General features: G+C 64.6%; 59 protein-coding genes (1 of these 59 only partly in view). 19 read left to right on the forward strand and 40 right to left on the reverse strand.

All coding sequences use genetic code 11. The features are described from left to right. Positions 1 to 39: 39 nt before the first annotated feature. The 9 genes from BKY27_RS04280 to BKY27_RS04320 form a co-directional block, all read right to left on the reverse strand. Positions 40 to 981, reverse strand: a complete 942-nt coding sequence (locus BKY27_RS04280) for a sugar kinase (RefSeq protein WP_071673214.1) — start codon at positions 979 to 981, stop codon at positions 40 to 42. A gap of 1 nt (position 982) precedes the next feature. Beyond that, a complete protein-coding gene (uxuA, locus tag BKY27_RS04285; RefSeq protein ID WP_071673215.1) occupies positions 983 to 2,182 on the reverse strand; it encodes a mannonate dehydratase in 1,200 nt (399 codons plus the stop codon). A 36-nt stretch (positions 2,183 to 2,218) separates the two neighbouring features. After that, positions 2,219 to 3,298 (reverse strand): ABC transporter ATP-binding protein, encoded by a 1,080-nt coding sequence (locus BKY27_RS04290; protein ID WP_071673216.1) that lies wholly within the window; start codon positions 3,296 to 3,298, stop codon positions 2,219 to 2,221. A 27-nt stretch (positions 3,299 to 3,325) separates the two neighbouring features. After that, positions 3,326 to 4,378, reverse strand: coding sequence for a carbohydrate ABC transporter permease (locus tag BKY27_RS04295; RefSeq protein WP_071673217.1), 1,053 nt, complete (start codon positions 4,376 to 4,378; stop codon positions 3,326 to 3,328). Further along, a complete protein-coding gene (locus BKY27_RS04300; RefSeq protein WP_071673218.1) occupies positions 4,371 to 5,339 on the reverse strand; it encodes a carbohydrate ABC transporter permease in 969 nt (322 codons plus the stop codon). Before BKY27_RS04300 ends, BKY27_RS04295 begins: the two co-directional genes overlap by 8 nt. A gap of 89 nt (positions 5,340 to 5,428) precedes the next feature. Next, a complete protein-coding gene (locus BKY27_RS04305) occupies positions 5,429 to 6,697 on the reverse strand; it encodes an ABC transporter substrate-binding protein (RefSeq protein WP_071673219.1) in 1,269 nt (422 codons plus the stop codon). 53 nt (positions 6,698 to 6,750) lie between these two features. Continuing rightward, positions 6,751 to 7,806, reverse strand: a complete 1,056-nt coding sequence (locus BKY27_RS04310) for a Gfo/Idh/MocA family protein (protein ID WP_071673220.1) — start codon at positions 7,804 to 7,806, stop codon at positions 6,751 to 6,753. Further along, positions 7,803 to 8,819 (reverse strand): Gfo/Idh/MocA family protein, encoded by a 1,017-nt coding sequence (locus BKY27_RS04315; protein ID WP_071673221.1) that lies wholly within the window; start codon positions 8,817 to 8,819, stop codon positions 7,803 to 7,805. Before BKY27_RS04315 ends, BKY27_RS04310 begins: the two co-directional genes overlap by 4 nt. Then, positions 8,816 to 9,859, reverse strand: a complete 1,044-nt coding sequence (locus tag BKY27_RS04320; RefSeq protein WP_233491774.1) for a Gfo/Idh/MocA family protein — start codon at positions 9,857 to 9,859, stop codon at positions 8,816 to 8,818. Before BKY27_RS04320 ends, BKY27_RS04315 begins: the two co-directional genes overlap by 4 nt. A 107-nt stretch (positions 9,860 to 9,966) precedes the next feature. On the opposite strand from BKY27_RS04320, the gene BKY27_RS04325 reads away from it, so the two are divergent. From BKY27_RS04325 to BKY27_RS04335, 3 genes are read left to right on the forward strand one after another with little or no spacing between them, the layout of a single operon-like run. Continuing rightward, positions 9,967 to 10,719, forward strand: a complete 753-nt coding sequence (locus tag BKY27_RS04325) for a GntR family transcriptional regulator (protein WP_199559070.1) — start codon at positions 9,967 to 9,969, stop codon at positions 10,717 to 10,719. 21 nt (positions 10,720 to 10,740) lie between these two features. After that, a complete protein-coding gene (gene uxaC / locus BKY27_RS04330) occupies positions 10,741 to 12,123 on the forward strand; it encodes a glucuronate isomerase (protein ID WP_071673222.1) in 1,383 nt (460 codons plus the stop codon). Positions 12,124 to 12,126: 3 nt separating this feature from the next. Next, positions 12,127 to 13,455, forward strand: a complete 1,329-nt coding sequence (locus BKY27_RS04335; protein WP_071673223.1) for a mannitol dehydrogenase family protein — start codon at positions 12,127 to 12,129, stop codon at positions 13,453 to 13,455. Here the strand turns inward: BKY27_RS04335 and BKY27_RS04340 are convergent. The 4 genes from BKY27_RS04340 to BKY27_RS04355 are packed head-to-tail and all read right to left on the reverse strand — an operon-like array spanning position 13,445 to position 16,901. Continuing rightward, entirely contained in the window at positions 13,445 to 14,341 is an 897-nt protein-coding gene (locus BKY27_RS04340; protein WP_071673224.1) for an alpha/beta hydrolase family protein, read from the reverse strand. The two genes, BKY27_RS04335 and BKY27_RS04340, sit on opposite strands and share 11 nt — an antisense overlap. Positions 14,342 to 14,344: 3 nt before the next feature. Next, positions 14,345 to 14,854, reverse strand: coding sequence for a flavin reductase family protein (locus BKY27_RS04345; RefSeq protein WP_071673225.1), 510 nt, complete (start codon positions 14,852 to 14,854; stop codon positions 14,345 to 14,347). Further along, positions 14,851 to 15,744 carry an aldo/keto reductase gene (locus tag BKY27_RS04350; RefSeq protein WP_071673454.1) on the reverse strand — a complete coding sequence of 298 codons (894 nt, stop codon included), beginning with the start codon at positions 15,742 to 15,744 and terminating at the stop codon, positions 14,851 to 14,853. The genes BKY27_RS04345 and BKY27_RS04350 overlap by 4 nt, the downstream gene beginning before the upstream one ends. A 2-nt stretch (positions 15,745 to 15,746) precedes the next feature. Then, positions 15,747 to 16,901 (reverse strand): LLM class flavin-dependent oxidoreductase, encoded by a 1,155-nt coding sequence (locus tag BKY27_RS04355; RefSeq protein ID WP_071673226.1) that lies wholly within the window; start codon positions 16,899 to 16,901, stop codon positions 15,747 to 15,749. Positions 16,902 to 16,996: 95 nt separating this feature from the next. Between BKY27_RS04355 and BKY27_RS04360 the strand changes: the two genes are divergently transcribed. Beyond that, positions 16,997 to 17,710, forward strand: a complete 714-nt coding sequence (locus BKY27_RS04360) for a GntR family transcriptional regulator (RefSeq protein ID WP_199559071.1) — start codon at positions 16,997 to 16,999, stop codon at positions 17,708 to 17,710. 6 nt (positions 17,711 to 17,716) lie between these two features. After that, positions 17,717 to 18,808: a Gfo/Idh/MocA family protein gene (locus BKY27_RS04365; protein WP_071673227.1), complete on the forward strand. Its 1,092-nt coding sequence runs from the start codon at positions 17,717 to 17,719 to the stop codon at positions 18,806 to 18,808. Here BKY27_RS04365 and gph read toward each other — a convergent pair. From gph to BKY27_RS04430, 13 genes are all read right to left on the reverse strand, one after another. Then, on the reverse strand, positions 18,790 to 19,452 hold the full coding sequence (gene gph / locus BKY27_RS04370; protein ID WP_071673228.1) for a phosphoglycolate phosphatase: 663 nt from the start codon (positions 19,450 to 19,452) through the stop codon (positions 18,790 to 18,792). The two genes, BKY27_RS04365 and gph, sit on opposite strands and share 19 nt — an antisense overlap. Positions 19,453 to 19,518: 66 nt before the next feature. Then, positions 19,519 to 20,439, reverse strand: a complete 921-nt coding sequence (locus tag BKY27_RS04375; protein ID WP_071673229.1) for an MBL fold metallo-hydrolase — start codon at positions 20,437 to 20,439, stop codon at positions 19,519 to 19,521. 159 nt (positions 20,440 to 20,598) lie between these two features. After that, positions 20,599 to 21,828 (reverse strand): 5-aminolevulinate synthase, encoded by a 1,230-nt coding sequence (gene hemA, locus BKY27_RS04380; RefSeq protein ID WP_071673230.1) that lies wholly within the window; start codon positions 21,826 to 21,828, stop codon positions 20,599 to 20,601. Further along, positions 21,825 to 22,259, reverse strand: coding sequence for a DUF302 domain-containing protein (locus tag BKY27_RS04385; RefSeq protein WP_071673456.1), 435 nt, complete (start codon positions 22,257 to 22,259; stop codon positions 21,825 to 21,827). Before BKY27_RS04385 ends, hemA begins: the two co-directional genes overlap by 4 nt. 114 nt (positions 22,260 to 22,373) lie before the next feature. Further along, a complete protein-coding gene (locus BKY27_RS04390) occupies positions 22,374 to 23,426 on the reverse strand; it encodes a c-type cytochrome (RefSeq protein WP_071673231.1) in 1,053 nt (350 codons plus the stop codon). After that, a complete protein-coding gene (soxC, locus tag BKY27_RS04395; RefSeq protein ID WP_071673232.1) occupies positions 23,410 to 24,681 on the reverse strand; it encodes a sulfite dehydrogenase in 1,272 nt (423 codons plus the stop codon). The genes BKY27_RS04390 and soxC overlap by 17 nt, the downstream gene beginning before the upstream one ends. Positions 24,682 to 24,735: 54 nt before the next feature. Continuing rightward, positions 24,736 to 26,433: a thiosulfohydrolase SoxB gene (soxB, locus tag BKY27_RS04400; protein WP_071673233.1), complete on the reverse strand. Its 1,698-nt coding sequence runs from the start codon at positions 26,431 to 26,433 to the stop codon at positions 24,736 to 24,738. A gap of 98 nt (positions 26,434 to 26,531) precedes the next feature. Next, positions 26,532 to 27,380 carry a sulfur oxidation c-type cytochrome SoxA gene (gene soxA, locus BKY27_RS04405; protein WP_071673234.1) on the reverse strand — a complete coding sequence of 283 codons (849 nt, stop codon included), beginning with the start codon at positions 27,378 to 27,380 and terminating at the stop codon, positions 26,532 to 26,534. A gap of 42 nt (positions 27,381 to 27,422) precedes the next feature. Then, positions 27,423 to 27,746, reverse strand: coding sequence for a thiosulfate oxidation carrier complex protein SoxZ (gene soxZ / locus BKY27_RS04410; protein WP_071673235.1), 324 nt, complete (start codon positions 27,744 to 27,746; stop codon positions 27,423 to 27,425). A 25-nt stretch (positions 27,747 to 27,771) separates the two neighbouring features. Continuing rightward, the gene (soxY, locus tag BKY27_RS04415) at positions 27,772 to 28,197 is read right to left on the reverse strand and encodes a thiosulfate oxidation carrier protein SoxY (protein WP_071673236.1); all 426 of its coding nucleotides are present in this window, start codon (positions 28,195 to 28,197) and stop codon (positions 27,772 to 27,774) included. Between the two features lie 37 nt (positions 28,198 to 28,234). Next, a complete protein-coding gene (gene soxX / locus BKY27_RS04420; protein WP_071673237.1) occupies positions 28,235 to 28,693 on the reverse strand; it encodes a sulfur oxidation c-type cytochrome SoxX in 459 nt (152 codons plus the stop codon). A 106-nt stretch (positions 28,694 to 28,799) separates the two neighbouring features. After that, positions 28,800 to 29,375, reverse strand: a complete 576-nt coding sequence (locus BKY27_RS04425; RefSeq protein WP_071673238.1) for a thioredoxin family protein — start codon at positions 29,373 to 29,375, stop codon at positions 28,800 to 28,802. 20 nt (positions 29,376 to 29,395) lie between these two features. Further along, positions 29,396 to 30,133, reverse strand: a complete 738-nt coding sequence (locus BKY27_RS04430; protein WP_071673457.1) for a cytochrome c biogenesis CcdA family protein — start codon at positions 30,131 to 30,133, stop codon at positions 29,396 to 29,398. Between the two features lie 75 nt (positions 30,134 to 30,208). Here BKY27_RS04430 and BKY27_RS04435 point away from each other — a divergent pair, with 75 nt between their 5' ends. From BKY27_RS04435 to BKY27_RS04450, 4 genes are all read left to right on the forward strand, one after another. Then, the gene (locus BKY27_RS04435) at positions 30,209 to 30,586 is read left to right on the forward strand and encodes a thioredoxin domain-containing protein (RefSeq protein WP_071673239.1); all 378 of its coding nucleotides are present in this window, start codon (positions 30,209 to 30,211) and stop codon (positions 30,584 to 30,586) included. Positions 30,587 to 30,751: 165 nt separating this feature from the next. Beyond that, positions 30,752 to 31,102, forward strand: a complete 351-nt coding sequence (locus BKY27_RS04440; protein WP_071673240.1) for an ArsR/SmtB family transcription factor — start codon at positions 30,752 to 30,754, stop codon at positions 31,100 to 31,102. A 36-nt stretch (positions 31,103 to 31,138) separates the two neighbouring features. Next, entirely contained in the window at positions 31,139 to 32,197 is a 1,059-nt protein-coding gene (locus BKY27_RS04445) for a YeeE/YedE family protein (protein ID WP_071673241.1), read from the forward strand. Between the two features lie 76 nt (positions 32,198 to 32,273). Further along, complete coding sequence (locus BKY27_RS04450; RefSeq protein WP_071673242.1) at positions 32,274 to 33,353, forward strand: hypothetical protein; 1,080 nt, start codon at positions 32,274 to 32,276, stop codon at positions 33,351 to 33,353. A 4-nt stretch (positions 33,354 to 33,357) separates the two neighbouring features. On the opposite strand, the gene iscR is transcribed toward BKY27_RS04450, so the two are convergent. Further along, positions 33,358 to 33,819, reverse strand: a complete 462-nt coding sequence (gene iscR, locus BKY27_RS04455; protein ID WP_071673243.1) for a Fe-S cluster assembly transcriptional regulator IscR — start codon at positions 33,817 to 33,819, stop codon at positions 33,358 to 33,360. Between the two features lie 181 nt (positions 33,820 to 34,000). Here iscR and BKY27_RS04460 point away from each other — a divergent pair, with 181 nt between their 5' ends. The 5 genes from BKY27_RS04460 (at position 34,001) to BKY27_RS04480 (ending at position 37,167) form a co-directional block, all read left to right on the forward strand. Beyond that, positions 34,001 to 34,654: an alpha/beta hydrolase gene (locus tag BKY27_RS04460; RefSeq protein ID WP_071673244.1), complete on the forward strand. Its 654-nt coding sequence runs from the start codon at positions 34,001 to 34,003 to the stop codon at positions 34,652 to 34,654. A gap of 9 nt (positions 34,655 to 34,663) precedes the next feature. Further along, a complete protein-coding gene (locus BKY27_RS04465) occupies positions 34,664 to 34,900 on the forward strand; it encodes a hypothetical protein (protein WP_071673245.1) in 237 nt (78 codons plus the stop codon). Beyond that, positions 34,897 to 35,475 carry an HD domain-containing protein gene (locus BKY27_RS04470; protein WP_071673246.1) on the forward strand — a complete coding sequence of 193 codons (579 nt, stop codon included), beginning with the start codon at positions 34,897 to 34,899 and terminating at the stop codon, positions 35,473 to 35,475. Before BKY27_RS04465 ends, BKY27_RS04470 begins: the two co-directional genes overlap by 4 nt. Positions 35,476 to 35,689: 214 nt before the next feature. Further along, the gene (locus BKY27_RS04475; RefSeq protein WP_071673247.1) at positions 35,690 to 36,904 is read left to right on the forward strand and encodes an NADP-dependent isocitrate dehydrogenase; all 1,215 of its coding nucleotides are present in this window, start codon (positions 35,690 to 35,692) and stop codon (positions 36,902 to 36,904) included. Further along, positions 36,901 to 37,167, forward strand: a complete 267-nt coding sequence (locus BKY27_RS04480; RefSeq protein WP_071673248.1) for a hypothetical protein — start codon at positions 36,901 to 36,903, stop codon at positions 37,165 to 37,167. Before BKY27_RS04475 ends, BKY27_RS04480 begins: the two co-directional genes overlap by 4 nt. Before the next feature lie 804 nt (positions 37,168 to 37,971). Here the strand turns inward: BKY27_RS04480 and BKY27_RS04485 are convergent. Continuing rightward, a complete protein-coding gene (locus BKY27_RS04485) occupies positions 37,972 to 38,745 on the reverse strand; it encodes a class II glutamine amidotransferase (protein WP_071673249.1) in 774 nt (257 codons plus the stop codon). Positions 38,746 to 38,807: 62 nt separating this feature from the next. After that, complete coding sequence (locus BKY27_RS04490; protein WP_071673250.1) at positions 38,808 to 39,014, reverse strand: DUF6356 family protein; 207 nt, start codon at positions 39,012 to 39,014, stop codon at positions 38,808 to 38,810. A 120-nt stretch (positions 39,015 to 39,134) separates the two neighbouring features. Here BKY27_RS04490 and BKY27_RS04495 point away from each other — a divergent pair, with 120 nt between their 5' ends. After that, positions 39,135 to 39,593 carry an Lrp/AsnC family transcriptional regulator gene (locus tag BKY27_RS04495; RefSeq protein ID WP_071673251.1) on the forward strand — a complete coding sequence of 153 codons (459 nt, stop codon included), beginning with the start codon at positions 39,135 to 39,137 and terminating at the stop codon, positions 39,591 to 39,593. Positions 39,594 to 39,612: 19 nt separating this feature from the next. On the opposite strand, the gene BKY27_RS04500 is transcribed toward BKY27_RS04495, so the two are convergent. Next, positions 39,613 to 41,439, reverse strand: a complete 1,827-nt coding sequence (locus tag BKY27_RS04500) for an ABCB family ABC transporter ATP-binding protein/permease (protein WP_071673458.1) — start codon at positions 41,437 to 41,439, stop codon at positions 39,613 to 39,615. Positions 41,440 to 41,557: 118 nt separating this feature from the next. Next, positions 41,558 to 43,387 carry a LysM peptidoglycan-binding domain-containing protein gene (locus BKY27_RS04505; RefSeq protein WP_071673252.1) on the reverse strand — a complete coding sequence of 610 codons (1,830 nt, stop codon included), beginning with the start codon at positions 43,385 to 43,387 and terminating at the stop codon, positions 41,558 to 41,560. 111 nt (positions 43,388 to 43,498) lie between these two features. Here BKY27_RS04505 and BKY27_RS04510 point away from each other — a divergent pair, with 111 nt between their 5' ends. After that, positions 43,499 to 44,050 (forward strand): LOG family protein, encoded by a 552-nt coding sequence (locus BKY27_RS04510; protein ID WP_071673253.1) that lies wholly within the window; start codon positions 43,499 to 43,501, stop codon positions 44,048 to 44,050. Here BKY27_RS04510 and rarD read toward each other — a convergent pair. From rarD to BKY27_RS04545, 7 genes are all read right to left on the reverse strand, one after another. Further along, a complete protein-coding gene (gene rarD / locus BKY27_RS04515; RefSeq protein WP_071673254.1) occupies positions 44,016 to 44,894 on the reverse strand; it encodes an EamA family transporter RarD in 879 nt (292 codons plus the stop codon). The two genes, BKY27_RS04510 and rarD, sit on opposite strands and share 35 nt — an antisense overlap. A gap of 52 nt (positions 44,895 to 44,946) precedes the next feature. Further along, on the reverse strand, positions 44,947 to 45,717 hold the full coding sequence (locus tag BKY27_RS04520; RefSeq protein ID WP_158514960.1) for an endo alpha-1,4 polygalactosaminidase: 771 nt from the start codon (positions 45,715 to 45,717) through the stop codon (positions 44,947 to 44,949). A 2-nt stretch (positions 45,718 to 45,719) separates the two neighbouring features. Further along, positions 45,720 to 46,325: a superoxide dismutase gene (locus tag BKY27_RS04525; RefSeq protein ID WP_071673255.1), complete on the reverse strand. Its 606-nt coding sequence runs from the start codon at positions 46,323 to 46,325 to the stop codon at positions 45,720 to 45,722. A gap of 285 nt (positions 46,326 to 46,610) precedes the next feature. Then, on the reverse strand, positions 46,611 to 47,174 hold the full coding sequence (locus BKY27_RS04530) for a sarcosine oxidase subunit gamma (protein WP_071673256.1): 564 nt from the start codon (positions 47,172 to 47,174) through the stop codon (positions 46,611 to 46,613). Next, complete coding sequence (locus BKY27_RS04535) at positions 47,167 to 50,181, reverse strand: sarcosine oxidase subunit alpha family protein (RefSeq protein WP_071673257.1); 3,015 nt, start codon at positions 50,179 to 50,181, stop codon at positions 47,167 to 47,169. The genes BKY27_RS04530 and BKY27_RS04535 overlap by 8 nt, the downstream gene beginning before the upstream one ends. Then, positions 50,178 to 50,501 (reverse strand): sarcosine oxidase subunit delta, encoded by a 324-nt coding sequence (locus tag BKY27_RS04540; RefSeq protein ID WP_071673258.1) that lies wholly within the window; start codon positions 50,499 to 50,501, stop codon positions 50,178 to 50,180. Before BKY27_RS04540 ends, BKY27_RS04535 begins: the two co-directional genes overlap by 4 nt. A gap of 112 nt (positions 50,502 to 50,613) precedes the next feature. Next, on the reverse strand, positions 50,614 to 51,858 hold the full coding sequence (locus BKY27_RS04545; protein WP_071673259.1) for a sarcosine oxidase subunit beta family protein: 1,245 nt from the start codon (positions 51,856 to 51,858) through the stop codon (positions 50,614 to 50,616). Between the two features lie 180 nt (positions 51,859 to 52,038). Here BKY27_RS04545 and ccmI point away from each other — a divergent pair, with 180 nt between their 5' ends. From ccmI to BKY27_RS04560, 3 genes are read left to right on the forward strand one after another with little or no spacing between them, the layout of a single operon-like run. Then, entirely contained in the window at positions 52,039 to 53,292 is a 1,254-nt protein-coding gene (gene ccmI / locus BKY27_RS04550) for a c-type cytochrome biogenesis protein CcmI (protein WP_071673260.1), read from the forward strand. After that, positions 53,289 to 53,762, forward strand: coding sequence for a Holliday junction resolvase RuvX (gene ruvX, locus BKY27_RS04555; protein ID WP_071673261.1), 474 nt, complete (start codon positions 53,289 to 53,291; stop codon positions 53,760 to 53,762). Before ccmI ends, ruvX begins: the two co-directional genes overlap by 4 nt. Then, positions 53,763 to 53,999 (forward strand): DUF1289 domain-containing protein, encoded by a 237-nt coding sequence (locus BKY27_RS04560; protein ID WP_071673262.1) that lies wholly within the window; start codon positions 53,763 to 53,765, stop codon positions 53,997 to 53,999. Between the two features lie 196 nt (positions 54,000 to 54,195). Here the strand turns inward: BKY27_RS04560 and BKY27_RS04565 are convergent, their stop codons facing one another. Both BKY27_RS04565 and BKY27_RS04570 read right to left on the reverse strand, forming a co-directional pair. Further along, the gene (locus BKY27_RS04565) at positions 54,196 to 54,972 is read right to left on the reverse strand and encodes an enoyl-CoA hydratase-related protein (protein WP_071673263.1); all 777 of its coding nucleotides are present in this window, start codon (positions 54,970 to 54,972) and stop codon (positions 54,196 to 54,198) included. Between the two features lie 76 nt (positions 54,973 to 55,048). After that, positions 55,049 to 55,503, reverse strand: partial view of a cytochrome c-type biogenesis protein gene (locus tag BKY27_RS04570; RefSeq protein ID WP_071673264.1) — the 3' portion only. 7 nt of this gene lie beyond the right edge of the window; 455 of the gene's 462 nt are visible here — the last part of the coding sequence; its start codon lies beyond the right edge, outside the window; the stop codon is at positions 55,049 to 55,051.

Here is a 55,503-nt window from a genome sequence, read left to right on the forward strand (position 1 = left end):
TTGATGACTTCGTGGATGACACCGATCTGGCGGCGCGCATCAAAGCTGAATCGCCGCGGTAACAATGAGGCGGTTACGTTGGAACCGCACGTCCCGCACCACTTGCTGAGCGACCAATGCGCCCGTGTGGACAACGACCCGCGCGGCCAACGCATGGCCCAATTGCACCGCCTTGTCGGGCGTGGCACCGCGGAACCGCGCCGCGAGATAGCCTGCGTTGAAGCTATCGCCTGCGCCGGTCGTGTCCGTGGGAACGACACGCGGCAGGTCCGGCAGCAGCCGCGCGCCCGGCCCGCGTTGGCCAAGCGCCATTTCACCGCCGCCGTTTTTCACCACGACCTCTTGCGCGCCAAGCCCCAGATAGCGCGTGGCCGTCGCCAAGGGCGCGGCATCGCCAAACCACGCAGCCTCGTCCTCATGGCTGGGCAATACGATCTCGGCCAAGGCTCCCGCGGCCTCGACCGTCCTGCGCATTGCCTCGGGGCTTTCCCACAGGCGCGGGCGCAGGTTGGGGTCGAAGACAACGCGGCGGCCTTGCAGCGTGTCCAGCAGTGTGGCGCGCCGCTCGGGCGACAGGATGGCAAGCGTGATCCCGGAGAGGTATATCACATCCGCCGCGTCGCAGGCCGCACGCAGCCGCGCCGGATCGTCGGCCAGCGTCCGCGCGGCAGAGCTGTCGCGCCAATAGGTGAAGCTGCGCTCGCCCTGATCCAGCGATATCATGTAGAGCCCCGGCACGCGGGTGGGATGGCGGCTGATCCAGTCTGTCCCGATCCCGGCCCCGGCAATGAACGCGTGGATGCCATCCGAGGTCGTGTCGCGCCCCAGCACGGTGAAGTACCCCACCTGCCAGTCGTCAGGAGCCAAGGCCCGCAGATACCACGCGGTGTTAAGCGTGTCGCCCGCCACCCCCTTGCGGTAGAGCCCGTCACCCGCTTCGGCCAGTTCGACCATGCATTCCCCGATAGAGAGCACGCGCATCTCAGCCCCCAAGCGCCGCCATAGCGCCGCGCAGTTCCGCCAGCCCGCGCATCCGGCCCACCAGCGGATAACCGGGCATCACCGGGCGGTCGAGATCGGAAAGCAGCGACTGCCCGTGATCCGGGCGCATCGGTATTTGCCAATCGGCGCGGCCCTCGGTCTTGCGGCGGGCCTCTTCCGCCAGAAGTGCCCGGATCGTGGCGATCATGTCGGTATCGCCGTCCAGATGCTCGGATTCGTGGAACGAATGCTTGTCCCCCGCTGCCGGGCCCGCCCGGCGGGTGTTGCGCAGATGGACGAAATGGATGCGCGATCCAAGCCGCTCGATAAAGCGGACCGGATTGAAATCTTCTGCGACCCCGAGCGAGCCGGTGCAGAGCGTGATGCCGCTGGCCGGGCTGTCCACGGCCGCCATGATGCGGGCGTAGTCGTCCTCTGACGACATCACACGCGGCAGGCCAAGCAGGGAAAACGGCGGATCATCGGGGTGGCAGCACAGGCGCAGCCCCAGCTCTTCTGCCGTCGGCACCACTTCGGACAGGAAGTCGACCAGATGGCCGCGCAGACGGTCGGACCCGATCCCCTGGTAGGTGCCCAGATGGGCGCGCACATCCTCCAGCGTCCAATTGTCATTCGCCCCAGGCAGACCGGCGACGATGTTGTTGGCCAGCGCAGCCTTGGCCGCGTCGCTCATGCCGGCGTGGCGGTCTGCCGCTTGCGCGCGCAAGGTGTCGGGGTAGTCAGCCTCGGCCCCGCTACGCCCCAGCAGGAAACAGTCGAACAGGCAGAATTCCACGAGGTCGAAAGCCATCATCCGCCCGCCATTGGGCGTTGCGGCGGCCAGATCGGTGCGGGTCCAGTCCAGAACCGGCATGAAATTGTAACAGACCGTGGAAATCCCCGCAGCGGCCAGATTGCGCAGGCTTTCACGGTAGGCATCGAGATGAGGGCGCAGCGGACCGGTCTGGGTCTTGATCGCTTCCGACACCGGCAGACTTTCGACCACGTCCCAGCCAAGGCCGGACTCGATACATTGCGGATGGGCGATCTGCCGTTGCCGGGTTGCGATATCGCCCGGCGTCCAGACCTCGCCCGGGGCCACATGGTGCAGGGCCGAAACGATCCCCTCGGCCCCGGTCTGGCGGATCTCGGAGATCGAGATTTCGTCAGCCGGTCCAAACCAGCGCCATGTCTGTTTCATCGCATATCCTTTCCCGGATGGCCCCTTGGCAGGGTCTTAGCTGCCAAGCAGGCTGAGCCCGCTTTGCGTGTCGAAAAGGTGGATCTGCCCCGGCGGCACCCCGAGGGCGATGGTCTCGCCGATCCGCACGCGGGTCTGGCCGGGGCTGTGCACGGTCAGCGGGGTGCCATCCCTGGTGGTGCCGTAGATGTAGGATTCCCCGCCCAGTTGCTCGACGCTTTTGACCTCGATGCTGACCGGGCCATCGGCGGCGGGCTGCATTTCGGTCGGGCGAATGCCAAGCGTTACTTCTTGCCCCGGTCGCTGGTCGTAGCCGTCTTCCGGGATCAGCACCCGCTCTCCCGACGGCAGGACCAATTCCCCCCGGTCGCCATCCTCGATGCGACCGGCAAGGAAGTTCATCTTGGGGCTGCCGATGAACCCCGCCACGAACAGGTTGCGCGGGGTGTTATAAAGTTCCAGCGGTGCGCCGAATTGTTCGACCTCGCCAAGCTTAAGGACCGCGATCTTGTCGGCCATGGTCATCGCTTCAACCTGATCGTGGGTCACGTAGATCATCGTGTTGCCAAGACGGCGGTGCAACGAGGCGATCTCGCCGCGCATATCGACCCGCAATTCGGCGTCGAGGTTCGACAGTGGCTCGTCGAAGAGGAACACCTTGGGTTCGCGCACCACGGCGCGGCCGATGGCGACCCGCTGACGTTGGCCGCCCGACAGATCCTTGGGGCGTCGGTCAAGCAGCATGTCGATCTGCAACATCTTGGCGACCGAGGTGATCTTTTCCGCGATCTCGGCCTTGGGCGTGTTGATGTTCTCAAGCCCGAAGCTCAGGTTCTGGCGCACGGTCATATGCGGGTAGAGCGCATAGGACTGGAACACCATCGCAAGCCCCCGGTCGGCGGCGGGCACCGTGTTGACCACGTCGCCGCCAATGGCGATCTCGCCGCCGGTGATGTCCTCAAGCCCCGAAATCATCCGCAGCAGGGTGGATTTTCCGCAGCCCGAAGGGCCGACGAAGACGCAGAATTCGCCGTGCTTGATGTCAAGGTCGACCCCCTTGATCACGTCGACCGCGCCATAGCTCTTGCGGACATCTCTCAGTTCGATGCTGGCCATGTCAGTTTCTCCTTTCGCCGTCGCCGGTCACTTGCCGCCGGTCGAGGCAATGCCCGTGGCGATGTATTTTTGCAGGAACATGAAGACGAGCGCGATCGGCAGAAGCGTCAGCACCGTCATCGCCAAGAGGCTGCTCCATTCCGTGTTCAGCTCGCCCTGGAACGAGTTCAACGCCAGTTGCAGGGTGAAATTCTCGGTCTGGCTAAGAACGATCAGCGGCCAGAGGAAGTCATTCCAGCGCCACATGATCGCAAGGATCGCCAACACCGCAATGGCGGGGGCAGATAGCGGCAGAATGATGCGCCAGAAGATCTTCCACTCGCTGGCCTTGTCCATGCGCGCGGCGTCCAGGATCTCGTCCGGGATGGTGATCATGTATTGCCTGAGCAGGAACACCCCCGTGGGCGTGGCCGCACCGGGAATGATGACGCCCCACAGGCTGTTCAGCATCCCCAGTTGCTGGGTGATCAGGAAGAGCGGCACAAGAACCACCGTCTGCGGGATCATCAGCGTGCCGATCACGATCGCCAGCACGGTCATGCGCCCCCGGAACTTGTATTTCGACAGCGCAAAGGCCGCCATGGAATTGACCAGCAGCATGATCACCGTGGCCATCACCGTGATGAAAGTCGAATTCCACAGAAAGCGCAGGAAATTGAAGCGTTCGAACAGGCCGGTGTAATTTTCGACCGCCAGCGAAAGATGCTCCAGCGGTTCGCGGTTCGAGATATCGACACGCAGGCGCGTTTCCGGGTCAGCCGGGTCGATCATCTGCGCAACCAGCCCGACCCGGCGCAACTGGGCCAACGTCCGCCCCTCATATTCTCCGGCAGTGATCTGGAACAATGGCAGCGGGTCTTCGTAGCCGTCCACCATTACCGTTTCCTGCGCATAGGGTAGGAAACGTGGCGGGAAGCGTTGCAGGTCGGCCTCGGTCTTGAAGGACGACAGCACCAGCCAGATCACTGGCCCGAACATCAACAGGATGCCAAGGACCAGATAGCAATAGGTCAGCCAGTCGGTCCAATCCATCTTGCCGCCGCCGCGTGTGCGGGTCATGAACTCTACGATCTTACCCATCGACATTCCTCCGATTGGCCCAGAGTTGCAGGGCGGTAAGCAAAACCAGAACCAGCGCCAGCAGGATCGAGGCGGCCGCCGCCAACCCGAACAACCTGGGCGCCCCGGCAAAGCCGGTCTGGTAGATGAACTGGATCATGAAGGTCGTGGCCGAGCCGGGACCGCCCCCGGTAAAGGCAAAGACCTCTTCAAAGACCTGAACGCTCTTGATCAGGGCCAGCACCAGCACCACCAACAGCGTTGGCGACAGCAGCGGCAGGGTGATCTTGGTAAAGCTGCGCCACGGGCTGGCACGGTCCATCAGCGCGGCCTCGTAGACATCGCGCGGGATCGCCTGAAGCCCGGCCAGCAGGATCAGAGTGTAAAAGCCCATATGCGCCCAGACCGACAGGAAGACCGACCACGTAAAGGCCCATCCCCGATCCACCAGCCACGCAAAGCTGTCATAGCCCATGGCCTCCAACCCGGCATTCAGAACGCCGTTGCGTTGCAGGATCCACTTCCAGATCAGCGCCACCACGACGGGCGACAGCAACACGGGAAAGAAGAACACACCGCGAAAAAAGCCGCGGGCGCGGATATCGCGGTTCAGCACCAGTGCCGTCAGCAGCGCGAAGCCCACCATGAAGCCCACTTGCAGCGTCACGAACCAGACCGTGTTCCACACCGCGCGCCAGAACAGATCCTTGGTGCAGGTGTTGGGGTCGAGGTAATTCGAACACGCGCCGAGCGTCTGGAAATTCTGCATACCCACGAATGGCCGGTCGCCCAGCAACACGTTGTCGCCGCCGGTCAGGGCATAGATGACATTCAAAATGATCGGCAGGAACGCAAACAGACCAAAAAGCACGAGGTTGGGCAACAGGAATGCCCAGGCAAGGCGCTGAATGCCGAAACGGCGTTGCAGGGCCTGAAGCGGGATCTCGATGATCCGCATGATCGGTGACAGGATTGACAGCATGGGGAACCTCCCTGCCCCGGCGCGGCTGGCGCGGGGGAAACGCACGGCCCGAAGGCCATGCGTGTTTGGTATTGAAACGCCGCGTGGGGTTACTGGGTTTCGGCCATGGCGTCAGCCAGGTCGGACACGGCCCGATCCATCGCTTCGTCCACGGTCAGTTCCCCCACGATGGCCTGCGTCACACGCTGCACGGTGATCCCGAACATGGCGCGGTTGCCGGCATAGCCCTGATAGGCGTAGGCAATCGGCGAGATGTTCGGCACCTGTGCCGCCCACGCGTTCAGCGCTGCTGCTGCCTGCGGCGAGGTGTCTTCATACTCGACGCCCGCGGCTGCCACGGCCGCATGGGCCGGGATGTTGCGGGTGCGGGCAGTGACTTCGGCGTAGACATCTTCCTGCGCGAGATAGTCGATCACGGCCGCGACCGCCTCGGGGTGCTGGGTCTGGCTGAAGCCCACGATGCCTGCTCCGCCGGGCATCCCGGTGCAGCCGCCATCGCCACAGGGCGAGCCTACGACCTGCCAGTCGAAGAAGTCGCCGATATCACGGTCGAAGCGCGACACCTGCCAGCTACCGGAATAGTAGTAGACCAGCTCGCCATTGACGAATTCCTGTGCCGCGTCCTGATAGGTCGAGCCACCCTGCCCGGCCCACACGTCACGCGCCATGGTGCCGTCCTGGTTCCATTCCACGAACTGGCGCACGTAGTTGGTAAAGCCTTCGTCCACGAGGATCGGGTTGCCATCCTCGTCAAAAAGCTGCGCGCCATAGGAAATCGCGGGGCCCGCGATCCGGTGGCCCGAGCGGTCCATCGCCATCGGGAACTGGGTGCCGGTGGCTTCGGCGACCGCGCGGCTTGCAGCGGCCCAGTCTTCCCAGGTCGCATCCGCGCCCGGCACATCCACGCCTGCCTGATCGAAGAGAGTCCGGTTGATATAGGCCCCGGTGATGGTCAACTGCGAGTGCAGGCCATAAAGGCCGTCATCGCCCGCGCCGCCGCGATACCAGTCGAGGGTGCCGCCGAAGCTGGCTTCCCAATAATCGCGGTCCACATAGGGCGCGAGGTCGAGATAATACTCGTGCAAACCGCCGAGGTCGGTGACCTTGGCGATATCGGGGCCGCTGCCTGCGGCCAGCTGAACCGGCAGGTTTTCGAGGATGGCCTGATAGGGCACCACGTCGACGATCACGTCGATACCGGGGTTTTCCGCCTCGAACCGGGTCAGCACATCGTCATAGACCTCGCACTCATTGCCATCGGAATAGCACATGAAGCGCACTTCCTGCGCTTGCGCGGCCATGCCGCCAGCCATGAACAACGCCGCAAGCGCCGTGGTGGTCATGATGGATTTTTTCATTTCGACTTCCTCCCTTGATGCAAGTCTTTCAAATCGGGGCTTGCCCCCCGTGGTTATGGCAGCCAACTCTCGTAGAGCGGGGCAGCCCTGCTCAGCGGCAACGACACCCGTTGCCCTGTTCGCGCAGCTTCATAAACGGCGGTCACCAATTCGATGGACCGCCGTCCATCCTGCAACGTCACCTCTCGACCGCCGCGCCCCTCCAGCGCGTCGGCGATGGCGTCGAAATACCCGGCAAAGCCCGCCAGCGGGGCCTCAAGCCCGGCCAGCACCGCGTCGATGGCGGCCTGATCATGGGGCGCGCGGGCGGTGAAGGTCCACTGGTCTTCGGCCGGGGCATAAGGGGCGGTGCCGCTTTCGGCGGTGACCCCCTCGAAGGTAAAGCGCAGGCGGGTGCTGTCGGTGGCGGCGCCAAGCGTGATCGAGCTTGTCGAGAGCGCGCCGTTTTCATGCACCAGCAGGATCGCGCCGCAATCCTCTGTCTCGATCTCGTTCACGCGGGTCGCCGTGCTGGCCGACAGTTCGGATATCGGGCCAAAAACGCTGCACAGAAGGTCGTGATTGTGGATCGCATGGCCCAGAACAGCCCCGCCGGATTCCCCCGCCCATGTCCCGCGCCACGGGACCGCGTAATAGTCGGGGCCGCGGTTCCAATGGGTCTCAAGGCTTGCCGCAAAGGGCTTGCCCGCCAAGCCTGCGTCGATCAGCGCCCGGATCTGCTGGGTGCCGGGGCCATAGCGGTATTGGAAGACCGGGAAGACCTGCTTGCCCGCTGCCTCGGCCACCGCGATGAGCGCATCGACCTCGGCCAGCGACCGCACCAGCGGCTTTTCACAAACCACGTGCTTGCCCGCCTCCAGCGCCGCCTTGGACACCGGGAAATGCAAATGCGGCGGCAGGCAGACGTCGATCAGGTCGATCGCGGGATCGGCCAGCACGGCGTCGAGGTCGGCGGTGATCGCAATCGCCGGATCGTCCCCCGCCACGGATTTCGCACGCTCGGGGTCCAGATCGCACAGGGTTGTCACGGCAAACCGGTCCGGCAAGGCGCGATAGCCCGCCAGATGCTGCGCGCCGATGCCGGTGCCGATGATGGCGACACGGATCATGCGGCGCCCCCTTCCGCCATGGCCTGCGCCTTTAGCGCCAGTTCCATCACCTTGAAGGCATGGGCCTGCGGCATCGCGGTTTCCGTCCGGTTCAGAACATCCTGTGTCAGCCGCGCGAAGTAGGGCAGCCCGGCATCGGCGCAAGAGATCTTTTCGCAGCGCGTGCCATTTACCAGCACGAGGTGGTCGGTGCCCTCGGCCCCGCCCACATCGACATATTTCCGCAGTTCGATATAGCCCTCGGTGCCCAGGATGGTCAGCCGCCCGTCGCCCCATGTGGGCAGACCGTCCGGCGTGTACCAATCGACCCGGATATATCCGTGGCCGCTGTCAGAGCGCAGCGCCAGTTCCCCGAAATCCTGCAAGCCGGGATCGTCGGGATTGGCGAAATTTCCGACACTGGCCATGCTGACCTCGGCATCGGAAGAGCCGGTGAACAGCAGGAACTGGTCGATCTGGTGGCTGGCGATATCCACCAGCACCCCGCCATAGGCGTCACGGTCAAAGAACCAGTCGGGGCGTGACGGGCGGTTCAGCCGGTGCGGGCCAAGGCCCACGGTCTGCACCACGCGGCCAATGGCCCCCTCTGCCACCAGCTCTTCCGCGCGGGTGACGGCGGGCACTTCGAACCGTTCCGAGAAGTCGACCGACCAGATGCGACCGGTGCGCGCCGCGACCTCTTTGATCGCATCAAGCTGCGCCATCGTCGTGCAGCCGGGCTTGTCGACCATCACGTCCTTGCCCGCCTCCATCGCGGCGATGGCCAGATCGGCCCGGTCCCGCGGAATCGCGGAAATCAGGATCAAGTCCACCTCGGGGTCGTTCAGGATCTCGTCCTTGCTGGCTGCGCGTGGCACGTCGGGAAAGCGCTTCTCGAACCCGTCCAGCGTTTCGGGCGTGCCGTCCGTCCACCATTTGGAAAAGAAGGCCCCGGCCTCGACCATATTGGCGGCCATCCCGTAGATATGGCGGTGATCAATGCCAAGGGCGGCGATGTTCAGCGGTCGGGTCATTGGGAAACGTCCATGATGCGCCCCTCTTTGGCAGAGGCGGCGATTGCGTCGATCAGGTGATGGGCAGCCAGCGCGTCGCGGCCAGAGGCCACGGGCGCGCGCCCTTCGTTCAGGGCAGCGGCGAAATCCTCGATGATCGCCTGGTGCCAGTCGTGGGTGAAGGCCATCGGATCGGCCCCGCCGCCGGTGGTGGCAGTCGCCCCGAAGGTCTCTTCGCGACCATCCCGCCAGCGCAGGGTCAGCACGCCCGAGCCCAGATGCAGGCTGGCCTTGTCGAAATGGAGCGTGATGGTCTCGGCCCCGCCCGGAAAGCTCGCGGTGCTGGCCACCAGAGACCCGACCGCGCCATTGGTAAAGCGCAGGCCCGCCGTGGCGAAATCTTCTGACTCCATCTGGTGGAACCGCGTGGTGGCAGCCATCGCCTGCACCTGCGAGACCGGCCCGGCGAGGCTGAGCGCGAGGTCGATCGTGTGGATCGCTTGGCTGATGAGCACTCCGCCGCCGTCACGAGCATAGGTGCCGCGGCCCGGCTCGTCGTAATAGGCCTGCTCGCGCCACCACGGCACGGTGATCTCAACCAGCCCGAGCGCGCCGAGCGTTCCAGAGGTCACAAGCCCTGCCGCTTTCAGTGACGCGGCCCGCATCCGATGCTGGAAGAAGATGCCAAGGCGCACGCCCGCGTCTTCGCAGATGCGCACGACCTCTTCCGCCTCTGCCGAGATCCGCCCCACAGGCTTTTCCAACAAGATATGCTTGCCCGCCTCGGCCAAGGGCCGCACCAACGCGGCGCGGGCGTCGGGCGGCGTGGCGATCACAACCGCGTCCACCTCGGGATCGGCGGCAATGGCGGCGATGTCTGGGTAAACCTGCAACGGCGCCCCCTGTGCCGCGTCTGCAAAGGCGGCGGCGCTTTCGGGCCGCCGGGCAGCCACGCCTTTGAGCCGCACCTTTGGCGCCGCAGCCCGAAGCGCGGCCAGGTGGGTGCGGGCCACCATGCCCGTGCCCACCAGCACGCAGGTCAATATTTCGCTGTCAGCCACGGAAACGCGCCCTCCCTCTTGTTCCGGTTGGCCGCAGGTTGCACACCGGTATACCGGTTGTCAACAGAGCTGCACACCGGTATACCGGAAAATGAAGGAGCCCGGAAATGCCCATGGATGACGCCCCGAAGAGTCCCGACAAAATCGCCACGGCGGACGGCGAGCCGGGTTTTGCCGCTATCGCCTTCCCGCCGCTGGACCTGACCCGCCCTGCCGGGGAGCAAATCTTCGCGGCGCTGAAATCCGCGATCCTGACCACGGAATTGCCGCCCGGCTGCCTGATCTCGGAAAACGAGATCGGCCAACGCTTCGGCGCCAGCCGCACCCCCGTGCGCGAGGCCTTTACACAACTGCGCACCGACGGGCTGATCGTGACCCGCCCAAGCCGGGGCAACTATGTCTCGCGCCTGTCCGAAGCGCGCATCCGCGAGGCGCAATTCATCCGCGAAGCCCTGGAACTGGCCAATGTCACCCGTCTTTGCGAGCGGGGCCTGCCCGATGCGGTCATCGGTGAACTGACCGGCATTCTCGACATTCAGGGCCGCGCGGTGGCCGAGGGCGACACGCTGGGCTTTCAGGCGCAGGACGACCGATTTCACACCACCCTGGCCCGCGCCACGGGGTTCGAGAGGGCCGAAACCCTGCTGATCCGCGAAAAGGCGGCGCTGGACCGGCTGCGGGTGTTCTCGCTCGGCGACACCGATCACATGACGCGCCTTCTGGAAGAGCACCGCGCCATTCTGGACGCGATCCGTGGCCGCGACACCGACAGGGCGGTCGAGGCCATGCGGACGCATCTGCGCTCGATCCTCAGCGCGCTGTCCAGCCTGATCGCCGCACATACCGATTTCTTCGAATAGACCCGGAAAGGACGGACCCGAATGTCCCCCATCCAAGAGGCGGCCCTGTCCGGCCTTGCCCAAGACCTCTACGAGACCATCGCAGAACTGCCCATCGTCTCGCCCCACGGCCATTGTGACCCGCGTTGGTGGGCCGAGGACAGCGCCTTCCCCGATCCGGCGGAATTGCTGATCATCCCCGATCACTACGTGTTCCGGATGCTCTATAGCCAGGGCGTTTCGCTGCGTGATCTCGGCATTGGCGTCGCCCGCGAAGACCGCGATCCGCGGGGCATCTTCCGGCTTTTCGCGCAGCATTGGGACAGGTTCCTCGGCACCCCCAGCCGGGGCTGGCTGGAGCACACGCTCTACAAGACGCTCCGGATCGAGGTGGCCCTGACGCCGGACACCGCCGATACCGTCTTTGACCAGATCGCCGCGCGTCTGGCCACGTCGGCCTTTCGCCCACGCGCCCTGTTCGAGTCCATGGGGCTCGAATGCCTCGCCACCACCGATGGCGCGCTCGACCCGCTCGCCGCGCATCAGGCAATCCGCGAGTCTGGCTGGTCCGGCAAGGTCATCCCCACCTTCCGCCCCGATGACGTGCTGAACCCGGCCCGGTCGGGCCACGCGGACAATCTCGCCAGGCTTGGCGAGATGACCGGAGAGGACGTGAGCCGCTACGAGAGCTTTCTTGCCGCGCTGCGGACCCGCCGCGCCGCCTTCCGCGCGCTTGGGGCCACGGCAACCGACCATGACGTGCCCGACCTGATGACCCGCTGGCTCGACCCGGCCCAGATCCGCGCGCTGCATGACAAGGCGATTGCCGGGGCTTTGTCTGCCAGCGAAGGGCGCGCCTATTACGGGCACATGCTGGTCGAGATGGCCCAGATGTCGGCAGAGGACGGCATGGTCATGCAGATCCATGCGGGCAGCCGCCGGTCGACGAACCGCGCCCTGCTGGCGGAATTCGGCCCCGACATGGGCGCTGACATTCCCCATGCGGTCGACTGGGTGGCGGGGATGGACGCGCTGCTCAACCGCGTCGGCAACGACCCGCGCCTGCGGGTGCTGCTGTTCACGCTGGATGAAGGCACCTATGCCCGCGAACTGGCCCCGATGGCGGGGCATTGGCCATGCCTGCGGCTTGGCCCCCCGTGGTGGTTCCATGACAGCCCGAATGGCATCCGGCGCTATTTCGACCAGGTGGTGGAAAGTGCGGGCTACTGGAACCTTGCGGGCTTCAACGACGACACCCGCGCCTTCCTGTCGATCCCGGCACGTCACGATACGTGGCGGCGCGGTGTGGCGCTGCATCTGGCGGGACAAGTGGAGCGGGGCACCTTTGGACGCCGCGACGCCAAGCGCCTTGCGCCGCTGCTGGCGCGCGATCTGGCCAAGATGGCCTACCGGCTGGAGGACTGAGCCATGAACCGTATCCTGCATCTCGGCTTCGGCAATTTTCACCGCGCCCATCAGGCGTTTTACACCGCCGCCGCCAATGCGCTCGGCGAAAACTGGGCGATCACCGGCGTCGCCATGCGCCGCCCGGACCTGCGCGATGCACTGGCCGCGGGCGGATTTGCCTATACACTCGGGATTCGCGGCACGGATGGGTTGGAGGCGCGGCACATCGCCGTGCATGACCGGGTGCTGGTGGTGCCCGAAGACCCGCAGGCGGTGATCGACGCGATTGCCGACCCCGAGACCCATATCGTCAGCCTGACGGTGACCGAGAAGGGCTATCACCTGAACCCCGCCACCGGCGCGCCGGATCTGGACGGGGCGGCACTGGCCGCCGATCTGGTGGCTCCGTTGCCGCAGACAGCCGTCGGCCTGATCGCCCACGGGCTGGCCAAGCGGGTGGCGGCCGGCGCGCCCGTCACGGTGCTGAGCTGCGACAACATCTCGGGCAACGGGCACAAGTTGGCCCATGCGGTGCATGGCTTTGCCAAGGCCGCCGGGCTGGACATTGGCGATTTTCTTGCCACCCATGTCCGGTTTCCCGACAGCATGGTGGACCGGATCACCCCTGCCACCACCGACGGTATCCGCGCCGAGATTGCCGCCATCACCGGGAAGAACGAGCCGCAGCCCGTGCTGACCGAGGCGTTTTCCGAATGGATCATCGAAGACGATTTCGCCGGACCGCGCCCCGCGTGGGACAAGGTCGGCGTCGAGATCGTGCCCGATGTGGCCCCGTTCGAGATGCGCAAGCTGCGGCTGTTGAACGCTGCGCACAGCTATCTCGCCTATGCCGGACAACTGGCGGGGCACCGCTATGTCCACGAGGCGATCCGCGATCCGCGCCTGCGCCCCATCGTGGAAGGTATCTGGGACGAAGCCGCCAGCACCCTGCCCGACGCAGTGGCCGACACAACGCCCGCCTACCGCACCGCGCTGCTTGACCGGTTCGAAGGGGCCGGGATGCGGCACGAGCTGGCGCAGATCGCGCAAGATGGCAGCCTGAAATTGCCGGTCCGTCTGGTTCCCGTCTGGCACCTGCGCCGCGCCGCGGGCGACCTCGCCCCCAACGTGACCGAGGCGGTTGCGGCATGGCTGGCATTTGTGCGGCGTGAGGTCTTGGCCGGGCGCGCCCTTGCCGATCCAGCGGCAGGGCGGCTGGCCGGAATGGTGCGCGGGGCGGACGACACCGATGCCTTCTGCCGCGCGGGCTGTGCGTTGCTCGACATGGAGGAAGGCACAGCCGACTGGCTGGCTACCTTGGTGCGGGATGTGGATGCGCTCAGTCCCTGACATCGCCGAGCCTCCGGGTCAGGAAGGACAGAACCGCCTGCCGCATCGCCGGGCTTTCGGCGTGGCCCAGGTCTTCTTCTACATGAAACTCCAGCTGATCGGGGGTGGCCGTGTAGGCCGCTTCCAGCGCGGCCCGCGCGGGGGCAAAGGCATGGGCGGGCGTGGACCAGTCCTGCATCCCGACGCAGATTTGCAACGCCCGCGGCGCGGCAAGCCCCGCGATTTGCCCCGTGGACCACCCCGGCAGCAACCCCGGCACGGTCATGTAGATCCCGTGCCCGTCATGCGCGGCCGTCGCCACCAGACGGTCGAGATCGGCAAAGGAACACAGCGCCGCCGCCGCGCGAACCCGGTCATCCAGCGCGGCAAGCCAGAAGGCATGGGTGCTGCCCATGGACAGGCCAAGCGCGCCAAGGCGATCCGCGTCGATCACCGGATGATCGGACAGAAAGGACAGGCCCGCCGACAGTTCCGCCAGCATTTGCCCGAACAGCGTCGTGCCGCGCCACAGATGCGCCTTGGCCCGCGCGCTTTCGCACGGCTGCTGCCGGGTGCCGAAGGCGGGCATCTCGATTGACAACGCCGCAATGCCAAGACGGCACAGGTCGGGCGCGTATGGGCCAGTCAGGGCGGGTCGCCCCTCGGTCAGTTCCTCGCGCCCCATCTCGTAGCGGTTGCCATGGGCATGGCAATAGATCAGCGCGGGCACGGGGCCGGTTTCAGGGCGCAGGAAGGTGGCGGGAATACCCTCGCCATGCATGTCGATGCGCAGATCCTCCAGCACCCAATCGCCAAACGGGGCCTGCCCCACGACCTGCACGCTGTCGAACCGGGCCGCGCCAAGGCGGACCCCAAGCAGACGCTCCAGATCGGCGCGCCCGGCCATGCCTCAGCCGTCCCCGCCGCAGGCGAAGCCGCCGAAACTGCCGCCCCAAAACAGAAGCGGATCGCCCTCGTGCAGCACCGCGCGGGTGACGCGGCCCACAAGGATGACATGATCGCCGCCGTCGTAATCGGCGTAGCGCTCGCATTCGAACCGCGCGAGACAGCCGGTCAGCAGCGGCACGCCATGCGCGCCCTCTTCCCAGGCGGCCTCGTCAAACGCATGGGCGGATTTCGAGAACGCCCGGCAGAGCGGTTGCTGGTCGCTCGACAGCACATGGATGGCCATATGTTCGGCCTTGGCGAAGTGATGATAGCGGCTGGAGCCGCGCGACACGGACCAAAGAACCAGTGGCGGGTCGAGCGACACCGAGGAAAAGCTGTTCGCGGTGATCCCGACCGGACCGGCCTCGCCCTTGGTGGTGACGATGGTGACGCCCGTACCGAACCGCGACAGCGCGCCGCGCAGCGCTGCTGCATCGGACGGGTCGGGGGTTATGACGGATTGCATGCTCATGGCACCTCCTGTCCCAAGGCGGCGGTGTAGATCTCGAACCACGTTTCCCGGTCGAGCGAGACTTTGCAGGCGTCGGAAATGGCGCGGATGCGGGACAGGCTGTTGGTGCCCATCACCGGCAGCATCCCGACGGGATGGGCCAGCAGCCACGCCACGGCCACGGCGGTGGCGTCAACGCCCTGCTCTGTGCCTATCCGGGACAGCACGGCGTGGACGGCAGCGCCTTCGTCGGAAAACAGACGCCCGCCGCCAAGGGGCGACCACGCCATCGGGGCGATACCATCTTTTTGCATCCACGCGATATCGCCATTGGCAAAGGGTGCGTGGTGCAGAACGCTGGCTTCGATCTGGTTGGTGCAAAGCGGGGTCGACATGGCGGATTGCAGCAGCGCCCAGTCATGCGGCTTGAAATTCGAGACGCCCACGGCGCGAACCTTGCCAGAGGCCACCAGCGCATCCAGCACGCCCCCCGTTTCGACATGGTCCATCAGCGGATCGGGCCGGTGGATCAGCAACAGGTCGATCCGATCGGTGTGCATGTTGGTCAGCGAGGCCTCGACCGAGGCCGTGATATGCGCAGCGCTGGTGTCGTAGTACTTCACACGACGGTCGGCATATTTCCCGATCGGCGCGACGATATCGCACTTAGTGACCAGTTCGACGGCATCGCGCAGGCCGGGGGCGGCCGCGAAAGCCGCACCGAGAACCTCTTCCGCGCCGTAGTCGCCGTAAATATCTGCCTGATCCAGCGTGGTGATCCCCTGATCCAGACAGGCGCCGATCTTGGCCTGCACATGGGCGGGCGAGGTGTCTGCATCATCGGCCACGCGCCACATGCCGTAGACCAGCCGCGACAGGCTGAGATCGGGGGTAAGGGAAACGCGCTCCATGCTCATCGACGCTCTCCTGCGGCCAGCGGGGTTTGCGGCGGCGTGCTCGGCACCCGGCCATAGGCCTCGGGCAGCGAGCAGGTTTTCAGATGCGGCATGACCCGTTGGCCGAAGCTCTGGCATTCATCCATGTGCGGGTAGCCCGAGAAGATGAAGGCACGAATGCCCATCTTCTTGTACTCTTCGATCTGGGTCAGGATCTGGTCGGTGGAGCCGACGAGTGCCGCGCCACAGCCCGACCGCGCGCGGCCAACGCCGGTCCACAGATGCGGTTCGATATAGCCGAACGTGTCGGCCAGTTCACGCGCCCGTGCCTGATGCGCCACGCCAAGCGAAATCGAGTCATGCGCCCGGTCGCGGATCAGTTGCCCGTATTCGTCGTCCAGTTTGGATACGAGATGGTCCGCGTAGTCCCGCGCCTCGGCCTCGGTATCGCGCACGATCACATGGACACGCAGACCGTAATCCAGCGTCCGCCCGTATTTCTCGGCCACGGCGTTCACCGCCTTCATCCGTTCTGCCAGTTGCTCTTTCGGTTCCGGCCACATCAGGTAGACGTCGCAATGCTGGCCGCATAGCTCCAGCGCGGCGGGGGAATAGCCGCCGAAATAGAGCAGCGGGCCACCTGTCTGATAGGGCTTGGCCGGATCGGTCGTCAGACCCTCGAAATGATATACCTGACCTTGGTAATTGATCTCGTCCTGCGTCCACGCCTGCTTGAGAATCTCCACCACTTCACGCGACCGCTGGTAGCGCAACGCGCTTTCCGCGACCTCGCCGGGGAAGTCGGACGAGATGATGTTGACCGTCAGACGCCCCTTCAGCATGTGGTCCAGTGTGGCGATGGTACGGGCCAGCATGATCGGCTGCATCTCGCCGCAGCGCACGGCGGTCAGCATGTTGATGCGGTCGGTGATGGGGGCGCACCCGGCCACGAAACTCAACGTATCCTGCCCCACCTGATAGGAGGACGGGCACAGGATGTTGCGAAAGCCCTGCCGCTCGGCCTCTTGCAGAATGCCCGAGCAATGCTCCCAGCTTGACCGCAACGCGCCGTCGGGCACGCCGAGATACTCGTAATCGTCCGAGCACAGGGCCGCGAACCACGAAACCTCTGCCGCGTCCAGATCGGGCGACGTGATGGGGACGACTGTCATGCTGGTGCTTCCTCCCAAAAAGCTAAATCTCCCTCTTGCGTATCACCGTCGCATATGTAGATCAATAATGTATCAATTTTCTGGAGTCGCCAATCGTGCCCCCTCCCGCCAAACCCGCCGGTTCGCTGCCGGTCTATTTGCAGATCAGCGAAATGCTGACCCGTGACATTGCAGCCGGGCGCTATCTGGAGGGCGAGCGCTTTCCACCGGAACGCCGGATGGCCGCCGACCTGTCGATCTCGGTCGGCACCCTGCGCAAGGCGCTTGCCGAGCTTGAAAACCGGGGATTACTGGACCGCCGCCATGGGTCCGGCAACTATGTTCGGCCTGTGGCGACGCCCGCCGGGGTCTACGCCTTCTTCCGTATCGAGCTGAAGGGTGGCGGCGGTCTGCCAACGGCGAAAGTGCTCGACATCACCCGGATGCAAAAGCCCGCCGACCTGCCCGCTTTCGGTGCATCAATCGACGCGCACAGGATTCGCCGCCTGCGATTCCTCTCTGGAATTCCCGCCGTGCTTGAGGAAATCTGGCTCGACGGGGCCTATGCCAAGGCGCTCGACCCCGAAGCGGTGTCCGAGTCGCTCTACCTGCATTACCGCGAAGCCTTGGGCCTGCGCATCACCCGCGCCGAGGATCGCGTGGGTGTCGGCACCGTCCCCGTTTGGGCGCCCGACGCCTTTCCGCCACGCCCCGGCACGCCCTGTGGTCTGGTCGACCGGATCAGCCACACGCCCGACGGCAGCATCGCAGAAGTTTCACGCAACTGGTTCGACGCCGACACGGCGCGCCACGTCACCCGGATGAGGTAACAGAAAATGACCGCCACTTTGCGCTACGGGATCATCGGCTGCGGCATGATGGGACAAGAGCATATCCGCAATATCGCGCTGCTTGAGAACGCCGAGGTCGCCGCCATACTGGAGCCGGATCCAGCCATGCGCGACGAGGCCGCCCGACTTGCCCCCGGCGCGGTCTTCTTCGATAGCATCGCAGAGCTTTTGGCCCTCGACGCCGTGAACGTGCTGCTGATCGTCTCGCCCAACCACCTGCATATCGGCCAGTTGGAAGAGATCGCCCGCATTCGCCCCCTGCCCGTTCTGGTTGAAAAACCGCTCTATACCGACCCGGCCGACGCGCCCCGGCTGGAGGCCTTTCGCGCCAGTTATCCGGCCCTGGTCTGGGTGGCGATGGAATACCGCTACATGCCGCCGATTGCCTCCTTCCTCGATCAGGCTGCTGCGACGACGGGAGGCATCAGGATGCTGACCATCCGCGAACACCGCTTTCCCTTCCTGCCGAAAGTCGGCGACTGGAACCGGTTCAACCGCAACACTGGCGGCACGCTGGTGGAAAAATGCTGCCATTTCTTCGACCTGATGCGGCTGGCCATCGGGGCCGATCCGCTGCGCGTCATGGCCTCTGCCGGGCAATCCGTGAACCATCTCGACGAGGCCTATGACGGCGAGACCCCGGATATCTGGGACAACGCCTATGTCATCGTCGATTTTGCCAATGGCGCGCGAGCGATGCTGGACCTGTGCATGTTCGCCGAAGGGGCCCGCTATCAGGAGGAAATCAGCGCCGTCGGCCCCACCGGCAAGATCGAGGCGCTGGTGCCCGGCCCCGGCCGGTTCTGGCCCGACCACTTGGGTGCGCCGCCAGTGCCGAAACTGGTGGTCAGCCCGCGCGCGCCCAAAGGCCCCGAGGAACGCGACATCCCCGTCGATCCCGCGCTGTTGGCGGCGGGCGATCACAACGGGTCGACCTTCTACCAGCACCGGTTGTTCCAGCAGGCGGTCTTGGCTGGCGGGCAGCCGCAGGTCTCGCTCGGCGATGGCGATTGGGCGGTGCGGATGGGGATGGCAGCGCAGGAGTCGGCCCGAACCGGTCAGGCAGTCACGCTTTGATCCAGCAGCCCGGCGACCAAGCCGGGCAGCGCGTCGAACTGCTCGAAGGCGGCGGCATGGGGCAGCTCTGCGACCGGCGTCTTCCGATAGCCTTGTGTAAACAGCAAAAACGCCACGCCGGCGCGCACGGCGGTTTCGGCATCGACCTCGCTGTCGCCCACGTAGATCATCGGCCCGTTCCCAAGTGCTGCAAAGACGGCATGAAGCGGCGCGGGATCGGGTTTCTTCGCAGCCAGGCTGTCGCCGCCAAGGACCGAGTCGAAGAATCGCGCCAGATCGAGGTGGTCCAGTACCGCGCGCGTCGGGGACATCGGCTTGTTGGTGCACAGCCCCAGCCTGTGGCCCGTCGCCCGCAACGACTCCAGCGCCGCGACGGCACCGGGATAGGGATGCGTCCGCCCCACTGCCTTGTCATACCGCCCGACAAACCCCGCGTGCAGGCGCTCTTGATCGGCATCCGCCAGCCCGCGCGCGGCCCGCATCCGGGCCACGAACACCGCAGCGCCCTTGCCCACGAACCCGCGCGCCTCCTCCAGCGACAACGGCTCTGCTCTCTCTTCGGCCAGAACGGCATTGGCGATGGCATGGATGTCCGGCAGGCTGTCGATCAGCGTCCCGTCGAGGTCGAAAACGATGCGCGCCATGGGGCCTCCTGTGGCTGACACGGCTACGTTGCAGACCCCATGGACAGCGTCAAGGCGCGTCGCCGACTACAGCACACCGGGCAAAAAGCGATAGGCCGCCCCCATCCGGTCCACCCGGCCCATGCCACCCCCGGTCAGGTGAAAGCCCACGACCGGCATGTCATCGGCCACGATCCGGTCAAGCAGCGTCAACCGCGTGGACGCTGCGGTCGGCATGTCGTGGTCCGAGCCCGAGGGCATCTCGGGCGCCTCGAACCCCACGTGATGGTTGCCGATGGCGTCCCCGATGATCAGCGTGGGCGTCCCGCCTCCGTCGACAAGGAACGACATGTGCCCCGGCGTATGGCCCGGCGTCATCAATGCCGTCACCCCCGGCAGCACCGTGTCACCGTCGGCGAAGGTCTGCATCTGGTCGCCCATCATCTGCAACCGCCGCGCTGCGCCGACGGCAAAGGCCTGCCGCGCGGTGCCGATCGTGGACACCGTGTCGGGGTCGGTCCAATAGGCCAGTTCCCCGGCCCCCATGACATGCCGCGCCGCGTAAAAGACCGGCTCGTCAAAATCGTCCAACACCCCCCAAAGGTGATCGGGATGGCCATGGGTGAACACCACGTCCGTCACCTCCTGCGGGGTTATCTCAAGCGCGTCGAGCGCGTCCAGCAGGCTGCCTGCCGTCGGCTGAAACGCCGGGCCCGATCCCGCGTCGAACAGCACCACACGCCCCTGCCCGCGCAGAAGTGTCACGTTACAGGGCGGCGTCAGCTCCGTCGCGCCGGTCAGCCCGTGTCGGGCGAGGATCGGCGCCACCGCGTTCTCGGGCATCGGCCCAAGAATGAAATCGGCGGGCAGCACAAGATGACCGTCGCTCAACGTGTCGATCTGCCACTCACCCATCTGCATCGAGGCGTGCAGCCAACGCGGCATCAGCGCCGCCGCCCCGAGGCCCGCCGCCCCCGCCATCAGCATCCTGCGCGTGATCGTGCTCATCTCATGTCTCCCCTTGTGACCGGAGCCATCGCCCCTTCTTGGTTGTGAAAATACCCCGGGCGGGTCGTTCATCGGGCGGCACTGGGCCAAGCCCAATGGGCAACGGGGGCTGGTCCCCCGCCGGTCGCAGCCCAAAGGCGGCGACGCCACCCTATCCGTTCACGCCACCACCCGGGCCAGGGCGCATTGGCTCCACAGGTCGTGCAAGGCATTGGCCAACCGGTCCACCGCGTCATCGTCATGCAAGGGCGACGGGGTAAAGCGCAACCGCTCTTCGCCCTTGGGCACTGTGGGGTAGTTGATCGGCTGCACGTAGATGCCGTAGCGGTCCAGCAGGATGTCCGACAGCATCTTGCACTTGACCGGGTCCTTGACCATCACCGGCACGATATGGCTGGGGTTGGGCAGATGCGGGATGCCCATGCCGTCGAGCCGCGCGCGCAGACGCGCCACCTGCCGTTGCTGTTTCGCGCGCAACCGCGCGCCCTCAAAGCCCTTCAGCACCTTGATCGATTCCGTCGCCGCCGCGGCGATGGCGGGGGGCAAGGCCGTTGTAAAGATAAAGCCGCTGGCAAAGCTGCGGATGAAATCGACCAATGCCGCCGAGCCGGTGATATAGCCGCCAACCACGCCGAAAGCCTTGCCCAGAGTGCCCTCGACAAGCGTCACCCGATCCATCAGCCCCTCGCGTTCGGCAATGCCGCCGCCGCGCGGACCGTAAAGCCCGACCGCGTGTACCTCGTCGAGATAGGTCATCGCGTTGTGCCGCTCGGCCACGTCAAGGATCTCGGCAATCGGGGCAATATCCCCGTCCATCGAATAGACGCTTTCAAAGGCGACGATCTTGGGCGCGTCCGGGTCCAGCTTCGCCAGCCGCCGGTCGAGGTCTTCGACATCATTGTGCCGCCAGATCTGGCGGTCGCAACGGGCGTGACGGATGCCTTCGATCATCGAGGCGTGGTTCAGGCTGTCCGACAGGATGGTGCAGCCCGGAAGGCGCGACCCCAGCGTCGAAAGAGAGGCCCAGTTCGACACGTAGCCCGACGTGAACAGCAGAGCCGCATCCTTGCCGTGCAAGTCGGCCAGTTCGCGTTCCAGCGCAACATGCGCATGGGTCGTGCCAGAGATATTGCGCGTTCCGCCAGCGCCCGCGCCGCAGGCGTCGATGGTTTCGTGCATGGCTGCCAGAACGCGGGGATGCTGGCCCATGCCGAGATAGTCGTTGCCGCACCAGACGGTGACCTCTTCCGCGCCATGATCGCCATGGTTCCGGGCCTGTGGAAAAGCGCCACACTGGCGCGCCAACTCTGCGAAGACGCGATAGTTGCCGTCGTCCTTCAGGGCATCGAGCTGTGCCCTGAAGAACGTGTCATAGGGCCGGGACGTCATTGCCCGGCGGCCTCGCGGGCGATGGCATCCAGAAGGTCTTGGACCGGGGCCATCGACGGCTCGGACATCACGCGATAGCCGATCTGCACCTGACCATCCATGTCGGTCACGAAGACGCTGTAGGGGCAGTTCACGATGTTCATCGGATCGGCTTCCATCACGTCGCGCGACACCAGGGCCGAGCAGAACAGGTAGATATCGGCGTTGTCGAAGATCACCACGTCGCTGCCCGTGTCGGCGCGGGTGCGCTCCAGCATCTCGCCCACATGGCTGGTGTAGTCGATGACCAACCCCCGGCCCACGATGGCGCTTTCCACGCCGAAGGCGGCATCGTCGAAACTGCCGTCGAAACTGTAGGTGACGGCCTGTTGGGCCAGCGCGCCGGTGGTGCCTGCGGCGACCAGAAGGGCAGCGAGGGACAGCTGTCGGATCATATCGGTTCTCCCCGTTGTTGACTGGTGCCCGCCGCATCAGGCGGCGGGACCGCTTGTTTTCACCGGGGAAGGCGGAGGGTCAGGTGACCCGCCTGCCCCATCGCCCCGGTGTCATTCCTGCGTGCGCAGGTATTCGATGATCGCCGCGCGGTCGTCCGCATCATCGAGGCCCCGGTAGGTCATGCGCGTGCCGTTCATGTACGCGCGCGGGTTTTCGAGGAAGGCGTCGATCTCTTCTGGCGTCCAGATCAAGCCGGAGTCGCCCGCGTCCGTCATCGGCCCGGAATAGCGGAACCCGTCCACAGCCCCGGCATGGCGCCCGACGACCCCGTTCAGTATTGGCCCGACCCGGTTGCGGGCATCTTCGCCAACCTGGTGACAGGCGGCACATTGCCGGAAGAGCCTTTCGCCCTCGGCGGCAAGCTCCATGTCGATGGCGTTTTCGTCCACGGCGGGCTCTTGCGTGGCCGGTTCCTCGGCGGCGGCCGTTTCGGTCCCGGCAGCAACGGCGGCGCGGGCCTCGCGGGCGGCGGCATCCTCGGGCGTCACGTCCAGAATGTTGGCCCGCATCACGATTTCCACGCTGTCGGCGCAGTTCGTCATGCAGACGTCGTGCGGCGGAAACAGCGGGCTTTCTTCCCGGTCATCCATGAAGAACCCGTCCTCGTTTGGCAGGTGGATGTCGGTGAAATTCTCGTTCGACAGAACGAACTGGTCGTCCAGCACCACATCGTTCATGTAAAGCAGGAAGGCCGTGATCGCATAAACCTCGTCCGGTTCCAGCGATTGTGCATCGCCGAAGGGCATGGCGCGGTGGACATAGTCCCACACGGTCGAGAGATAGGGCCAATAGGAGCCGATGGTCTTGAGCGGATCGTCCGAGGACAACGACCCCTGCCCGCCCGCCAGCGGCGGCCAGCGGCCGGCCCCCTCGGCGAAACCGCCGTGACAGCTGGCGCAGCGTTCAAGGAAAATATCCTCGCCCTCCAGCACCGATCCCGAACCTTCCGGCAGGCCAAGCCCGTCGGGGCGCACGTCGATGTCCCATGCGGCCACCTCTTCGGGCAGCGCTTCGCGCCCCAGCCCGTAGGTTTGCGCCTGTGCCACGGCCCCGAGACCGGCGACGGTGGCGGCGGTCAGCAGAAGCTTAAGCGATTTCGACATTTTCAACGCTCCCGTCGGCTGCCACGGCGTAGGTCTGGATGCCGTTATTGTGGTAGATCGAATTTTCGCCGCGCACGTCGCGCAGCGCGTCCTTGGTAGGTTGCACATAACCGGTGCTGTCATGCGCGCGGCTTTGCAGGATCATGGGCGAGCCGTCCCAGTCGAACTCGTAGTAGAACCGATGCAGCGACTTGTCCCAGCTTGGGCCATCCATCCGGGCCTCGACCCAGTTGATGCCGCCGTCAATCGTGACATCGACGCGCGGGATGGTACCCCGACCCGACCACGCCAGACCGGTCAGAACCATCGGACCGGGTCCGTGCGTGATGGGGGCCTGCGGCGACGGGCTGGTGATGACGGATTTCGCGTCCATTTCCCAGGTAAAGCGGCGGGCGCGGCCATCGGCCAGAAGGTCGGTATATTTCGACGTTTCTTCGCGCTGCTGCCATGGCTGGTCGCCCACTTCCAGACGGCGCAGCCACTTGACCCACATGTTGCCTTCCCAACCGGGCACGACCAGTCGCACCGGGTAGCCCTGTTCGGGGCGCAGCGCCTCGCCGTTCATCTTGAAGGCGACCATGCAATCGTCGAGCGCCTTTTCCATCGGGATCGAGCGGGTCATCGCGGACGCATCGGCCCCTTCGGCCAGCAGCCATTCGCCAGCGGGTTGAACACCAGCCTCTTCCAGAAGGGTGCGCAGGCGGACGCCTGTATACATCACGTTATGGATCATGCCGTGGGTGTATTGGCAGCCATTAAGCTGTGCGCCACGCCATTCCATGCCCGAGTTCGCCGCGCATTCAAGGAAATAGGCCCGGTTTTCGCGCGGAAAGCGCTTGAGGTCTTCCAGGGTGAAGATCAACTCGCGGTCGACCATGCCGTTGATCATCAGGCGGTATTGCGCGGGGTCGACCTCGGCGATGCCGCCGTGGTGACGCTCGAAACACAATCCATTGGGGGTGATAATACCGTCAAGCTCGTGAATCGGCGTGAAGTTCACCGACGACGTGGTATCGGCGGTCAACCATTCCACGTTGCGGCGCACCACCTGTGCCTCGTATTCCGAAGGATGGCCATAGGGCCGCGCATCGACGCCGTCGCCCAAGTAGCGCGCCCAGGGCTGCACCTCGGTGATCGCCGGATCGGGATCGGTGGCGCGGGCGGCGGTGCCGGTCAGGGCAGCCGCCCCGGCCACGGCAGACCCCGCAAGAAAACTGCGGCGCGTGGGGCCGTCTTTCTGGTGACTGTCGGTCATCTGAGTTCTCCGCTCACCTCTGTCTTTTTCAGTCATGTTGCTCATCCCTTGGCCTCAGGTTCCGCTGACGATGACGGATCGGTTCGGCTGAATATCCACGGTGCCGACCCGGCGGATGTAGCTTTCCGCCACATCCCAGATCGGCGGACCCTCGGTGCCCTCGTTCACGCTGGCCCATCCGGCGACGGTATAGGTGCGGGTCGGGTCGATCAGCTCGCCAGTCGAAAGCAGCGTCATCTCGGAGATGCGGCTGCCCTGCGGCTGGCTGATGTCGATGCGGTAGCCCATGCCACCGACGCGCACCATGTCGCCGCCCTGCTGGTAATAGGGGTCGGTGTTGAACAGGTTGTCGGCCACGTCTTCCATGATGGTATGAATAAATTCTCCCGTCATTTCAGAGCGGTAGCATTCCGGATAGCTCATCGCGGTGGCGTTGAAGAGCAGCTCTCGCGTGATGTCCTGCCCGGCGGGCACCGAACTGCCCCAGCGGAAGCCGGGCGATAGGGCGATATCGGCCTCGCGCTCTTCCAGCATGGCCTGACACAGCAGGTCATCCCATGTGCCGTTGAAGTTGCCACGGCGGTAAAGGGTGCCGACGGTCTGGCCCAGAACCTCGCCCAGCTCCGCCTGGTAGGGCGCGCGCTCGGCGTCGATCAGGGCACGCATCTCGGGGTCGCCCGCGATCACGTCCGAGAAGACCGGGATCAGGCGATAGCCATAGCCCTGCACCCCGCCGTCGCGCACGTCGAGGTCAACCCGGCTGACGAACTTGCCGTGGCTTCCGGTGGCGATCAGCAGCGTGTTGCCCACCACCACGGGTTCCGGCAGCGCGTCATGCGTGTGGCCGGTCAGGATGACGTCGATGCCGGGCACGCGGCTGGCAAGCTTGCGGTCTACGTCGAAGCCGTTATGCGACAGCAGCACCACCACCTCGGCCCCGTTTGCGCGCACTTCCGCGACCATTTCGGCCACGCGGCTTTCGCGGATGCCGAAGCTGAGATCCGGGAACATCCAGCCGGGGTTGGCGATCGGCATATAGGGGAAAGCCTGCCCGATCACGGCGATCTGCACGCCGTTGCGTTCGAACATCTTGTAGGGCTCGTAGGCCGGTTCATCCCACATGGCGTCGAAGATATTGGCGCCGAGGAAGGGAAAATTCAGCTCGTTTTCAACGATCTGCGTGACGCGGTCGATGCCAAGGGTGAATTCCCAATGCGAGGTCATCGCCTCGACCCCGAGCAGGTTCATCGCCCGCACCATGTCACCGCCATCGGTGCGCAACGCGGTGAGCGACCCCTGCCAGGTATCGCCACCATCGAGCAGCAGCGCACCGGGGCGCTCGGTGCGGATTGCGTTGACGACGGTGGCGATCCGGTCGAGCCCGCCCATGCGGCCATATTGCTGCGACAGGGCCGAGAAATCGCCGTAGGTCAGCGCGTAGGCCTCGGGGCTGTCGGGCTGAATGTTGTACATATTCAGGAAATCGGCCCCGGTCACATGCGGCGGCAGGCCCTCGACCTGACCGACGCCGAGGTTGATCTCGGGTTCGCGGAAATAGATCGGGTTCATCTGACCGTGAATGTCAGTCACGTGGATCAGCGTGACATTGCCTACCGGCGCCATGTTCAGCAGGTCGTCCTGCGTCATCAGGCTTTGTTGCGCGGCGAGCCGGCCCCATTTGCCCGTGCCCGACGCCCCCAGAATGGCCGAGGCGGCGACAGAGGCCTGTAAGAATTCACGGCGGGATATCATGCGGTTGGTTCCGTTCCAGTTGGCAAAGGGTCAGGTGTCCCCCCGACGTATCGCCGGGAGGTCAAGTCGTATGGCGGACCAATTGGACCGACGGATGATCAGTTTCGGACCGAGGGGGCCTCGACCGACAAGCCGTTGCCGCGGGACGCGACGTAAAGCTCCAGCGCTGTCAATTCGTCAGAGCCGCGCCCATAGGTTTCCGCCCGCGTGTCGGTGATACAGCCGCGCAAACGGCGGTGGATCGAGCCGACGCCCGCCCATTTCAGGCGGTAGACCGGGAAACCGTTGATCTGCCCTTGCGACAGGTGATCGGCCCGCAGCATGTTGCCGTAGTTGTCCTCATGGCAATTGGCGCAGGAAAAGTTCAACTGGCCGGTGCGGGTGTAGTACATCTCGCGGCCCTGCTCCCAATAGGGGGCGGCTTCCCCGTCGATCTGCACATCCATCGGCATGCCGCGGGACTGGTACGAGATCATCGTCGTCATCGACAGCATCTCGTTGCTTTCCCAGCCCCAGGCTTCGGCGCCCATGCGTTCGGTGCGGCAATTGTTGATGTAGTCCTCCATGGCCCACAACTCGCCGTTCTCGTTCACATGCGGCATCTGCGTGCGGACGCCGGCCATCGATTCCGCGTCGCCGTGACAAGACGCGCAGGACTCGCCCGCCTCGCCTTCCACGACGTTCCACAGGTCGAGGCCCTCATCGACATAAAGCATGCCCGGGTTGTCGAAGTCGTCCATCTGGACGGCCTGTGTTTCCGACGAGCGGAACAGCCACCCCGACATGATCTCGCTCATGTTTTCCATGTGCTCGGGGGCCGGGGCGCGGGTGATGAGGGTCTCGCCATCAATCACCAGTTCGGCGGATTCGTCGCCGAGTGCCGGCGCAACCATGACCGTCCCTGCGAGCAGAACGGCCAGCGTCGCTTTGCGCGTATATCCTGGCATCTTGGTCCTCCCTTGGTTTTCTTTTCCTGGATGCCCGACCGCTTACCAGCTCTGGTCGTCGGTGGCGGTGTAGACATCTCCGTCATCGTCGTACCAGGTGAAGGTGAAGCTGCCGGGCTCCGGCACCGTGGCGTCGAATTCGAAATAGGGGTTGGTGGACACTGCCGGGTCGATGGCAATGTCGATCACCATTTCCCCGTTATATTCGGCAGTGAACCGATTGATGATCTGGCGCGGGATCAGGTTCCCGTCACCATCCCGGCGTTGACCCGATTCCATCGGGTGGCTGATCAGGGTTTTGACTTCGACACTGGCACCGGCCTCGGTGGCATTGTCGACGCGGACGCGGGGGCGAACACCTTCCATGGTCTTTCTCTCCTCCTATACTCGCTCAGCCGCCGCAGCCGCCGATGGTGACTTTTACTTCCTGCGCGGCCATCTGGTACGAACCGTCGGCCATCTCGGCCACGACGATCACGTCCTGAGTGCCCGCGAGGCGAATCCGGGTAGACGCGCGCTGCGCGGCGGCCAACGGCCCGAAGGCGAAGGTTACGACCTCGGGGTTGGGGTTGCCGGATGCAAAGATGGTGATGCGGGCAGCGCCCTCTGCCGCCACTTCCACCGGCACCGTGTTGCCGTTCTCGGCGATTTCGGGCGCGGTAATGATGACGGCCCCGCCCTCGGTGGCCTCGGCCCCGCCGGTGAAGGCGGCCATCGCCTCTTCCATCGTGGTGGCCATCGCCGAGCGCGGCACAAAGCCCGCAACGGCTGCGGCGCTGATCGCCGTGATGAGCGCCTGTCTGCGCGTCAGGTTCATTGTTTTCTCCTCCTGAACTCTCGATCTCTGGATGCGGTCAGTCGTGCAGCGTCATCAGGTAGGCGACCACGTCTTCCACCTGTTGCGCCGACAGGATGGTCTGACCGGCCAGATCCTCTCGGACATTTACGAAGCCTTCATTGACGTAGAAGGCGGGCATCATGGTGTTGGGGAACACGTTCTTGGCGTTGACGAGAATCCCACGCAGGTTGGCTTCGGTCCAACGGTCGCCCACCCCGTCGAGGGTTGGCCCCACGTTGCCGTGGAACTGTTCGTTGGCGAGGTCACTGTTCTGGTGGCACGCCAGGCAGTTTCCCAGCCTGCGGTTGGCGAAAGTATCCCGGCCCGCGGCGGGGTCGCCGACCACGCCGGTCAGCGAGGTTTCGACCACGCCATACTCCCCGAAAACCACATCTCCCGGCGCCACCTCATCGGCAATCGCGGGGGCAGCGATCATCAGCGCGCCAGCTGCAAGAGCTGTAAGTTTCACGTCCATTCCTCCCGTTTGTATTCTTTCGTCCACCATAGGGGCCGGGGTCGAGTCTTTGCAACATTAAATTCGCATTTTTGAATGCGAAAGCGTTGACCGGCGTCAATGACGGTCACTCGATGATGCCCATTTCCTGAAGTCTTCTGGCATGATAACGCTGAAAGCCTTCCTCTTCATCGTAGCCGTGCCCCAACACCCAGGTGAACAGGTTGAACGTCGTCCAACCGCTGAAGGCCCCGGGCATCGACGCCACCGCGGCCTGGGGCGCGGTCCGGTCTTCGCTGACCTCTTCGGGCATGAACATCAGGGTCGGCGTGAACAGAATGCCCCAGCGGCGGGCAATGTCTCGCTCGCTCATCACGGTCCCGTCGAAATCGGTGACCTCCAGACTTCCGTGCAGGTTGAGCCGCACGACGAAGAAATCATCCGTCAACATCGCCGCGATGTCGTCGCGGGAAAAAACGGTTTCGTGCATCTCGCGGCAATAAATGCAGCCCCGCTGTTCGAACAGGATCAACAGGCGTTGGCCGTTGGCATTGGCGTCGGCCAGATCTTCGCGCAGATCTAGGAAGGTGTCCTCGATCCATGGCTCGACATGCAGGCCGGCATCGTCCAGCTCGGCCATCGCTGGTGCGGAAAGGGCAAGCCCCATGGCAAGACCGATCAGACCATAAAAAAGCTGTTTCATCGTTCCTCCCCTCAGACGACCTACCCAAGCCGGGTAAAGTCGGGTCCATATTCGATCATCCATTCCGCGATGCGATTGACGGAATCGGTTGCAATGAGCACCGCGAACAGGATGAGAAGCACGCCCATGCCCTTTTCAACCTTGCCCATGTGGCGGCGAAAGCGTTGCATCCAGCGCATGAACGGCCCCACGAACCCCGCCGCAACCACGAAAGGCAGCGTCATTCCCAGCCCGTAGACCATCAAGAGCAGCGCGCCCTTTCCGGCCGTGCCGGCATCTGCCGCCGTGAACAGGATCGCCGCCAGAACCGGCCCGACGCAGGGCGTCCAGCCAAAGGCGAAGGCCAGCCCGATCAAGTAGGCACCGAGCAATCCCTTGCCCCGGTCCATACCGCCATCGGCCCGCATTTGCCGATACAACAGCGGGATCTTGACCACCCCCAGAAAGTGCAGCCCCATGACCAGTATGATCGCCGCCGCGAACCATCGCAGCACCGGCATCGCCTCGCGTACGGTCTGGCCAAAGGTCGAGGCCGCCATGCCGAGCGCCATAAAGATGGTCAGAATACCGAGGCTGAAGGCAATGGCGGGCAAGATCGCCCTGCGGCTGGCCGCGCCATTGTCGCGCGCGGCCATGACCTCGTCGGCGCTCATCCCCGCAAGGTAGGACAGGTAAAACGGAACAATGGGCAGAATGCACGGCGACAGGAACGATAGAAGTCCCGCAAGGGCCGCTGCACCGAAGCTGATGTCAAACACGCACGCGCCCTCCCCTGCACTTGCCATATTCACACATTCAAAATACATTATGTATAGGGATCGTCAATCGTGAGTATGCCGATGAATGCAAAAATCCTTGGGCTGGCCGGGGCGACCCTTCTGGCGCTGTCGACACCGCTGGTCGCCCAACCGGAACTGGTCATGGTCGAACAGGACGGCTGCGTCTATTGCCGCCGCTGGCATACCGAGATCGGCGAAAGCTATGCCCGCAGCGATTTCGGGCAGGCCATGCCCCTGCGCCGGGTCGACCTGCACGATCTGCCCGATGATCTTTCGCCGGCAAGGGCCGTGGTCTTCACCCCGACTTTCCTGTTGATGGACGATGGAACCGAACTGTCCCGCGCCGAAGGCTACGCGGGGGCAGAATTGTTCTGGATGCAGATGGAGTTGTTGTCCCGCGCCTTGCCGTCTGAAAGACCGGCTGCCCAATGACCGGGCAAACGCTCTTTTCGCAGCCCTTTTCCCGCGCCGCGTCATCGTGCCAGTCCCGAAATGGGCCGGTACGGTCTGGACGGATGTGGGAAAAAAGGTCCATAAGCTCTACAACCTTGGTATCGGGCAGCATTTTCGCCCATGGGCAAGAACGGACGGGGCGTCATGGGCCTTCCAGCACAGATTGCGGACCTTGAGGACGACGAGATGGAGCGGCTTGCCAACAGCGCAACCGAGGCTGCCCAACTGCTCAAGGCCGTCAGCCATGAGGGTCGTTTGATGATCCTGTGCTATCTGGCGAATGGGGAACGCTCGGTGACCGAGTTGGAGCAATTGCTGCACGCCCGGCAAGCCGCCGTTTCACAACAACTGGCGCGGCTGCGGCTGGAAGGTCTGGTCAGCACCCGGCGCGATGGCAAGACGATCTGGTACCGCCTGTCCGATCCGCGCACGGTGAGAATTCTTGAACTTGTCTACGATATGTTCTGTAATCCCGAAACGTCCGACGACGGCTGAGGCCCTGCCTGCCCGCCGGACGCAAGGGAGGACGACATGCCAGAATTTTCCGACGCGGCGCTTGCGGCGCTGATCGGCCTCGCGACCGGGTTGGTGTTGGGGCTGGCGGCGCGTGTGGGCCGGTTCTGCACCCTCGCCGCCATCGAGGACGCCACCTATGGCGGCAATGGCGACCGGCTGCGAATGTGGGGGATTGCCCTTGGCGTGGCGATCCTTGGCACGCACCTGTTGATTGCGACGGGCCTGCTGGTGCCCGGCGATGTGTTCTACCTGCGCAACTGGTCGATCGGGGGCGCCGTCGCGGGCGGTCTTCTGTTCGGGGTCGGCATGGCGCTTGCGGGCAATTGCGGCTTTGGGGCCTTGGCGCGCATTGGGGGCGGCGATTTCCGCTCGGGCGTGGTCGTCGTGACGATGGGAATCATGGCCTATGCCACGATCTCGGGGCCTCTTGCCCCGCTGCGGGTGGCCTTGCTGGGGGCCGAGCCGATACCGCGCGACGAGGCCATCGGTCTGGGCGGGCTGCTGGCACGGGCGACGGGCCTGCCGGAATGGCTGTTTGCCGCGATCGTTGCCGCCGTGCTGGTCATTCTCGCGTTGCGCGGTGCGGACTGGGGCGGGTTTCGTCGATACGCCCTGTGGGCCGGGGTGGTCGGGGCGACCATCACCGCCACATGGGCCGCGATGCAGGCATTGAATTTCCACAGTTTCGAGGCAATCCCGGTCGCCGATCACAGCTTTGCAGCACCGATCGGCGAAACCATCCTCTATGTCATGACCTCCACCGGCTCGGGCCTGACCTTCGGCATCGGCTCGGTTCTGGGGGTTGTTCTCGGGGCTTTTCTCGGCAGCACGCGACTTGGCCATTTCCGGTGGGAAGCCTGCGATGACGCGCGCGAACTGGGGCGGCAACTGGTCGGCGCTTCGATGATGGGCGTGGGCGCGGTGCTGGCGGGGGGCTGTTCCGTGGGACAGGGCCTGTCGGCCTTTTCCGTGCTGGCCATCAGCGCCCCTATTGCGTTGCTCAGCATCTATGCGGGCGCCCGGATCGGGCTGCATTTCCTGATCTATGGCCAAGGTTTCCGCAACGCGGACTGAGCGTTTCCCGATCAGGCTTTGTGCCGGCGTCCAAAGCCCCTAAGCTGCATGCAACAGGCAACGGGGACCGACAGGCATGGCAATCGACTGGAACCGGGAACGGCGCAACGCGTTTGTGCTGCTGGCGATGATCGCATGGCTGATCGGCGCGGCTCCCCACCTGATGGGCTGGGCCCTGTCCGGCACGCCCCCCGATCCGCTGGTCTGGAACATGACCCATTTCCACGTCAGCTATCAAGAGTTCGGCTTTCTGCGCCGGGGGCTGGTTGGATCGCTGGTGGCGCCGCTCTTTGCCTTGCTGCCCGATGGCGGGCTGGCCGAATATGCCGTGATGATCGGAATCGACGCCCTCGCCTGCCTTGGGCTGGCCATTGTCGCCTCGCGGCTGTTCCTGCCCTTGGGCGGCGCTGTGCCCGGCCAAAGGCTGTTTGCGGTGGCGCTGCTGATTTCGCCGGTGGGGATGATGCAGGCGGGGTTCGATCTGGCCCGGCTGGACCACCTGAATTTCGCTCTGGTTGCCTTGGCCCTTTGGGCAGTGATGCGGGGGCGGTTTTGGCTGACCGCGCTCTGTGCAACCGCCGCGATGCTGATCCACGAGGCGGTGCTGTTTTACGGCATCCCGGTGCTGCTGGCCGTGACATGGATGCGCACCGGGTCGCTTCGCCCGGTTGCCCTTGTCGCCGGTCCGGTCCTGGCCGCCGCCGGGGCGTTGGTGCTGTGGGGCGGGACCGAGGTCGATCTGGCCACGGCCCTGCCACCCGAGGTCAACCTCGCCGCCTCGGTCTGGACGCGCGACCTGCTGGAACCGGCGCGCGGGTTTCCGCCGCTGCACTACGCGATTGCCGCCTACATGGCGCTTGTTCCGCTGCTATTGCTGTGGCGGCACTACCGGCTGAACGCGGTCGCGCCCGATCTGCTGTTGCTGGCGCCGGTGGCCGGGCTGGCGCTGTTTGTTCTCGGGGTCGACTATGGCCGCTGGTCGCAGACGATCCTGTTCGCGGTGCTGCTGGTGTTGGCCGCGGCCCCGGCGCTTGGCCGCCGGCGGGGTGCGGACCTTGCCCCCCTGCCCTTGCGGGTGGCAATCCTGCCATGGCTGGTGCCGCTTGGCCCCATTGGCATCGCGGTGCTTTATCCGTTCCTGCCGTGGATTGTCTGAGGTCTCAGTCCTCGTCCACCACGTGCAACAACCCCGGAACCGCCGGACAGGGCGTCAGTTCGTTTTGGACCACATCCGACAGCCGTGTCTGGTGCAGGAACACATAGACATGCGCCGACAACCCCTCCCACAGACGGTTGGTCATGCTTTGCGCGCGGCTGCCTGAAGCCCCGCCCGACGCGCCCGCCCCGGTGTGCAGCGCGCTGACGGTTTCATCCACAGCGCCCAAGACATCGGCCACCCGGATCTCGGACGCCGGTCGCGCCAGCCGGTAACCGCCCCCCGGCCCGCGGACCGAGTCGACCAGCCCGGCCCGGCGCAGCTTGACGAAAAGCTGTTCCAGATAGGGCAGCGAAATGCTCTGCCGTTTGGAAATTTCCGCCAACGAGGTCAGTCCGCGGTCGGGTTGCAGGGCCAGATCGGCCAGCGCAACCATCGCATAGCGGCCCTTGGTGCTCAATTTCATCGGTTTTTGCCCTCTGCGTGGCCATCAGGCCCCTCTGAACGTTGACCTTTCGCGCAGGGACGCTTAACTGCGATCCACCTGCCTGTGCAAGAACCACAGGCCAACAAACCATTCTAGGGAGCGCCGCGCCCGGTCGTCAATGACGCCTGCCGCCCCTCTCAGGAAGAACGAAGGAGCCGCGATGCCTGAGGTGATTTTTCCCGGACCGGAGGGCCGTCTCGAAGGCCGTTACCATCCGCAAAAGGCCAAAGACGCCCCCATCGCCATCATCCTTCATCCGCACCCGCAATTCGGCGGGACGATGAACAACCGGGTGGTCTATAACCTGCACTACGCCTTCCACCAGATGGGCTTTACGGTGCTGCGCTTCAATTTTCGGGGCGTGGGCCGCAGCCAGGGCGAATACGATCAGGGTGTGGGCGAACTGAGCGATGCGGCCTCGGCGCTGGATTACCTGCAATCCATGAACCAGAACTCCAAGCATTGCTGGGTCGCCGGTTTCAGCTTTGGCGCATGGATCGGGATGCAGTTGCTTATGCGCCGACCCGAGATCACCGGGTTCATTTCTGTTTCGCCCCCCGCGAACATGTATGATTTCAGCTTCCTCGCGCCTTGCCCCGCCTCGGGTCTGGTCATCAACGGATCGGCCGACCGGGTGGCGAAACCTCAGGACACGCGCATCCTGGTGGACAAGCTGCACGAACAGAAGGGCATCACCATAACCCACGAGGAGATGGAGGGTGCCGGGCATTTCTTCGAAGACCCCTACATGGAGCCGATGATCGACTCGGTGCAGGGCTATGTGCGCCGCCGCCTCACCGAATCCACGCGCTGAGGCCCCGGGATGGACTTCGTCACAGAGCTTGCCGATGCTTTGGCCGAGGATGCACTGAAGGCCGAGGATGAGCTGGACGACGATCGCCTGATCGAACAACTCTCGACCACGATCGGCGCGGCCTCGATGACGTTGCAGGAGGCGTTCATGACCTCGGTGCGCATCCGCCGCGCCGAGAAGCGGGCGCGGATCTGGCTGTCCAACCGTATCGACAAGGCAAAGCAGGTGAAAGAGGCCGAGGGGTGAGCGCCCGACTCGACGCGCAGCTTGCCTTCCTGCTGGAAGCCGACCGGCTGAAACAGATCACCCGTGCCTCCTATCTCGCCGACCGCTCGCGCCATGAAAACAGCGCCGAACACAGCTGGCACCTGACGCTCTTCGCGCTCGTTCTGGCCGATCAGGCCCCCGAGGGCGTGCAGATCGACCGGGTGATCCGAATGCTGATCCTGCATGATATCGTCGAGATAGACGCGGGCGACGCGCCTATTCACGGCGCGGTGGACACGGAGGCGATGGCGGCGCGCGAACAGGCGGCCGCCGACCGGCTGTTCGGTTTGCTGCCAGGGGATCAGACGGTGGAGTTCCGGGCGCTCTGGGAAGAGTTCGAGGCCGCCGAAAGCCCCGACGCCATCTTCGCCAAATCGCTGGACCGGTTCCAGCCGCCAGTGCTGAACCTGCATTCCGAGGGCGGCAGCTGGCCAGACTACGACGTGACCGAGGAACAGGTGCGCAGCCGCGTGGGCCCCAAGATCGCCCGCGGCGCGCCGGGGCTGTGGGACTGGCTCAGCCCGAAGCTGACCGCGTGGTTCGGCAAGGAATGACACCGGCAGACAGAAAATTCCCCCGAAGGAATTTTCCTGCCAAGGGAACAATCTTCGAGAAGATTTTTCCGGCTCCGGGGAAAGATTTTCGGGAAAACCGTTTCTGCGGCCCGCGCGGAAATTTCGGTATACATTTGCATACCTTTCTTCCCTTCTGCGCCGATTTCCGCTAGGTAGGCACTAGCACGATTCCCCCTGTTCCCCGAGGTTTCCGATGACCAAGATCAAAGTGGACAATCCCATCGTCGAGATGGACGGCGATGAAATGACCCGCATCATCTGGCATTTCATCAAGGACAAACTGATCCTGCCCTATCTGGACATCGACCTGCTCTATTACGATCTGGGGATCGAGGAACGCGACCGCACCGATGACCAGATCACGGTCGATGCCGCCGAAAAGACGCTGGAGGTCGGTTGCGCCGTCAAATGTGCCACCATCACCCCCGATGAGCAAAGGGTCGAGGAATTCGGCCTCAAGCGCATGTATCGCAGCCCCAATGGCACCATCCGCAACATCCTCGGCGGCGTGATCTTCCGCGAACCGATCATCTGCCGCAACGTGCCCCGCCTCGTTCCGGGCTGGACGCAGCCCATCGTCGTCGGCCGCCACGCCTATGGCGACCAGTATCGCGCCACCGATTTCCGCTTTCCCGGCAAGGGCAAGATCACGATCAAGTTCGAGGGCGAGGACGGCGAGGTGATCGAACGCGAGGTGTTCGACGCGCCGGGCGCGGGCGTCACCATGGCGATGTACAACCTCGACGCGTCGATCATCGACTTCGCGCGCGCCTCGATGAATTACGCCCTCGGGCGCGGCTGGCCGCTCTACCTCTCGACCAAGAACACCATCCTCAAGGCCTATGACGGCCGCTTCAAGGACCTGTTCCAGCAGGTCTTTGAAGAGGAGTTCGAAACGAAGTTCAAGGACGCCGGGATCGAGTACCAGCACCGGCTGATCGACGACATGGTGGCCTGCGCGCTGAAATGGAACGGCGGGTTTGTCTGGGCGTGCAAGAACTACGATGGCGACGTGCAGTCGGACACGGTGGCGCAAGGGTATGGCTCGCTCGGGTTGATGACCTCTCAATTGCTGACGCCCGATGGCAAGATCATGGAGGCCGAGGCGGCGCATGGCACCGTCACGCGGCACTATCGCCAGCATCAGGCCGGGCAACAGACCTCGACCAACTCGATCGCGTCCATCTTCGCGTGGACCGGGGCGCTCAAGCACCGCGCCAAGCTGGACGAGAACATCGCGTTGATGAGCTTTGCAACCACGCTGGAAAAGGTCATCGTGGAAACGGTTGAATCGGGCGTGATGACCAAGGATCTTGCGCTGCTGGTTGGCCCCGATCAGGGCTGGCAGACGACCATGGGCTTCCTCGAAAAGATCGACGAGAATCTGAACAAGGCGCTCGCCGGATGAGCACGGCCCGCATCCTCATCTTCATCGCGGCGGGGCTGTCGGTCTCTCCGGGTCTGCTATGGCTGCGGATGCGCGTCTATTGGAACGACAACTGCGCCGATGGCCCCGCCGCGATCCCGGATTTCGACGCCGCCGATTGCGGGGATGCGGAAACGGTCCTGACCCTCTCGGCACTCGGGGCTGCCGCGCTTCTCATGCCACTGGTGATCTTTCTGCTGCTTCGGCTCAGGTCGCTTCTGCGCCGCCCCGCCAATCCCCAATAGGCATGGCGGCCCAGATCGGTAGGGTAAACCCATGTTCTGGCGCGCTGTCCTTTTGCTTGTGCTTGTTACCGCGCTGTCGGTGGCCCTGACCCTCTGGTTTGGGGACGAAGTGCTGATCGCGCTTGGGCTGATCCTGCTGCAACTCAAGGTCATCGGACAAAAGATCGTCTCGATCGAACTGCCCGCCGTACTGGTCTGGCTCAAGACGCAATCCCGCCTGTTCCTGCGCATCGAACTGCTCAAGAAATGGCTGATGAGCAGCTTTGCACCGCTCATCATGGGCTCGGCCCTGCGCAACCGGCTGGAGGCGATCTTCGCCCGGTTCAAGGCCGCCGCGCAGGCGCGCTATCAGGCGATGATGGGCTGGTATTCCGGGCTGGAATGGTACGAGAAACTGGTCGCGGCGATGATCGTGGTCCTTGCCACGCTCAGCCTGTCGGTCAGTTCCATTGGCCTGTGGGTGATCCTGTTCTCGGTCAAGCTGCCCTTCATGATCGCCGCCGGTGTCGGGGCACTCTGGCGGATGCTGTGGACAACGCTGGCCAAGTGGCTGTTCAAGGTCATCGCCTTCCTGCAACTGGGTTGGGCATGGAAATGGGTCCGCCGCCGCCTGCCCGAGAGCTACCTTGACCGCAAGCGCCGGTGGGATTTCCGGGTCGCGCGCGCCGTGGTGCGCCGCCGCCGGATGACCCTGCGCCAGTTGCACGACCAGAAGGACAGCCTGTCGATGCGGCTTTCCCTGATGGCGGCGTATTTCCGGCAAAAACGCCCCGAGTTCTCGGAGGTCGAGACCGACGAGCGGCGTCAGAGGGAGAGGTCGAAGATATCCAGCTTATCCCCCTCGAACCGCGCAACGGTGCCGGGGCAAAGCGGGGTCCAGTCGCCCTCGTCCATTTCCAGCGGTTCCGAGACGACCGCCCACCCCGACCGAGAGGCCGACCAACGGTAGTAGACCGTCGGAGCGATGTGGTCGGACGAGCCACGCGCCGCATAGAGCGCCTTGCCGTCACTGAAGGCCGCCGACAGGCGAAGGTGGGGGGCCAGGCCCTTGCTCCGCGACAGGCCCGACAGGTGCCCGCAGGCCCGGCTCAGCGCGGCAATCGGGTCTGTCTCCAACCCTTCGGCCAAGGCGATCAGGAACAGCACCTCGCTATCCGTCGCCCCCTTGCGAAAACTATAAAGCGCGTCGGGCACCAGCATGTCGGCATGTTTGCGAAACCCCTCGAACCCGCCGACCTGTCCGTTGTGCATGAAGCTCCAGCGGCCCACGACGAAAGGGTGACAATTGTTGCGGCTGATGGCCGACCCGGTCGAAGCGCGCACATGTGCAAGGAACAGCCGCGAGCGCACCTGTTCGGCGAGCGAGCGCAGATTTGGATCGGACCACGCCGGGTAGACATCGCGGTAAAGCCCCGGTTCGGACCGCGCATCATACCAGGCGATACCAAAGCCATCGCCATTGGTTTCGGTCTTGGCCTCGGTCGCGTGCTGGCTTTGCGCGATCAGGGAATGGCCCGGGCGGCTGATCACTTCATCGAGAAAGATCGGCGCCCCGATATAGGCGGCCCAACGGCACATGCGGCTCTCCTGCTGGCGGTCTGGCCTGCTCTAACGTGGAATTCGGGGGCGGGGAAGCGGGCTTATTGTCCGCGATGATGGGTGCGCTGATACAGCCGGGCCGTGATACGGCTGGCGGTCTTTTCAAACAGGAACGGCAGCAATGCGTGAACGGCAGCGGCGCAGGCCGCAAGGAAGAGCCAGCCGGAAAAGCGCGCGGCAAAGGCGGCGTGTTCCAGATAGGTTTCATCGACGCTTTGCGGGTGATCGGTGAAAAGGCGGGCGATCATGGCGGTCTCCTGTTGGTCTGTCTCGCCGGGACAATGTGCCGAAAGGCGGGCCAATACCCATCCCAAATGTCACGCATTTTTCCGCTTTTCTTGGGACGTTTTCTCGCTCATTCTGCCTAAATGGAAAACCTGGACACATATGACCGCAAGATCCTGACCGCCTTGCAGCACGACGCCACCCTGTCGCTCGATACTTTGGCCGATCTGGCGGCGCTGTCGCGCAACGCGGTCTGGCGGCGGGTAAAGGCCCTGGAAGATCGCGGCGTTCTCAAGGCGCGGGTCGCCCTGCTCGATCCGGCATCGCTCGGGCTGGGGCTGTCGGTGTTCATGCTGATCCGAGCGGGTGCGCACAGCCCCGACTGGTCGACCCGGTTTTCGCGGGCAACGCGGGACATGCCCGAGATCCTCGCCGCCTACCGGATGACCGGCGATCTGGATTATCTTCTGCACGCGCGGGTCGCGGATATGGCCGATTATGACCGGCTCTATCAGCGCCTGACCGCGAAGGTAGAGATTGCCGATGTTTCGGCCAGTTTCGTGATGGAAGAGATCAAGGAGACCACGGCGCTGCCGCTGTGATCCCCTTTGGTTTCGTGGCTCAGGCCGCCTCGTCGCGCTCTGCCGCCTGACGCGCCCACATCGAAGCATAGCGACCGTTGAGGGCCAGCAACTCCTCATGCGTGCCCTGCTCGGCAATCTCGCCCTTGTTCAGCACGATGATCTGGTCGCTGTCGACGACGGTAGACAGGCGATGCGCAATGGTGATCACGGTGCGCCCCTCGCCCATCATCTTCAGTTCTTCCTGAATTTCGCGCTCGGTTTCCGTGTCGAGGGCCGAGGTCGCCTCATCCAGCAGCAGGATCGGCGGGTCTTTCAACAGCGTCCGGGCAATGCCGACGCGCTGTTTTTCACCGCCCGACAGCTTCAGGCCCCGTTCGCCCACCTGGGTTTCATAGCCCTCCGGCAGGCTTTCGATGAAGTCGTGGATCTTGGCCGCCCTCGCCGCTGCCTGCACCTCGGCAAAGCTGGCCTCGGGGCGGCCGTAGGCGATGTTGTAACGGATGGTATCGTTGAACAGCACGGTGTCCTGCGGCACGACGCCGATCTGTTTGTGCAGGCTGTTCTGTGTCACCTCTCGCAGATCCTGCCCGTCGATGCGAATTGCGCCCCCATCGACATCGTAAAAGCGGAACATGAGCCGCCCGATGGTGGATTTGCCTGACCCCGAGGGGCCGACAAGCGCCACCGTGTGCCCGGCCGCAACCGAGAACGACAACCCCTTGAGGATCGGTCGCGCGGCTTCATAGCCGAAGCGGACAGAGTCAAAGACCACTTCGCCCTTGTCACACGTCATCTCACGGGCATCGGCGGCATCGGTCACATCCGCCGGCTGTTCCAGCAGGTCGAACATTTCACCCATATCGACCAAGGCCTGCCGGATTTCACGGTAGACCGTGCCGAGGAAGTTCAGCGGCATGGTGATCTGGATCATGTAGGCATTAACCATCACGAAATCGCCCACGGTCAGATCGCCCCGCTGCACCCCGAACGCCGCCATGACCATGACGATCACAAGGCCGATGGTAATAATCACCGATTGCCCGAAATTCAGCGCACCGAGCGAATAGGCGGTCTTGAGCGCGGCCCGCTCATAGCCAGCCATCGCGGCATCATAGCGGTCGGCTTCGCGCCTTTCGGCCCCGAAATATTTGACGGTTTCGAAATTCAGCAGGCTGTCGATGGCCTTCTGGTTGGCGTCGGTGTCCTGATCGTTCATCTCGCGGCGGATCTTCACCCGCATCTCGGTCACCGCAAAGGTGAACCAGATGTAAAACGCCAGCGTCACCAGAACCACGACGAAATACCAGATGTCGAACACCACGGCCAGCACGATCCCCACCAGCAACAATTCGATCACCAGCGGACCGACCGAGAACAGCAGGAATCGCAACAGGAATTCGACGCCCTTCACCCCGCGCTCGATAATGCGGCTGAGGCCCCCGGTCTTGCGGGTGATGTGATAGCGCAGGGATAGTGCGTGGATATGTTCGAAGGTTTCCAGCGCCAGTTGGCGCAAGGCCCTCTGCCCGACCCGCGCAAAGACAACATCGCGCAGCTGCTGAAAGCCCACGGCCATTGCCCGCGCCACGCCATAGGCCACGGTCAGCCCGGCGGCGCCCAACATCAGCATGTCGGTGGGCGAGGCATCGCCCGACAGCACATCCACCGCCCCCTTGTAGAGAAACGGCGTGAAGACGGCAATCAACCGGCCCAACACAAGCATCACCATCGCAATCACGACGCGCGGCTTTACCCACGGGTATTCGTCCGACCACAGGTAGGGCGCAACCTTGCGGATGGTCCGCATACCGCTGCGGCGGGCCTCGGCCCCCTTGGGTTGGTCGGTGATGATGGCTGGCGGCATGGGCTGGCTTTCGGTCGTTTCTGGATCAGCGCGGAACATAGGGGCCACCCGCGGGAATGACCAGTCAGCCCACGCGCGACAGCGTTGTGCAAAGTTGCAAGGACAGGCCCGACGAGGGCTATTCGTCCAGCTCTGGAATGGTGAAGATCTGGCCCGGATAGATCAGATCGGGATCGCGGATCAGGCTGCGGTTGGCTTCGTAGACCTGCACATACATGATCCCCTCGCCCAGATGTTCGCGGGCGATGCCCCACAGCGTATTGCCAAGCTGAACGGTGACCACCTCTTGGCCATCGGCCTGTGCAGGCAGGCTTTCCAACAGTTCGGGTTCTTCGCGCAGGAAGGGTGTTTCGATCCGGCTTTGCACGTCGCCCTCGGCGTTCACCTCGTCCAGACGCAAGGTATAGGTGCCGGGGTCGACCTGCGGCAGCGCGATGCGCCAGGCGCCGGTCAGGTCGATTCGTGCCAACTGCACCGGGCGATTGTCGAGGTAGAACCGCACGTCGGACTCTGCCGGGCCACGGCCCGTCAACACCACCTCGCCTTGGGTGTCATAGGAAATGGTGTCGAGTGTGACCTGTGCCTGAACCTGCGGGGCGGGGCCGGACTGGACCATGCGCAGCCCGTCCGAATCCGCGATCAGCACGGTGGGGGCCTGCGGTTCCAACGGTTCCGCGTCGGGCGGGGCCGTGCCGACAGGGGCGGGCGTGTCCGGGCTTTGCGGCGCTGTTCCGGGGGCAGAGGGGGCCTGGGGCGCGGCGATCAGGGTCTCGGGCTGCGTGGCACCGGCATTTGGAATTTCAGAGGGTGCGGTGGTATCGGCGGGGGCCTCGGGGCCGGTCGTGGGGGGCACCTCGGGGGCCTCTGCCTGATCCGCCGCGTCGGCCATTTCGACCGCGTCGGTGGGGGGCGCCGTGGGGCTGTCGTCGGCAGCGACAACAGGCGGTTCCGACGTTCCTTGCGCCGTGCCTGTTTCGGGGGGCAGCGCCGGAGCCGTGGCCAATTCGTCAGGCTGTTCCGGGGGCATTCCGTCTGTCACTGGCGCGGTCGACCCTTCCTCCACCGTATCCGCAACGGTCTCTGACGCGGGCGGCATGATGTCCCCCCCAGCGTCCGATGCCGTCAACCCGCGAGAGACGGCAGACTCCGTTGCCTCGCTGCCAGTGTCGGCCAAGGCAACCTGAAGGTCGGGCGCGTCCTGCGTGGCGTCCTCGGCCACGACAACCTCGCCCTGAGGCTCTGTCGTGACGGTCGCGGGCACATCGGGGGCGCTGTCATCGGGTGGCATCAATTGCGGCGGGGCCGATGTCGGCGCAGCTTCGTCGGCGGCCAGTTCGGTAATTGCGGGCGCTTGCGGCGTTTCTGGGCCGGTGGCGGGCCCCGTGCCGGTTGGGGCAGTGTCGCCTGCCCCGTCATCGGCGGCGACGCGCAGGGTCGGGGACAGGATCACGCTTTCCTCGGAGACCAGAACCGAGCCATCCTCCATCACCATCTCCAGGCTCAGAACGCGGGGCACGGCGGCGGGTGGAATGGTAAACATCGCCACGAAAGCGCCCGTGCCATCGGCGCTGACCTGCGAAATCTCTTCGCCATCAAGCCGCAAGATCAGGTTGGCGTCGGGCGTGGCCTGCCCGGCGATCAGTGCGCCGCCGGCGGCATCGACGCGCACAAGGTCGAAACTGGGGGTCTGCGCCACGTCCGCCTCGGGCACGTCGGGCGGTGCGACGGCAGGCGACGGCGCGTTTGTCGGCGCGGGTGTGGCCTCTGGCGTTTCAGCCGGGGCGGTGGCTGTCTCGGCGGGGGCCGTTGCAGATGTATCCACGGGGTCTGGGGACGGGTCTGGCGACGGGGCCAGCACCAGATAGCCCGCTACGCCGACGACCGCGACAACCGCCGCACCCGCTGCCAGGGTCGCAGGACCCAGGCCCAATCCAGCCGAAGCTTTCATCTACTCGCTCTCCCCTCAGGCGCCGGTCCCGTCCCCTTGGGACCAGTGCAGTTGTGCGATTATTGTAACAGGTCTATCACGGGCCGAAACGTCTTCAAGTCAGGTTCCTACATGTCCTATTCCGTTTGTGTTTACTGTGGCTCTCGTGCCGGGGCCAAACCGCGTTATGCCGAGCAGGCAGAGGCGCTTGGAACCGCCATGGCAGAGGGCGGTATGCGGCTGGTCTATGGCGCGGGCGATGTTGGCCTGATGGGGATCGTCGCGCGGGCCGCCAAGGCCGCGGGCGGAACAACTTTCGGCGTGATTCCCCAGCACCTGCTCGACCGCGAAGTGGGCAAGCGCGATCTCGATACGTTCATCGTCACTGAAACCATGCACGAGCGCAAAAAGGTCATGGTGATGAATGCCGATGCGATCGTGGTCCTGCCGGGTGGCGCGGGCTCGCTCGACGAATTCTTCGAGGTGTTGACATGGCGCCAGCTCGGCCTGCATGACAAGCCGATTTTCCTCTTGAATACCGCCGGTTATTGGGAACCGCTGGCACATCTGGTTGACCACATCGTCGGACAGGGCTTTGCCGATGCAAGCCTGCTTGATTTCTTCAAGGTGGTCGAGGATGTGCCGACGCTCATGTCAGGGCTGCACCGGGCGCGGGCCGCCTGAAAGCCGACCAGGAATACAGCGCCAATGCCAGCCAGATCATCGGCAGCGCGATGGCGTGCCATCGGGTCACCGGTTCGGCGAAAACCAGCGCCGCCACAAGGAATTGCAGCGTCGGGTTCAGGTATTGCGTCAGCCCGACATGCGCCATCGGCGCGCGCTTGTTGGCATAGGAAAACAGGATCAGCGGCGTCGCGGTCAACGGCCCCGACAGCACCAGCATGACTGCGTCGCGGGCCGACCCGGAAAACCCGCCCTGCCCCCAAAGCGCCAGATAGCCAAGCGCCAGCGGCGCCAGCACCAGCGTTTCCCCCGTCACGGACAAAACAGGCCCGGCCGAGATCCAGCGTTTCAGCACCCCGTAAGAGGTAAAGCTGACCGCCAGAACAAGGCTGATCCACGGCGCTACGCCAAAGCCGACCGTCAGAACCAGCACCGCCAGCCCGGCAAGCGCGACCGCCGCCACCTGCCAGCGGCTGATCGATTCACCGAACACGACACGCCCGGCCAGCACGGCTACCAGCGGGTAGATGTAATAGCCGATCGAGGCTTCGATCGCGTGACCGATGCCGATGGCGAAGATGAAGAAGAACCAGTTGACCGAGATCACCACCGCCGCGCAGATCAACAGCGCGGTCTGCGAGCCTGCCCGGAATAGCCTGCCAAGCTCTCGCAACCGGCCCTGCCCCATCAGCACCGCGCCGAAGGTGGCAAAGGACCACAGCGTCCGATGCGCAAGGATTTCGGCAGCCGGCAGGTGCGAAAGCTGCTTGTAGAGGATCGGGGCAAAGCCCCAGATCAGGCAGGCCCCGATCATCGCTATGACACCCTTGCGCGCTTCGCTCATCGGTTCGGTCTCCTTTCCTGCCCCCCGGCTCTGCGCTTGTGGGTTGGAAAGGTCAAGACGGGCACAGCCGTCGCCAGCGGGTCACGTCGCGGCGTTTGAAGATGACCGACGCGTCAAGCTGTGCGGCGGCGGTGCAGATGCTATCGGACGGCGCCCCGTATTCCGCGGCCAACACTGCCCGGCCCGTGCGCGGATAGATCGCCAGATCGGCGCACCAGCCATCGGCAAAGCAATCCTCGGTTACGGCAAAATCGGCAAAAGGGGCAAGGTTCGCTGTCAGGTCGGGGGCATTTTTCTGCGCAACAAGCAGCCCCAGATCATGCGCGGCCGCAGCCAGATCGACGAACCACGCGACCACATCGGGGGGCGTCAACGGGAATCCGGTGTCGTTGATATGCAGGTCGATATTGTCGGGTTCGACCGCGTCAAAGCCCATCTCGGCGCAATGCCGAAAACGCGCCACCATGATCGGCAAAAGCCGATCGCGGGCGCGAATGTCGAGGAAACGTTCGCCCGGCCAGCCGCCATAGGCGCGGCCCACTAGCGCCGCCGGGAACCTGTGGGCATCGTCGCGCCAGTCCTCGACCGTGCCGACACTGACATAGCAGACCGTGGTCACGCCTCGGGCCGACAGGGCGGCGATCTCGGCGGCGCTGACCTCGTCGGGGTCGAGGGCCAAAACCTCGACCTGCACGCCCAGATCGAGCGGTGCCTGCAACTGCCAGTCCCAGCTGACCCCGGGCGCAATGCCTTGGGCAGAAACGCAAAGGGGGCCTGCCAGCGTCGCCGCCAGCAGGCCCCCAATGATGCGGGAAATCGGCAAGATCAGGCCGCGAGGCGGGCTGCCACGTTTTCCCAATTCACGAGGTTGTTCAGGAAGTTATCGAGATATGCCGGACGCTTGTTGCGGAAGTCGATGTAGTAGGAATGTTCCCAAACGTCGCAGCCAAGCAGGGCGGTCTGCCCGAAGCAGAGCGGGTTAACACCGTTTTCGGTCTTGGTCACTTTCAGGCTGCCGTCGCTGTCTTTCACCAGCCAAGCCCAGCCCGAACCGAACTGGCCCGCGCCCGCGGCGGCGAATTGCGACTTGAATTCATCGACCGAGCCGAAGCTTTCGGTGATGGCTTTTTCCAGCTCGCCGGGCATCGAGGACATGCCAGGGCCCATCATTTCCCAAAACTGGTTATGGTTCCACAACTGGCTGATGTTGTTGAAGATTCCGTTCTGGGCAACCGATGTGGAGTCATAGGTGCCGGTGATGATTTCTTCCAGCGACTTGCCGTCCCATTCGGTGCCTGCAATCAGCTTGTTGCCGTTGTCGACATAGGCCTTGTGGTGCAGGTCGTGGTGATATTCCAGCGTCTCCTTGGACATGCCGAGATCGGCCAGCGCGTCGTGGGCGTAGGGAAGATCGGGAAGTTCAAATGCCATGGTTCTGGTCCCTGTGGTTCGCGTCAATACTGGATCACAGATGGAGCTTTCCCCCGCCCAAGGTCAAGGGGGCGAGGCCAGAAAAGCCGCGTTTCCCGCCCCTTGGGGCCGGTGCGAAAATGTCCAAAATGACCCTCTCGCCACCCGTACACCCGCCGTACACCCCCTGTGCACCCCCCGTACAGACGTGGGGCCATTTTCGGCGCGGTCAGTCGCCAAACGACAAACGCCCGGCGCGCGGGACTTCGCGGGCCGGGCGGTGCCGTGCAAGGGGCTGGCGATGGGTTAGAAGATCCCCACCTCTGCCCCATCGGCGGCGGACAGCTCCAGGATGCCGAAGACGTATTTGGCGACCGAGCGGAAGCAGATCAGCGACAGCTCGTCGTCGCCGCTCAGCCAGATTGCGGCGGGCACCTGTGCCAGACGGGTGCGGCGCATTTCGCCCGCGCCGAAGCTGGCGGGATGCAGGTCGACGGGGGCGAGCTTGGCCACGGCTTCACGCGCCGACGGGCCGCTGACGCGGAAGAGCGCGCGCGCATCGGAGACGTTCGCCACGGTGGCAAATTCGTCGGCCAGCGCCTGCGCCATCGCGGCGACGGTGCCGGGGGCCTGATCGTGGGCCACGACGATCAACAACTCGTCGGGCGACATCCACGCGACCGAGGCGTCGTCGCCGGTGACGACCTGCCGTTGGCCGGGCACATCCAGTCCCGTCGCGTCCTTGACCGCCGCCTTGACCCTGGCGCTGTCCAGATCGCCGCGCAGGGTGATCATGCCGACAAGGCCGCCTTCCTCGACGCGGGTGCGGCCCTCGGCCACGGCGCCCATCAATGCACTGACTTCAGACATTCTGCTTCTCCCCTTCGGGATCGAAGAACACGGGGTCCACGATCTTGGCCGCGACGGTGCCGCCATCGACCTTGTTGAATTCGATCACCTCGCCCATGCGGTCGGGCCCGTTCAGGACCAGCCCCATTGCGATGCCACGCCCAAGCGTCGGCGAGTGGTAGGTCGAGGTCACGCGACCCTGCACATTGCCCTGCCCGTTGGCATTGGTGCCGCCCGCGACGGCGTAGGCACCATCGGGCAACACCGAGCCATCGACGGTTTCCAGCCCCACCAGTTTCCAGCGGGTCGGATCGGTCATGTGGCTGCGGGCCTGCGCGCGTTTGCCGAGGTAATCCTCTTTCTTCTTGGAGATCGCCCAGGTCAGCCCCAGATCCTGCGGGATCACGGTGCCATCGGTTTCGTCCCCGATCATGATGAAGCCCTTTTCGGCGCGCATGATGTGCAGCGCCTCGGTGCCGTAGGGGGTGGCGTCAAACTCGCCCCCGGCGTCGTGCAGGGAATCCCAGAAGGCACGGCCCTGGCTGGCGGGGACGGCGATTTCAAAGCTGAGCTCGCCCGAGAACGAAATGCGGAAGACGCGGGCGTCAAAGCCGCCGATCTTGCCTTCGGTCCACGCCATGAAGGGCAGCGCCTCTTTCGACAGATCGATGTCCGATCCCAGCTTTTCCAGCACCTTGCGCGAATTCGGACCGACAACGGCGACCTGCGCGAATTGTTCGGTCAGGTTGACGGTGTGAACCTTCCAGTCCCACCACTCGCATTGCAGCCAGTCTTCCATGTGGCCGTGGACATGTTCGGCCCCGCCCGAGGTGGTGTGGACAAGGAACGTCTCCTCGTCGATCCGCGCAACCACGCCGTCATCCATCAAGAAGCCGTTTTCGTTGCACATCAGGCCATAGCGGCAGCGGCCCGGTTTCAGGCTGCTCATCATGTTGGTGTAGAGCATGTCCATGAACTGGCCCGCGTCCGGCCCCTTGACGAGGATCTTGCCGAGCGTCGAGGCGTCGAGCAGGCCAAGGCTGTTGCGGGTGGCCAGAACCTCGCGGTGGACGGCCTGTTCGTGGCTTTCGCCCGCTGCCGGGTAGCAATAGGGACGCCGCCAATGGCCGACCGGTTCCAGATAGGCGCCCCGGTCTTCGTGCCAATCCTGCATCGGGGTGCGACGCAGCGGCTGGAACACCTCGCCCCGCGCCTCGCCGGCGATGGAGCCGAGGGAAATCGGCGTATAGGGCGGGCGGAATGTGGTGGTGCCGACATTCGGGATAGCATCGTTCAGCGCACCAGCAAGGGTCGCCAGACCGTTGATGTTGCTGAGCTTTCCCTGATCGGTAGCCATGCCAAGCGTGGTGTAGCGCTTGGTGTGCTCAACGCTTTCATAGCCTTCGCGGGCGGCGAGCTGCACGTCCGAGACCTTCACGTCGTTCTGGTAGTCGAGCCACATTTTCATGCGCTTCGCGTGGCCCGCGCCCTGCGGCATGATCCACACCGGCTCCATGGCGGTTTCGGCCGGATCGTTGGTGGCGGGGGTATCGCCCGCCGGGGCGGACAGGCCAAGCGCCTCGGCCGCGGTTGCCGCCGCGTGGTTGGCGGAGGCGAGCGTGGCAGCGGAGGACAGCTCGCCGAAGGCGGCGCCTCCGGCGATCACGAAGGGCTTGCCGTCGTGGCCGGTGGGCGCGCGGGACGGATCGGGACGGAAATGGGCCTGATCCTCGTCCCAGATCAGCTTGCCGCCGCAATGGGACCACAGGTGGACGACCGGCGACCAACCGCCGGACATGGCGACCGCTTCGCAGGCGATTTCGTCGGTGGACGCGCCCTCGCCCGCCTGTGTGCAGATGCTGACGCCGGTCACGGATTTCTTGCCCTTGACCATGGCGATCCCGGCCCCGCTCAACACGCGAATGCCAGCCGCGCGGGCCTGTTCCGGCAAGTCGCCGGTGACGGTCGCGCGGGCATCGACGATGGCAGGCACGGAGAGGCCCGCCCCGTGCAGGGCCAGAGCGGTGCGATAGGCGTCGTCATTGTTGGTGACGACCACGGTGCGGTCGCCAACGCTGACACCCCAGTTCACCACGTAGTCGCGCACGGCCGAGGCCAGCATGACACCGGGGATGTCGTTGCCCGCGAAGGAAAGCGGGCGTTCGATTGCGCCGGTGGCGGTGATGACCTGACGCGCGCGGATGCGCCACAGGCGGTGGCGGGGGCCGTCCATTTCCGGCGCATGATCGGTCAGGCGCTCGTAGGCCAGAACATAGCCGTGGTCGTAGACGCCCGAGGCCATGGTGCGGCTGCGGACCGAGACATTCTCCATTCCTTCAAGGGCTTGCAGGGCGTCGTTGATCCACTCATCGGCGGGTTTTCCGTCGATCTCGACCCCATCCACCGGCGCACGACCACCCCAATGGGCGGTTTGTTCCACCAGCAGAACCCGCGCGCCGGTCGCCCCGGCAGTCAGTGCCGCTTGCAGACCGGCAATGCCGCCGCCCGCAATCATCACATCGACGAAAGCGTAGAAATGCTCGTAGCGGTCGGCATCGCGGTCCTTGGGCGCTTTGCCCAGGCCCGCCGACTGGCGCACGATGGGTTCAAAGACATGCTTCCACGCGGGGCGCGGGAACATGAACGTCTTGTAATAGAATCCCGCCGGGAAGAACTTGGCGAGGCTGTTGTTCACCACGCCCACGTCGAAATCGAGGCTTGGCCAGTGGTTCTGGCTTTCCGCTTCCAGCCCGTTGAACAGCTCGGTCGTGGTGGCGCGTTGGTTTGGTTCGAACGTGCCGTCCTTGCCGATGCCCATCAGCGCATTGGGTTCCTCGGCGCCCGAGGCGACCACGCCGCGCGGGCGGTGATATTTGAAGGACCGGCCCATCAGGGTCTGGCCATTGGCCAGCAGGGCCGACGCCAGGGTATCGCCGGCATAGCCGGTCAGGCGTTTGCCGTTGAAGGAAAATTCACGGGCGGCGCTGCGGTCGATCAGGCGACCGCCGGAAGCGAGACGGGTGCTCATTGATCAAGGCTCCAGTCGGGGCGTTTGGCGCGGATGGCGTCGAGGACGTGTTGGGGTGGCTCGGGGGTCTGGGCCGAATAGGTGGCGAAGACCTCCAGCGTGTTGGTGTCGCGGGCCGCGAGGAACCACTTGCCGCAGCCATTGGCGTGGCGCCAGCGTTCGAAATGCACGCCCTTGGGGTTCATACGGTGGAAGAGGTAGCCCTCGAACTCCTCATCCGAGGAGCCGGGACCGTAGCGCTTGAGATGCGCCTCGCCACCGGGGGCGAGTTCCGTTTCATCGGCCATCACGCCGCAGCAGGGGCATTCCAGGATCAGCATTGTGCGCTCTTCCCCGTGTAGATTGATTTCATTTCCGACCCCGGAGCAGGAAAATTCTTCAAGAAGAATTTTCGGCCCGAAGAATTTTCCTGAAAATTCTTCCTCGTCTCCATCAGTGCGCCACCCCGGCCGCGACGCTTTCGTCGATGAAGCGGCCTTCCTTGAAGCGGTTGAGGCCAAACTCAGCCGTCAGAGGCGAGTAGCCCCGTGCCATCAGTTCCGCCATGCCCCAGCCAGAGCCCGGGATCGCCTTGAAGCCGCCGGTGCCCCAACCGCAATTGATGAACACGCCGTCCACGGGGGTCTTGGACAGGATGGGCGAGCGGTCGCCGGTCATGTCCACGATGCCGCCCCATTGGCGCAGCATCTTGAGGCGGCTGACCATCGGGAAGGTTTCGACGAGGGCGCGCACGGTTTCCTCGATATGGTGGAAGCTGCCGCGCTGTGTGTAGTTGTTATAGCCGTCGGCGCCGCCGCCGATGACCATCTCGCCCTTGTCCGACTGGCTCATGTAGCCGTGCACGGTGTTGGCCATCACGACGCAATCCATGCAAGGCTTGATCGGCTCGGACACAAGCGCCTGAAGCGCAACGGATTCAATCGGCAGACGGAAGCCCGCCATATCGGCCAGCACCCCGGAATGACCGGCGACGACGATGCCCAGCTTCTTGGTGCCGATGAACCCGCGAGAGGTTTCCACGCCGGTGACCGCGCCGTTTTCCTTGCGGATGCCGGTCACTTCGGTCTTTTGAAGGATGTCCATGCCCATGTCGGAACAGGCGCGGGCATAGCCCCACGCCACGGCGTCGTGCCGGGCGGTGCCGCCACGGGCCTGCCACAACCCACCCAGAACCGGGTAGCGGGGACCGTCGAGATTGATGATCGGGACGATTTCCTTGACCCGCTGCGGCGAGATGAATTCGGTCTTCACGCCCTGCAGCGCGTTGGCATGGGCCGTGCGCAGGTAACCGCGCACCTCGTGATGGGTCTGGGCCAGCATGATCACGCCGCGCGGGCTGAACATCACGTTGTAGTTCAGGTCCTGGCTCATCGTTTCATAGAGCGAGCGGGCCTTTTCATAGATCGCCGCCGAGGGATCCTGCAGGTAGTTCGACCGGATGATGGTCGTGTTGCGGCCCGTATTACCGCCGCCAAGCCAGCCCTTCTCGATCACCGCGACATTGGTGATGCCGAAATTCTTGCCAAGGTAGAAGGCGGTGGCGAGGCCGTGACCCCCTGCCCCCACGATGATGGCGTCATAGGATTTTTTCGGTTCTGGCGAGGCCCAGGCCCGTTCCCATCCCTGATGGTAGCGGGCAGCTTCGCGGGCGATGGCAAAAGCGGAATAGCGGCGCATGGGGACTCCCGGAGTCTGTGGTCGCACTCTACATGCGAGATTGCGGGGCCGACGGGCTGACGCCTCGCGGCACTTGGCACCAAAAATGCGACAACGGCGTCGGTCAAGTGTCGGCTTTGGGGGTTTTGATCGCCGGGGCCAATGGTTAGATATGGCCGGAACCGAAATTGCGGAGGTCTCATGGGGTTCTGGATGCTGACGGCGCTGCTGGCGCTCTTGATCGGGGCGGCGCTGGTTCTGGGGGCCTGGCGACGGCGCGATGACGGCGAGTCGACAGCCGCTTATGATTTGCAAGTCTATCAGGACCAACTGCGCGAGATCGAGAAGGATCTGGCGCGCGGGGTGCTGAGCGAGGACGAGGCCGAGCGCACCCGCACCGAGATTTCCCGCCGGGTGCTGGAAGCCGACCGGGCCTTGCAAGCGGGCGAAGACGGCGGGCACGCCACCGGGCGCGGCCAGAGGCTGGCGGTTCTGGGGCTGACCGCTCTGGTGCTGGGGGGCAGTTTCGCCCTGTATGACTATCTTGGGGCGCCGGGGTATCCCGACCTGCCAATCCAGACCCGGATTTCCCTTGTGGATCAAGCCCGTGAGGCCCGCCCAAGCCAAGCCGCAGCGGAATCGGAAGTGCCGGTGGAGATCACCGAAGACCCCGACCCGCAACGGGCCGAACTGGTCCGGCAGTTGCGATCGACCATGGAACAGCACCCCGATGAACCCGAGGGGCTGCGGCTGCTGGCGCGCGAAGAGGCCCGGCTTGGCAACTATCGCGCGGCGCACAATGCGCAGGCCCGTCTGGTCGAGATTCTGGGCGATGAGGCCCCGGCACAGGCCAAGCTGGATCTTGCCGAGATGATGTTCATGGCCGCTGGCGGCTATGTCTCGCCCGAGGCCGAGGCGCTGTTTCGCGAGGTTCTGGAAGAAGACCCGACCAACGGCGCCGCGCGCTATTACGTGGGCTTGATGTATGCGCAGCAAGGCCGCCCCGATCTGGGCTATCCGATCTGGCGCGACCTGCTGGCCGATAGTGCGCCCGGCGACCCTTGGCTGCCCCCGATCCGCGCGCAGATCGAACTGGTGGCGGGCATGGCCGGGGTCGAGGTAAGCTTGGCGCAACTGCCGCAACCGCCGATGCCGGGGGGCGCGGCCGGTGGCCTGCGCGGCCCCTCTGCCGCCGACATGGACGCCGCGGGCCAGATGTCGGCCGAAGATCGGCAGGCGATGATCGAAAACATGGTTGCGGGTCTGGCCGACCGGCTGGCCACCGATGGCGGATCGCCCGCCGAATGGGCGCGTCTGATCGGTGCCTACCAGGTGCTTGGCCGGATCGAGGATGCGCAGGCCGTCTATGACGAGGCCCTGACGGTCTATGCCGACAACGAGGCCGCGCTTTCGGCCATCCGGCAGGCCGGCGCGGATCTGGAGCAGCCGGAATGATCTGCGACGACGCCGAGACCTTTGCCGCCGCCCTGCCCCCGATGCGGGCGGTGGCGGGGCTGGACCTTGGCACAAAGACCATCGGCGTCGCGGTCTCGGACCCGTTCCTGAGCGTGGCGACGCCCTTGGAAACCATCAAGCGGACCAAGTTCACCAAGGATGCCGAGGCGTTGGTGGCGATCCTGACCAAGCGCAGCATCGGCGGGCTGGTGCTGGGACTGCCACGGAACATGGATGGCAGCGAAGGACCGAGGGCACAGGCCACCCGCGCCTTTGCCCGCAATCTGGACCGGCTGATCGACATGCCGATCACCTTCTGGGACGAGCGGCTGTCGACCGTCGCTGCGGAACGCGCCCTGTTGGAGGCGGATACGTCGCGAAAACGTCGCGCAGAGGTCATAGATCACGTCGCCGCCGGGTATATCCTGCAAGGTGTGCTGGACCGGCTGTCACATCTGAAGGGCGCCTGAATGACCGACCAGATCTGGAAACGCGACGAGATCGAAAGCCCCTGTATAAAGATCTGCGTGGTCCATCCCGAGGCGCGGATCTGCACCGGTTGCCTGCGCACCATCGACGAGATCGGCGCTTGGAGCCGAATGAGCGCCGAAGACCGTCAGCGCATCATGGCGGAATTGCCCGAACGCCGGGGCCAGATCCAGCAGCGGCGCGGCGGGCGCGCGGCCCGGTTGAAGCGCGGCGGCTGAGCGACAGCCTGTTTGTCATCCCTTTGCAGGTTGTCGTCCCTGTGGCAGATGTCATCCCCATGACAGTGGGGATCTGCCGGGAAATAGCTCTGTCCTTGCGAGTGGCGATCCCGTTGAGCGGTTCCCGCTTTCGCGGGGATGACAGTTTTCGCGGGGATCACGGCTTGCGCGGGTTGACGTTGGTGCGGGCGAAACCCTACCGCCCCTCGAATTGCGCCGGGCGTTTGTCGAGGAAGGCCAGAACGCCCTCTTTGAAATCACGGGTGCGGCCCGCCTGCCCTTGAATCTGGGCCTCCAGCGTCAGTTGCACCTCAAGGTCATTGTCGAAGCTCGCCCTGAGGGCTTGCTTGATCCCGGCATAGGCCTGTGTCGGGCCGGTTCCCAGATGCCTGGCCCGTGCCTGCCAATGGGCCTCGAAACTGGCGTCGTCCACGGCTTCCCAGATCAGGCCCATCCGGTCGGCCTCTTTCGCGCTCAGCTTTTCGGCGAAAAGCGCGAGTCCCATGGCCTTGGCAAAGCCCACCTTGCGCGGCAGCGTGTAGGTTCCGCCCGCATCCGGGATCAGGCCGATCTTTGAAAAAGCCTGCATGAAAGATGCGCTTTCGGTGGCAATGACCACGTCACAGGCCAGCGCGATATTGGCCCCCGCCCCCGCCGCCACGCCGTTCACCGCCGCGATCACCGGGATCGGCACCTCGGCCAGCGCGCGCAGGATGGGGGAATATTCATCGCGCAGCAGGCGTTCGAGGTTCAGGTCATTGAGATTGCCGGTATCGCCCAGATCCTGCCCGGCCGAAAACGCCCGGCCAGCGCCGGTGATCACCGCCACCCGCGCAGTCTGTCCGGCCTCTTGCACGGCGTGGAGCAGCTCCGCCCGCATCTGGGTGTTGAATGAATTCATCACCTCCGGCCGTTGCAGGGTGATCAGCGCCACCCCGTCGGAAAGCTCACTGGTGATGCATTGATAGTCCATGGCCGCTCCTGTCCGCTCGCCCTGCCCGTCCGGAAAAATAGGCGCGCCTCTGCCGGGGCAAAAGCGCGACCTTGCGTCAGTCGCCCATGATCTGCTGCAACCGCGCGCGTTCCTCGTCGGACAGCGCGTCTGGCCGACCTTCGCCCGAGGCACGCTTGCGGGCCTGCTGCCGAATGAACCCGATCGCCAGGATCAGACCGAACAGGGCCATTGCGGGCCCTGCATACCACAAGATCAGGTTGGCCCCGTCCCGATTGGGTTGCAGCAGGACATATTCACCATACCGCTCGACGATGTAGTCCACGACCTCGGTATTCGTGTCGCCCGCCACCAACCGCTCGCGCACCAGAACCCGCAGGTCATGGGCCAGGTCGGCGTGACTGTCGTCGATGTTTTCATTGCGGCAGACAAGGCAGCGCAACCCGGCCGAGATATCGCGCGCACGCGATTCCAGCACCGGGTCGTCCAGCATTTCCCGCGGCTCGACAGCCCAGACCGGGCTGGCCAGCAGCAGCAGCATCAGAAGGAAGC

This window comes from Nioella nitratireducens (genome assembly GCF_001879715.1).
GTDB lineage: Bacteria > Pseudomonadota > Alphaproteobacteria > Rhodobacterales > Rhodobacteraceae > Nioella > Nioella nitratireducens.

Coding starts and splice junctions, on each gene's coding strand:
- BKY27_RS04500 (WP_071673458.1), bottom strand. CDS start 41,439: ATGCCGCCAGCCATCATCACCGACCAACCCAAGGGGGCCGAGGCCCGC.
- BKY27_RS04345 (WP_071673225.1), bottom strand. CDS start 14,854: ATGAGCATGCAATCCGTCATAACCCCCGACCCGTCCGATGCAGCAGCG.
- BKY27_RS04350 (WP_071673454.1), bottom strand. CDS start 15,744: ATGGAGCGCGTTTCCCTTACCCCCGATCTCAGCCTGTCGCGGCTGGTC.
- BKY27_RS04510 (WP_071673253.1), top strand. CDS start 43,499: ATGTCCTATTCCGTTTGTGTTTACTGTGGCTCTCGTGCCGGGGCCAAA.
- rarD (WP_071673254.1), bottom strand. CDS start 44,894: ATGAGCGAAGCGCGCAAGGGTGTCATAGCGATGATCGGGGCCTGCCTG.
- BKY27_RS04535 (WP_071673257.1), bottom strand. CDS start 50,181: ATGAGCACCCGTCTCGCTTCCGGCGGTCGCCTGATCGACCGCAGCGCC.
- BKY27_RS04280 (WP_071673214.1), bottom strand. CDS start 981: ATGCGCGTGCTCTCTATCGGGGAATGCATGGTCGAACTGGCCGAAGCG.
- BKY27_RS04335 (WP_071673223.1), top strand. CDS start 12,127: ATGAACCGTATCCTGCATCTCGGCTTCGGCAATTTTCACCGCGCCCAT.
- iscR (WP_071673243.1), bottom strand. CDS start 33,819: ATGAAATTGAGCACCAAGGGCCGCTATGCGATGGTTGCGCTGGCCGAT.
- ccmI (WP_071673260.1), top strand. CDS start 52,039: ATGGGGTTCTGGATGCTGACGGCGCTGCTGGCGCTCTTGATCGGGGCG.
- BKY27_RS04425 (WP_071673238.1), bottom strand. CDS start 29,375: ATGAAACAGCTTTTTTATGGTCTGATCGGTCTTGCCATGGGGCTTGCC.
- BKY27_RS04450 (WP_071673242.1), top strand. CDS start 32,274: ATGGCAATCGACTGGAACCGGGAACGGCGCAACGCGTTTGTGCTGCTG.
- BKY27_RS04295 (WP_071673217.1), bottom strand. CDS start 4,378: ATGGGTAAGATCGTAGAGTTCATGACCCGCACACGCGGCGGCGGCAAG.
- BKY27_RS04290 (WP_071673216.1), bottom strand. CDS start 3,298: ATGGCCAGCATCGAACTGAGAGATGTCCGCAAGAGCTATGGCGCGGTC.
- BKY27_RS04440 (WP_071673240.1), top strand. CDS start 30,752: ATGGGCCTTCCAGCACAGATTGCGGACCTTGAGGACGACGAGATGGAG.
- ruvX (WP_071673261.1), top strand. CDS start 53,289: ATGATCTGCGACGACGCCGAGACCTTTGCCGCCGCCCTGCCCCCGATG.
- BKY27_RS04540 (WP_071673258.1), bottom strand. CDS start 50,501: ATGCTGATCCTGGAATGCCCCTGCTGCGGCGTGATGGCCGATGAAACG.
- BKY27_RS04490 (WP_071673250.1), bottom strand. CDS start 39,014: ATGATCGCCCGCCTTTTCACCGATCACCCGCAAAGCGTCGATGAAACC.
- BKY27_RS04355 (WP_071673226.1), bottom strand. CDS start 16,901: ATGACAGTCGTCCCCATCACGTCGCCCGATCTGGACGCGGCAGAGGTT.
- uxuA (WP_071673215.1), bottom strand. CDS start 2,182: ATGAAACAGACATGGCGCTGGTTTGGACCGGCTGACGAAATCTCGATC.
- BKY27_RS04305 (WP_071673219.1), bottom strand. CDS start 6,697: ATGAAAAAATCCATCATGACCACCACGGCGCTTGCGGCGTTGTTCATG.
- soxB (WP_071673233.1), bottom strand. CDS start 26,433: ATGATATCCCGCCGTGAATTCTTACAGGCCTCTGTCGCCGCCTCGGCC.
- BKY27_RS04545 (WP_071673259.1), bottom strand. CDS start 51,858: ATGCGCCGCTATTCCGCTTTTGCCATCGCCCGCGAAGCTGCCCGCTAC.
- BKY27_RS04435 (WP_071673239.1), top strand. CDS start 30,209: ATGCCGATGAATGCAAAAATCCTTGGGCTGGCCGGGGCGACCCTTCTG.
- BKY27_RS04525 (WP_071673255.1), bottom strand. CDS start 46,325: ATGGCATTTGAACTTCCCGATCTTCCCTACGCCCACGACGCGCTGGCC.
- BKY27_RS04480 (WP_071673248.1), top strand. CDS start 36,901: ATGAGCACGGCCCGCATCCTCATCTTCATCGCGGCGGGGCTGTCGGTC.
- hemA (WP_071673230.1), bottom strand. CDS start 21,828: ATGACGTCCCGGCCCTATGACACGTTCTTCAGGGCACAGCTCGATGCC.
- BKY27_RS04560 (WP_071673262.1), top strand. CDS start 53,763: ATGACCGACCAGATCTGGAAACGCGACGAGATCGAAAGCCCCTGTATA.
- soxC (WP_071673232.1), bottom strand. CDS start 24,681: ATGACCGACAGTCACCAGAAAGACGGCCCCACGCGCCGCAGTTTTCTT.
- BKY27_RS04365 (WP_071673227.1), top strand. CDS start 17,717: ATGACCGCCACTTTGCGCTACGGGATCATCGGCTGCGGCATGATGGGA.
- soxY (WP_071673236.1), bottom strand. CDS start 28,197: ATGAACCTGACGCGCAGACAGGCGCTCATCACGGCGATCAGCGCCGCA.
- BKY27_RS04325 (WP_199559070.1), top strand. CDS start 9,967: ATGCCCATGGATGACGCCCCGAAGAGTCCCGACAAAATCGCCACGGCG.
- BKY27_RS04475 (WP_071673247.1), top strand. CDS start 35,690: ATGACCAAGATCAAAGTGGACAATCCCATCGTCGAGATGGACGGCGAT.
- soxX (WP_071673237.1), bottom strand. CDS start 28,693: ATGGACGTGAAACTTACAGCTCTTGCAGCTGGCGCGCTGATGATCGCT.
- BKY27_RS04375 (WP_071673229.1), bottom strand. CDS start 20,439: ATGAGCACGATCACGCGCAGGATGCTGATGGCGGGGGCGGCGGGCCTC.
- BKY27_RS04530 (WP_071673256.1), bottom strand. CDS start 47,174: ATGTCTGAAGTCAGTGCATTGATGGGCGCCGTGGCCGAGGGCCGCACC.
- BKY27_RS04445 (WP_071673241.1), top strand. CDS start 31,139: ATGCCAGAATTTTCCGACGCGGCGCTTGCGGCGCTGATCGGCCTCGCG.
- BKY27_RS04505 (WP_071673252.1), bottom strand. CDS start 43,387: ATGAAAGCTTCGGCTGGATTGGGCCTGGGTCCTGCGACCCTGGCAGCG.
- BKY27_RS04460 (WP_071673244.1), top strand. CDS start 34,001: ATGCCTGAGGTGATTTTTCCCGGACCGGAGGGCCGTCTCGAAGGCCGT.
- BKY27_RS04315 (WP_071673221.1), bottom strand. CDS start 8,819: ATGACCCGACCGCTGAACATCGCCGCCCTTGGCATTGATCACCGCCAT.
- BKY27_RS04465 (WP_071673245.1), top strand. CDS start 34,664: ATGGACTTCGTCACAGAGCTTGCCGATGCTTTGGCCGAGGATGCACTG.
- BKY27_RS04300 (WP_071673218.1), bottom strand. CDS start 5,339: ATGCTGTCAATCCTGTCACCGATCATGCGGATCATCGAGATCCCGCTT.
- BKY27_RS04565 (WP_071673263.1), bottom strand. CDS start 54,972: ATGGACTATCAATGCATCACCAGTGAGCTTTCCGACGGGGTGGCGCTG.
- uxaC (WP_071673222.1), top strand. CDS start 10,741: ATGTCCCCCATCCAAGAGGCGGCCCTGTCCGGCCTTGCCCAAGACCTC.
- BKY27_RS04390 (WP_071673231.1), bottom strand. CDS start 23,426: ATGTCGAAATCGCTTAAGCTTCTGCTGACCGCCGCCACCGTCGCCGGT.
- soxZ (WP_071673235.1), bottom strand. CDS start 27,746: ATGGAAGGTGTTCGCCCCCGCGTCCGCGTCGACAATGCCACCGAGGCC.
- BKY27_RS04340 (WP_071673224.1), bottom strand. CDS start 14,341: ATGGCCGGGCGCGCCGATCTGGAGCGTCTGCTTGGGGTCCGCCTTGGC.
- BKY27_RS04495 (WP_071673251.1), top strand. CDS start 39,135: ATGGAAAACCTGGACACATATGACCGCAAGATCCTGACCGCCTTGCAG.
- gph (WP_071673228.1), bottom strand. CDS start 19,452: ATGGCGCGCATCGTTTTCGACCTCGACGGGACGCTGATCGACAGCCTG.
- soxA (WP_071673234.1), bottom strand. CDS start 27,380: ATGCCAGGATATACGCGCAAAGCGACGCTGGCCGTTCTGCTCGCAGGG.
- BKY27_RS04310 (WP_071673220.1), bottom strand. CDS start 7,806: ATGATCCGTGTCGCCATCATCGGCACCGGCATCGGCGCGCAGCATCTG.
- BKY27_RS04485 (WP_071673249.1), bottom strand. CDS start 38,745: ATGTGCCGTTGGGCCGCCTATATCGGGGCGCCGATCTTTCTCGATGAA.